107 protein-coding genes are annotated in these 48,933 nt (G+C 34.5%); 5 read left to right on the forward strand and 102 right to left on the reverse strand.

Features of this window, described 5'->3' with window-relative positions; translation table 11 throughout:
- On the reverse strand, window positions 1-376 hold a 376-nt coding region (locus IFU39_RS16240), incomplete at its 3' end, for a Y-family DNA polymerase (RefSeq protein WP_446740344.1).
- A 159-nt stretch (window positions 377-535) separates the two neighbouring features.
- Between IFU39_RS16240 and IFU39_RS16245 the strand changes: the two genes are divergently transcribed.
- A complete protein-coding gene (locus IFU39_RS16245; RefSeq protein ID WP_192133685.1) occupies window positions 536-1,039 on the forward strand; it encodes a stalk domain-containing protein in 504 nt (167 codons plus the stop codon).
- 41 nt (window positions 1,040-1,080) lie between these two features.
- Here IFU39_RS16245 and IFU39_RS16250 read toward each other — a convergent pair whose 3' ends face one another.
- The 19 genes from IFU39_RS16250 to IFU39_RS16340 form a co-directional block, all read right to left on the reverse strand.
- Window positions 1,081-1,776: an SLOG family protein gene (locus IFU39_RS16250; RefSeq protein ID WP_244661010.1), complete on the reverse strand. Its 696-nt coding sequence runs from the start codon at window positions 1,774-1,776 to the stop codon at window positions 1,081-1,083.
- Between the two features lie 215 nt (window positions 1,777-1,991).
- On the reverse strand, window positions 1,992-2,162 hold the full coding sequence (locus IFU39_RS16255; protein ID WP_192133687.1) for a hypothetical protein: 171 nt from the start codon (window positions 2,160-2,162) through the stop codon (window positions 1,992-1,994).
- Between the two features lie 35 nt (window positions 2,163-2,197).
- Entirely contained in the window at window positions 2,198-2,482 is a 285-nt protein-coding gene (locus tag IFU39_RS16260) for a hypothetical protein (RefSeq protein WP_192133689.1), read from the reverse strand.
- Window positions 2,483-2,569: 87 nt separating this feature from the next.
- Window positions 2,570-2,773: a hypothetical protein gene (locus tag IFU39_RS16265; RefSeq protein ID WP_192133691.1), complete on the reverse strand. Its 204-nt coding sequence runs from the start codon at window positions 2,771-2,773 to the stop codon at window positions 2,570-2,572.
- On the reverse strand, window positions 2,766-3,356 hold the full coding sequence (locus IFU39_RS16270) for a hypothetical protein (protein ID WP_192133693.1): 591 nt from the start codon (window positions 3,354-3,356) through the stop codon (window positions 2,766-2,768). Before IFU39_RS16270 ends, IFU39_RS16265 begins: the two co-directional genes overlap by 8 nt.
- A complete protein-coding gene (locus IFU39_RS16275; RefSeq protein ID WP_192133695.1) occupies window positions 3,331-3,561 on the reverse strand; it encodes a hypothetical protein in 231 nt (76 codons plus the stop codon). Before IFU39_RS16275 ends, IFU39_RS16270 begins: the two co-directional genes overlap by 26 nt.
- A 54-nt stretch (window positions 3,562-3,615) precedes the next feature.
- On the reverse strand, window positions 3,616-3,801 hold the full coding sequence (locus IFU39_RS16280) for a hypothetical protein (RefSeq protein WP_192133697.1): 186 nt from the start codon (window positions 3,799-3,801) through the stop codon (window positions 3,616-3,618).
- Between the two features lie 45 nt (window positions 3,802-3,846).
- Window positions 3,847-4,110, reverse strand: a complete 264-nt coding sequence (locus IFU39_RS16285; RefSeq protein WP_192133699.1) for a hypothetical protein — start codon at window positions 4,108-4,110, stop codon at window positions 3,847-3,849.
- An 11-nt stretch (window positions 4,111-4,121) separates the two neighbouring features.
- Entirely contained in the window at window positions 4,122-4,571 is a 450-nt protein-coding gene (locus IFU39_RS16290; protein ID WP_192133701.1) for a macro domain-containing protein, read from the reverse strand.
- A complete protein-coding gene (locus tag IFU39_RS16295; RefSeq protein WP_192133703.1) occupies window positions 4,568-4,792 on the reverse strand; it encodes a hypothetical protein in 225 nt (74 codons plus the stop codon). The genes IFU39_RS16290 and IFU39_RS16295 overlap by 4 nt, the downstream gene beginning before the upstream one ends.
- Window positions 4,773-4,988, reverse strand: a complete 216-nt coding sequence (locus IFU39_RS16300; RefSeq protein ID WP_192133705.1) for a hypothetical protein — start codon at window positions 4,986-4,988, stop codon at window positions 4,773-4,775. Before IFU39_RS16300 ends, IFU39_RS16295 begins: the two co-directional genes overlap by 20 nt.
- Window positions 4,989-5,014: 26 nt before the next feature.
- On the reverse strand, window positions 5,015-5,185 hold the full coding sequence (locus tag IFU39_RS16305; protein WP_192133708.1) for a hypothetical protein: 171 nt from the start codon (window positions 5,183-5,185) through the stop codon (window positions 5,015-5,017).
- A gap of 5 nt (window positions 5,186-5,190) precedes the next feature.
- Window positions 5,191-5,385 carry a hypothetical protein gene (locus IFU39_RS16310; RefSeq protein WP_192133710.1) on the reverse strand — a complete coding sequence of 65 codons (195 nt, stop codon included), beginning with the start codon at window positions 5,383-5,385 and terminating at the stop codon, window positions 5,191-5,193.
- Window positions 5,386-5,681: 296 nt separating this feature from the next.
- On the reverse strand, window positions 5,682-6,194 hold the full coding sequence (locus IFU39_RS16315) for a siphovirus Gp157 family protein (protein ID WP_192133711.1): 513 nt from the start codon (window positions 6,192-6,194) through the stop codon (window positions 5,682-5,684).
- Window positions 6,195-6,242: 48 nt separating this feature from the next.
- A complete protein-coding gene (locus tag IFU39_RS16320) occupies window positions 6,243-6,491 on the reverse strand; it encodes a hypothetical protein (RefSeq protein WP_206759564.1) in 249 nt (82 codons plus the stop codon).
- A 53-nt stretch (window positions 6,492-6,544) separates the two neighbouring features.
- On the reverse strand, window positions 6,545-6,955 hold the full coding sequence (locus IFU39_RS16325) for a hypothetical protein (protein ID WP_192133715.1): 411 nt from the start codon (window positions 6,953-6,955) through the stop codon (window positions 6,545-6,547).
- 41 nt (window positions 6,956-6,996) lie between these two features.
- A complete protein-coding gene (locus tag IFU39_RS16330) occupies window positions 6,997-7,341 on the reverse strand; it encodes a hypothetical protein (RefSeq protein WP_192133717.1) in 345 nt (114 codons plus the stop codon).
- A gap of 19 nt (window positions 7,342-7,360) precedes the next feature.
- A complete protein-coding gene (locus IFU39_RS16335; RefSeq protein ID WP_192133720.1) occupies window positions 7,361-7,597 on the reverse strand; it encodes a hypothetical protein in 237 nt (78 codons plus the stop codon).
- Window positions 7,598-7,608: 11 nt separating this feature from the next.
- On the reverse strand, window positions 7,609-7,818 hold the full coding sequence (locus IFU39_RS16340) for a hypothetical protein (protein ID WP_192133722.1): 210 nt from the start codon (window positions 7,816-7,818) through the stop codon (window positions 7,609-7,611).
- Between the two features lie 100 nt (window positions 7,819-7,918).
- On the opposite strand from IFU39_RS16340, the gene IFU39_RS16345 reads away from it, so the two are divergent.
- Window positions 7,919-8,200, forward strand: a complete 282-nt coding sequence (locus IFU39_RS16345) for a hypothetical protein (protein WP_192133724.1) — start codon at window positions 7,919-7,921, stop codon at window positions 8,198-8,200.
- 34 nt (window positions 8,201-8,234) lie between these two features.
- On the opposite strand, the gene IFU39_RS16350 is transcribed toward IFU39_RS16345, so the two are convergent.
- The 14 genes from IFU39_RS16350 to IFU39_RS16415 all read right to left on the reverse strand — a co-directional run bounded on the left by IFU39_RS16350 (window position 8,235) and on the right by IFU39_RS16415 (window position 14,318).
- A complete protein-coding gene (locus IFU39_RS16350) occupies window positions 8,235-8,510 on the reverse strand; it encodes a hypothetical protein (RefSeq protein WP_192133726.1) in 276 nt (91 codons plus the stop codon).
- 21 nt (window positions 8,511-8,531) lie between these two features.
- Window positions 8,532-8,864, reverse strand: coding sequence for a hypothetical protein (locus tag IFU39_RS16355; protein ID WP_192133728.1), 333 nt, complete (start codon window positions 8,862-8,864; stop codon window positions 8,532-8,534).
- A 37-nt stretch (window positions 8,865-8,901) separates the two neighbouring features.
- Window positions 8,902-9,147: a hypothetical protein gene (locus IFU39_RS16360; RefSeq protein WP_192133730.1), complete on the reverse strand. Its 246-nt coding sequence runs from the start codon at window positions 9,145-9,147 to the stop codon at window positions 8,902-8,904.
- Window positions 9,148-9,185: 38 nt separating this feature from the next.
- Window positions 9,186-9,446 (reverse strand): hypothetical protein, encoded by a 261-nt coding sequence (locus IFU39_RS16365; protein ID WP_192133732.1) that lies wholly within the window; start codon window positions 9,444-9,446, stop codon window positions 9,186-9,188.
- Between the two features lie 15 nt (window positions 9,447-9,461).
- On the reverse strand, window positions 9,462-10,151 hold the full coding sequence (locus tag IFU39_RS16370) for a hypothetical protein (protein WP_244661011.1): 690 nt from the start codon (window positions 10,149-10,151) through the stop codon (window positions 9,462-9,464).
- Between the two features lie 66 nt (window positions 10,152-10,217).
- The gene (locus tag IFU39_RS16375; protein WP_192133734.1) at window positions 10,218-10,835 is read right to left on the reverse strand and encodes a hypothetical protein; all 618 of its coding nucleotides are present in this window, start codon (window positions 10,833-10,835) and stop codon (window positions 10,218-10,220) included.
- A 28-nt stretch (window positions 10,836-10,863) separates the two neighbouring features.
- Complete coding sequence (locus IFU39_RS16380; RefSeq protein WP_192133736.1) at window positions 10,864-11,232, reverse strand: hypothetical protein; 369 nt, start codon at window positions 11,230-11,232, stop codon at window positions 10,864-10,866.
- A gap of 280 nt (window positions 11,233-11,512) precedes the next feature.
- Complete coding sequence (locus IFU39_RS16385; protein WP_192133738.1) at window positions 11,513-11,680, reverse strand: hypothetical protein; 168 nt, start codon at window positions 11,678-11,680, stop codon at window positions 11,513-11,515.
- Window positions 11,681-11,853: 173 nt separating this feature from the next.
- Entirely contained in the window at window positions 11,854-12,402 is a 549-nt protein-coding gene (locus IFU39_RS16390; protein WP_192133740.1) for an HNH endonuclease, read from the reverse strand.
- A 31-nt stretch (window positions 12,403-12,433) separates the two neighbouring features.
- Window positions 12,434-12,712 (reverse strand): hypothetical protein, encoded by a 279-nt coding sequence (locus IFU39_RS16395; protein WP_192133742.1) that lies wholly within the window; start codon window positions 12,710-12,712, stop codon window positions 12,434-12,436.
- A gap of 19 nt (window positions 12,713-12,731) precedes the next feature.
- Entirely contained in the window at window positions 12,732-13,268 is a 537-nt protein-coding gene (locus tag IFU39_RS16400) for a hypothetical protein (RefSeq protein WP_192133744.1), read from the reverse strand.
- Between the two features lie 3 nt (window positions 13,269-13,271).
- Window positions 13,272-13,454, reverse strand: a complete 183-nt coding sequence (locus IFU39_RS16405; RefSeq protein WP_192133745.1) for a hypothetical protein — start codon at window positions 13,452-13,454, stop codon at window positions 13,272-13,274.
- A gap of 32 nt (window positions 13,455-13,486) precedes the next feature.
- Window positions 13,487-13,738 (reverse strand): hypothetical protein, encoded by a 252-nt coding sequence (locus IFU39_RS16410; protein ID WP_192133747.1) that lies wholly within the window; start codon window positions 13,736-13,738, stop codon window positions 13,487-13,489.
- Window positions 13,739-13,982: 244 nt separating this feature from the next.
- Entirely contained in the window at window positions 13,983-14,318 is a 336-nt protein-coding gene (locus IFU39_RS16415; protein ID WP_192133749.1) for a hypothetical protein, read from the reverse strand.
- Window positions 14,319-14,414: 96 nt separating this feature from the next.
- Between IFU39_RS16415 and IFU39_RS16420 the strand changes: the two genes are divergently transcribed.
- On the forward strand, window positions 14,415-14,906 hold the full coding sequence (locus IFU39_RS16420) for a hypothetical protein (RefSeq protein ID WP_192133751.1): 492 nt from the start codon (window positions 14,415-14,417) through the stop codon (window positions 14,904-14,906).
- Between the two features lie 63 nt (window positions 14,907-14,969).
- On the opposite strand, the gene IFU39_RS16425 is transcribed toward IFU39_RS16420, so the two are convergent.
- From IFU39_RS16425 to IFU39_RS16500, 16 genes are all read right to left on the reverse strand, one after another.
- Complete coding sequence (locus IFU39_RS16425; RefSeq protein ID WP_192133753.1) at window positions 14,970-15,332, reverse strand: hypothetical protein; 363 nt, start codon at window positions 15,330-15,332, stop codon at window positions 14,970-14,972.
- A complete protein-coding gene (locus tag IFU39_RS16430) occupies window positions 15,304-15,687 on the reverse strand; it encodes a hypothetical protein (RefSeq protein ID WP_192133755.1) in 384 nt (127 codons plus the stop codon). Before IFU39_RS16430 ends, IFU39_RS16425 begins: the two co-directional genes overlap by 29 nt.
- Window positions 15,688-15,902: 215 nt before the next feature.
- Complete coding sequence (locus IFU39_RS16435; protein ID WP_192133757.1) at window positions 15,903-16,247, reverse strand: dATP/dGTP diphosphohydrolase domain-containing protein; 345 nt, start codon at window positions 16,245-16,247, stop codon at window positions 15,903-15,905.
- A gap of 16 nt (window positions 16,248-16,263) precedes the next feature.
- Window positions 16,264-16,827 (reverse strand): 3D domain-containing protein, encoded by a 564-nt coding sequence (locus IFU39_RS16440; protein WP_192133759.1) that lies wholly within the window; start codon window positions 16,825-16,827, stop codon window positions 16,264-16,266.
- A 47-nt stretch (window positions 16,828-16,874) separates the two neighbouring features.
- The gene (locus IFU39_RS16445) at window positions 16,875-17,864 is read right to left on the reverse strand and encodes an ATP-binding protein (RefSeq protein ID WP_192133761.1); all 990 of its coding nucleotides are present in this window, start codon (window positions 17,862-17,864) and stop codon (window positions 16,875-16,877) included.
- 94 nt (window positions 17,865-17,958) lie between these two features.
- Window positions 17,959-18,906 (reverse strand): hypothetical protein, encoded by a 948-nt coding sequence (locus IFU39_RS16450; protein ID WP_192133763.1) that lies wholly within the window; start codon window positions 18,904-18,906, stop codon window positions 17,959-17,961.
- 115 nt (window positions 18,907-19,021) lie between these two features.
- The gene (locus IFU39_RS16455) at window positions 19,022-19,912 is read right to left on the reverse strand and encodes a hypothetical protein (protein ID WP_192133765.1); all 891 of its coding nucleotides are present in this window, start codon (window positions 19,910-19,912) and stop codon (window positions 19,022-19,024) included.
- Window positions 19,913-20,180: 268 nt separating this feature from the next.
- On the reverse strand, window positions 20,181-20,558 hold the full coding sequence (locus IFU39_RS16460) for a hypothetical protein (protein ID WP_192133767.1): 378 nt from the start codon (window positions 20,556-20,558) through the stop codon (window positions 20,181-20,183).
- A gap of 279 nt (window positions 20,559-20,837) precedes the next feature.
- Window positions 20,838-21,221: a hypothetical protein gene (locus IFU39_RS16465; protein WP_206759565.1), complete on the reverse strand. Its 384-nt coding sequence runs from the start codon at window positions 21,219-21,221 to the stop codon at window positions 20,838-20,840.
- Between the two features lie 59 nt (window positions 21,222-21,280).
- Window positions 21,281-21,415 carry a cyclic lactone autoinducer peptide gene (locus tag IFU39_RS16470; RefSeq protein ID WP_192133771.1) on the reverse strand — a complete coding sequence of 45 codons (135 nt, stop codon included), beginning with the start codon at window positions 21,413-21,415 and terminating at the stop codon, window positions 21,281-21,283.
- On the reverse strand, window positions 21,408-21,974 hold the full coding sequence (locus tag IFU39_RS33585; protein ID WP_446740345.1) for an accessory gene regulator B family protein: 567 nt from the start codon (window positions 21,972-21,974) through the stop codon (window positions 21,408-21,410). Before IFU39_RS33585 ends, IFU39_RS16470 begins: the two co-directional genes overlap by 8 nt.
- Window positions 21,934-22,548 carry a hypothetical protein gene (locus IFU39_RS16480; protein WP_206759566.1) on the reverse strand — a complete coding sequence of 205 codons (615 nt, stop codon included), beginning with the start codon at window positions 22,546-22,548 and terminating at the stop codon, window positions 21,934-21,936. The genes IFU39_RS33585 and IFU39_RS16480 overlap by 41 nt, the downstream gene beginning before the upstream one ends.
- Window positions 22,549-22,692: 144 nt before the next feature.
- Window positions 22,693-23,730 carry a phage lytic cycle repressor MrpR family protein gene (locus IFU39_RS16485; RefSeq protein WP_192133777.1) on the reverse strand — a complete coding sequence of 346 codons (1,038 nt, stop codon included), beginning with the start codon at window positions 23,728-23,730 and terminating at the stop codon, window positions 22,693-22,695.
- Window positions 23,723-25,048, reverse strand: a complete 1,326-nt coding sequence (locus IFU39_RS16490) for a DNA sulfur modification protein DndB (RefSeq protein ID WP_192133779.1) — start codon at window positions 25,046-25,048, stop codon at window positions 23,723-23,725. The genes IFU39_RS16485 and IFU39_RS16490 overlap by 8 nt, the downstream gene beginning before the upstream one ends.
- A 175-nt stretch (window positions 25,049-25,223) precedes the next feature.
- A complete protein-coding gene (locus IFU39_RS16495) occupies window positions 25,224-25,430 on the reverse strand; it encodes a hypothetical protein (RefSeq protein ID WP_192133781.1) in 207 nt (68 codons plus the stop codon).
- Window positions 25,431-25,503: 73 nt separating this feature from the next.
- Window positions 25,504-25,872, reverse strand: a complete 369-nt coding sequence (locus tag IFU39_RS16500) for a type II toxin-antitoxin system PemK/MazF family toxin (protein WP_197997813.1) — start codon at window positions 25,870-25,872, stop codon at window positions 25,504-25,506.
- A gap of 257 nt (window positions 25,873-26,129) precedes the next feature.
- Here IFU39_RS16500 and IFU39_RS16505 point away from each other — a divergent pair, with 257 nt between their 5' ends.
- The gene (locus IFU39_RS16505; protein ID WP_192133783.1) at window positions 26,130-26,618 is read left to right on the forward strand and encodes an RsfA family transcriptional regulator; all 489 of its coding nucleotides are present in this window, start codon (window positions 26,130-26,132) and stop codon (window positions 26,616-26,618) included.
- Between the two features lie 33 nt (window positions 26,619-26,651).
- Here the strand turns inward: IFU39_RS16505 and IFU39_RS16510 are convergent, their stop codons facing one another.
- The 32 genes from IFU39_RS16510 to IFU39_RS16660 form a co-directional block, all read right to left on the reverse strand.
- Window positions 26,652-26,855, reverse strand: coding sequence for a hypothetical protein (locus tag IFU39_RS16510; protein ID WP_192133785.1), 204 nt, complete (start codon window positions 26,853-26,855; stop codon window positions 26,652-26,654).
- A 94-nt stretch (window positions 26,856-26,949) separates the two neighbouring features.
- A complete protein-coding gene (locus IFU39_RS16515) occupies window positions 26,950-27,555 on the reverse strand; it encodes a hypothetical protein (RefSeq protein WP_192133787.1) in 606 nt (201 codons plus the stop codon).
- Between the two features lie 72 nt (window positions 27,556-27,627).
- Window positions 27,628-27,990 carry a cyclic-phosphate processing receiver domain-containing protein gene (locus IFU39_RS16520; RefSeq protein ID WP_192133790.1) on the reverse strand — a complete coding sequence of 121 codons (363 nt, stop codon included), beginning with the start codon at window positions 27,988-27,990 and terminating at the stop codon, window positions 27,628-27,630.
- Window positions 27,991-28,008: 18 nt separating this feature from the next.
- Window positions 28,009-28,824 (reverse strand): zinc-ribbon domain-containing protein, encoded by an 816-nt coding sequence (locus tag IFU39_RS16525; RefSeq protein ID WP_192133792.1) that lies wholly within the window; start codon window positions 28,822-28,824, stop codon window positions 28,009-28,011.
- Window positions 28,825-28,914: 90 nt separating this feature from the next.
- Window positions 28,915-29,364 carry a hypothetical protein gene (locus tag IFU39_RS16530; protein ID WP_192133794.1) on the reverse strand — a complete coding sequence of 150 codons (450 nt, stop codon included), beginning with the start codon at window positions 29,362-29,364 and terminating at the stop codon, window positions 28,915-28,917.
- Between the two features lie 38 nt (window positions 29,365-29,402).
- Entirely contained in the window at window positions 29,403-29,771 is a 369-nt protein-coding gene (locus IFU39_RS16535) for a hypothetical protein (protein WP_192133796.1), read from the reverse strand.
- Window positions 29,772-30,013: 242 nt separating this feature from the next.
- Window positions 30,014-30,142 carry a hypothetical protein gene (locus tag IFU39_RS33240; RefSeq protein WP_274599273.1) on the reverse strand — a complete coding sequence of 43 codons (129 nt, stop codon included), beginning with the start codon at window positions 30,140-30,142 and terminating at the stop codon, window positions 30,014-30,016.
- 212 nt (window positions 30,143-30,354) lie between these two features.
- Complete coding sequence (locus IFU39_RS16540) at window positions 30,355-30,525, reverse strand: hypothetical protein (protein WP_192133798.1); 171 nt, start codon at window positions 30,523-30,525, stop codon at window positions 30,355-30,357.
- 558 nt (window positions 30,526-31,083) lie between these two features.
- Window positions 31,084-31,266: a hypothetical protein gene (locus tag IFU39_RS16545; RefSeq protein ID WP_192133800.1), complete on the reverse strand. Its 183-nt coding sequence runs from the start codon at window positions 31,264-31,266 to the stop codon at window positions 31,084-31,086.
- 238 nt (window positions 31,267-31,504) lie between these two features.
- Window positions 31,505-31,654, reverse strand: a complete 150-nt coding sequence (locus IFU39_RS16550) for a hypothetical protein (protein WP_192133802.1) — start codon at window positions 31,652-31,654, stop codon at window positions 31,505-31,507.
- Between the two features lie 28 nt (window positions 31,655-31,682).
- Window positions 31,683-31,991 (reverse strand): hypothetical protein, encoded by a 309-nt coding sequence (locus tag IFU39_RS16555; RefSeq protein WP_192133803.1) that lies wholly within the window; start codon window positions 31,989-31,991, stop codon window positions 31,683-31,685.
- 8 nt (window positions 31,992-31,999) lie between these two features.
- Window positions 32,000-32,380 carry a hypothetical protein gene (locus tag IFU39_RS16560; RefSeq protein ID WP_192133805.1) on the reverse strand — a complete coding sequence of 127 codons (381 nt, stop codon included), beginning with the start codon at window positions 32,378-32,380 and terminating at the stop codon, window positions 32,000-32,002.
- Window positions 32,381-32,420: 40 nt separating this feature from the next.
- Window positions 32,421-32,828, reverse strand: a complete 408-nt coding sequence (locus tag IFU39_RS16565; protein WP_192133806.1) for a hypothetical protein — start codon at window positions 32,826-32,828, stop codon at window positions 32,421-32,423.
- A 31-nt stretch (window positions 32,829-32,859) separates the two neighbouring features.
- On the reverse strand, window positions 32,860-33,222 hold the full coding sequence (locus IFU39_RS16570; protein ID WP_192133807.1) for a hypothetical protein: 363 nt from the start codon (window positions 33,220-33,222) through the stop codon (window positions 32,860-32,862).
- Window positions 33,223-33,399: 177 nt separating this feature from the next.
- A complete protein-coding gene (locus IFU39_RS16575; protein WP_192133808.1) occupies window positions 33,400-33,756 on the reverse strand; it encodes a hypothetical protein in 357 nt (118 codons plus the stop codon).
- Between the two features lie 37 nt (window positions 33,757-33,793).
- Complete coding sequence (locus IFU39_RS16580) at window positions 33,794-34,243, reverse strand: hypothetical protein (protein ID WP_192133809.1); 450 nt, start codon at window positions 34,241-34,243, stop codon at window positions 33,794-33,796.
- 33 nt (window positions 34,244-34,276) lie between these two features.
- Complete coding sequence (locus tag IFU39_RS16585; protein ID WP_192133810.1) at window positions 34,277-34,474, reverse strand: hypothetical protein; 198 nt, start codon at window positions 34,472-34,474, stop codon at window positions 34,277-34,279.
- The gene (locus IFU39_RS16590; protein WP_192133812.1) at window positions 34,467-34,634 is read right to left on the reverse strand and encodes a hypothetical protein; all 168 of its coding nucleotides are present in this window, start codon (window positions 34,632-34,634) and stop codon (window positions 34,467-34,469) included. Before IFU39_RS16590 ends, IFU39_RS16585 begins: the two co-directional genes overlap by 8 nt.
- 30 nt (window positions 34,635-34,664) lie before the next feature.
- Window positions 34,665-34,910: a hypothetical protein gene (locus IFU39_RS16595; RefSeq protein ID WP_192133814.1), complete on the reverse strand. Its 246-nt coding sequence runs from the start codon at window positions 34,908-34,910 to the stop codon at window positions 34,665-34,667.
- A gap of 312 nt (window positions 34,911-35,222) precedes the next feature.
- On the reverse strand, window positions 35,223-35,465 hold the full coding sequence (locus IFU39_RS16600) for a hypothetical protein (protein WP_192133816.1): 243 nt from the start codon (window positions 35,463-35,465) through the stop codon (window positions 35,223-35,225).
- A 593-nt stretch (window positions 35,466-36,058) separates the two neighbouring features.
- Window positions 36,059-36,496 (reverse strand): Panacea domain-containing protein, encoded by a 438-nt coding sequence (locus tag IFU39_RS16605; RefSeq protein WP_192133818.1) that lies wholly within the window; start codon window positions 36,494-36,496, stop codon window positions 36,059-36,061.
- Window positions 36,489-36,641 (reverse strand): hypothetical protein, encoded by a 153-nt coding sequence (locus IFU39_RS16610; RefSeq protein ID WP_192133820.1) that lies wholly within the window; start codon window positions 36,639-36,641, stop codon window positions 36,489-36,491. The genes IFU39_RS16605 and IFU39_RS16610 overlap by 8 nt, the downstream gene beginning before the upstream one ends.
- The gene (locus tag IFU39_RS16615) at window positions 36,634-37,185 is read right to left on the reverse strand and encodes a hypothetical protein (protein ID WP_192133822.1); all 552 of its coding nucleotides are present in this window, start codon (window positions 37,183-37,185) and stop codon (window positions 36,634-36,636) included. Before IFU39_RS16615 ends, IFU39_RS16610 begins: the two co-directional genes overlap by 8 nt.
- Window positions 37,186-37,412: 227 nt before the next feature.
- Complete coding sequence (locus tag IFU39_RS16620) at window positions 37,413-37,556, reverse strand: hypothetical protein (RefSeq protein ID WP_192133824.1); 144 nt, start codon at window positions 37,554-37,556, stop codon at window positions 37,413-37,415.
- 1 nt (window position 37,557) lies between these two features.
- Complete coding sequence (locus IFU39_RS16625; protein ID WP_192133825.1) at window positions 37,558-37,959, reverse strand: hypothetical protein; 402 nt, start codon at window positions 37,957-37,959, stop codon at window positions 37,558-37,560.
- Window positions 37,960-38,118: 159 nt separating this feature from the next.
- Window positions 38,119-38,391 (reverse strand): ClpX C4-type zinc finger protein, encoded by a 273-nt coding sequence (locus tag IFU39_RS16630; protein WP_192133828.1) that lies wholly within the window; start codon window positions 38,389-38,391, stop codon window positions 38,119-38,121.
- A 31-nt stretch (window positions 38,392-38,422) separates the two neighbouring features.
- Window positions 38,423-38,584 (reverse strand): hypothetical protein, encoded by a 162-nt coding sequence (locus tag IFU39_RS16635; protein ID WP_192133830.1) that lies wholly within the window; start codon window positions 38,582-38,584, stop codon window positions 38,423-38,425.
- A gap of 29 nt (window positions 38,585-38,613) precedes the next feature.
- Complete coding sequence (locus IFU39_RS16640; RefSeq protein ID WP_192133832.1) at window positions 38,614-38,847, reverse strand: hypothetical protein; 234 nt, start codon at window positions 38,845-38,847, stop codon at window positions 38,614-38,616.
- 39 nt (window positions 38,848-38,886) lie between these two features.
- Window positions 38,887-39,168: a hypothetical protein gene (locus tag IFU39_RS16645; RefSeq protein ID WP_206759567.1), complete on the reverse strand. Its 282-nt coding sequence runs from the start codon at window positions 39,166-39,168 to the stop codon at window positions 38,887-38,889.
- Window positions 39,169-39,215: 47 nt separating this feature from the next.
- Window positions 39,216-39,479, reverse strand: a complete 264-nt coding sequence (locus IFU39_RS16650; RefSeq protein ID WP_192133836.1) for a hypothetical protein — start codon at window positions 39,477-39,479, stop codon at window positions 39,216-39,218.
- 39 nt (window positions 39,480-39,518) lie between these two features.
- A complete protein-coding gene (locus IFU39_RS16655; protein ID WP_192133838.1) occupies window positions 39,519-39,947 on the reverse strand; it encodes a helix-turn-helix domain-containing protein in 429 nt (142 codons plus the stop codon).
- Between the two features lie 29 nt (window positions 39,948-39,976).
- The gene (locus IFU39_RS16660) at window positions 39,977-40,243 is read right to left on the reverse strand and encodes a hypothetical protein (RefSeq protein WP_192133839.1); all 267 of its coding nucleotides are present in this window, start codon (window positions 40,241-40,243) and stop codon (window positions 39,977-39,979) included.
- Window positions 40,244-40,691: 448 nt separating this feature from the next.
- On the opposite strand from IFU39_RS16660, the gene IFU39_RS16665 reads away from it, so the two are divergent.
- Window positions 40,692-40,913 (forward strand): helix-turn-helix domain-containing protein, encoded by a 222-nt coding sequence (locus tag IFU39_RS16665; RefSeq protein ID WP_192133841.1) that lies wholly within the window; start codon window positions 40,692-40,694, stop codon window positions 40,911-40,913.
- 188 nt (window positions 40,914-41,101) lie between these two features.
- Here the strand turns inward: IFU39_RS16665 and IFU39_RS16670 are convergent, their stop codons facing one another.
- The 20 genes from IFU39_RS16670 to IFU39_RS16765 form a co-directional block, all read right to left on the reverse strand.
- Window positions 41,102-41,389: a hypothetical protein gene (locus tag IFU39_RS16670; protein WP_192133843.1), complete on the reverse strand. Its 288-nt coding sequence runs from the start codon at window positions 41,387-41,389 to the stop codon at window positions 41,102-41,104.
- A gap of 42 nt (window positions 41,390-41,431) precedes the next feature.
- Complete coding sequence (locus tag IFU39_RS16675) at window positions 41,432-41,671, reverse strand: hypothetical protein (RefSeq protein ID WP_192133845.1); 240 nt, start codon at window positions 41,669-41,671, stop codon at window positions 41,432-41,434.
- A 31-nt stretch (window positions 41,672-41,702) separates the two neighbouring features.
- On the reverse strand, window positions 41,703-41,891 hold the full coding sequence (locus IFU39_RS16680; RefSeq protein WP_192133847.1) for a hypothetical protein: 189 nt from the start codon (window positions 41,889-41,891) through the stop codon (window positions 41,703-41,705).
- A 310-nt stretch (window positions 41,892-42,201) separates the two neighbouring features.
- Entirely contained in the window at window positions 42,202-42,642 is a 441-nt protein-coding gene (locus IFU39_RS16685) for a hypothetical protein (RefSeq protein WP_192133849.1), read from the reverse strand.
- Between the two features lie 130 nt (window positions 42,643-42,772).
- Window positions 42,773-44,098, reverse strand: a complete 1,326-nt coding sequence (locus tag IFU39_RS16690; protein WP_192133852.1) for a phosphoadenosine phosphosulfate reductase domain-containing protein — start codon at window positions 44,096-44,098, stop codon at window positions 42,773-42,775.
- Complete coding sequence (locus IFU39_RS16695) at window positions 44,095-44,253, reverse strand: hypothetical protein (RefSeq protein WP_192133854.1); 159 nt, start codon at window positions 44,251-44,253, stop codon at window positions 44,095-44,097. Before IFU39_RS16695 ends, IFU39_RS16690 begins: the two co-directional genes overlap by 4 nt.
- A 36-nt stretch (window positions 44,254-44,289) precedes the next feature.
- Window positions 44,290-44,541, reverse strand: coding sequence for a hypothetical protein (locus IFU39_RS16700; protein WP_192133856.1), 252 nt, complete (start codon window positions 44,539-44,541; stop codon window positions 44,290-44,292).
- 19 nt (window positions 44,542-44,560) lie between these two features.
- A complete protein-coding gene (locus tag IFU39_RS16705; RefSeq protein WP_192133857.1) occupies window positions 44,561-44,770 on the reverse strand; it encodes a hypothetical protein in 210 nt (69 codons plus the stop codon).
- 203 nt (window positions 44,771-44,973) lie between these two features.
- Window positions 44,974-45,315 carry a hypothetical protein gene (locus tag IFU39_RS16710; RefSeq protein WP_192133859.1) on the reverse strand — a complete coding sequence of 114 codons (342 nt, stop codon included), beginning with the start codon at window positions 45,313-45,315 and terminating at the stop codon, window positions 44,974-44,976.
- 107 nt (window positions 45,316-45,422) lie between these two features.
- Window positions 45,423-45,587, reverse strand: coding sequence for a hypothetical protein (locus IFU39_RS16715; RefSeq protein ID WP_192133862.1), 165 nt, complete (start codon window positions 45,585-45,587; stop codon window positions 45,423-45,425).
- A gap of 154 nt (window positions 45,588-45,741) precedes the next feature.
- Window positions 45,742-46,188, reverse strand: coding sequence for a ParB/Srx family N-terminal domain-containing protein (locus tag IFU39_RS16720; protein WP_192133863.1), 447 nt, complete (start codon window positions 46,186-46,188; stop codon window positions 45,742-45,744).
- Between the two features lie 21 nt (window positions 46,189-46,209).
- Window positions 46,210-46,365, reverse strand: coding sequence for a hypothetical protein (locus IFU39_RS16725; protein WP_192133865.1), 156 nt, complete (start codon window positions 46,363-46,365; stop codon window positions 46,210-46,212).
- A gap of 172 nt (window positions 46,366-46,537) precedes the next feature.
- Window positions 46,538-46,702, reverse strand: coding sequence for a hypothetical protein (locus IFU39_RS16730; RefSeq protein WP_192133867.1), 165 nt, complete (start codon window positions 46,700-46,702; stop codon window positions 46,538-46,540).
- A gap of 1 nt (window position 46,703) precedes the next feature.
- Window positions 46,704-46,922 carry a hypothetical protein gene (locus tag IFU39_RS16735; protein ID WP_192133869.1) on the reverse strand — a complete coding sequence of 73 codons (219 nt, stop codon included), beginning with the start codon at window positions 46,920-46,922 and terminating at the stop codon, window positions 46,704-46,706.
- A 27-nt stretch (window positions 46,923-46,949) separates the two neighbouring features.
- Window positions 46,950-47,135 (reverse strand): hypothetical protein, encoded by a 186-nt coding sequence (locus tag IFU39_RS16740; RefSeq protein WP_192133871.1) that lies wholly within the window; start codon window positions 47,133-47,135, stop codon window positions 46,950-46,952.
- A gap of 42 nt (window positions 47,136-47,177) precedes the next feature.
- Window positions 47,178-47,459 carry a hypothetical protein gene (locus IFU39_RS16745; RefSeq protein ID WP_192133873.1) on the reverse strand — a complete coding sequence of 94 codons (282 nt, stop codon included), beginning with the start codon at window positions 47,457-47,459 and terminating at the stop codon, window positions 47,178-47,180.
- Between the two features lie 35 nt (window positions 47,460-47,494).
- Complete coding sequence (locus IFU39_RS16750) at window positions 47,495-47,683, reverse strand: hypothetical protein (RefSeq protein WP_145401508.1); 189 nt, start codon at window positions 47,681-47,683, stop codon at window positions 47,495-47,497.
- A 334-nt stretch (window positions 47,684-48,017) separates the two neighbouring features.
- Window positions 48,018-48,359, reverse strand: coding sequence for a hypothetical protein (locus tag IFU39_RS16755; RefSeq protein ID WP_192133875.1), 342 nt, complete (start codon window positions 48,357-48,359; stop codon window positions 48,018-48,020).
- A gap of 26 nt (window positions 48,360-48,385) precedes the next feature.
- Window positions 48,386-48,553 carry a hypothetical protein gene (locus IFU39_RS16760; RefSeq protein WP_192133877.1) on the reverse strand — a complete coding sequence of 56 codons (168 nt, stop codon included), beginning with the start codon at window positions 48,551-48,553 and terminating at the stop codon, window positions 48,386-48,388.
- Between the two features lie 69 nt (window positions 48,554-48,622).
- On the reverse strand, window positions 48,623-48,772 hold the full coding sequence (locus IFU39_RS16765) for a hypothetical protein (RefSeq protein WP_192133879.1): 150 nt from the start codon (window positions 48,770-48,772) through the stop codon (window positions 48,623-48,625).
- Between the last annotated feature and the right edge of the window lie 161 nt (window positions 48,773-48,933).

Here is a 48,933-nt window from a genome sequence, read left to right on the forward strand (position 1 = left end):
TCGGGTCATTACCAAAAAGATGTAGAGATCCAGTGACGTCACAAAACAGCTCGTCGATACTATAGGGCTCAACTAAGTCGGTAAACTCCTCAATAATGGACATAATTTGGGTCGAAACTTCAATGTATTCTTGCATATGTGGTCTCACAATTATCAGCTCAGGACACTTTTGAAGTGACTGCCATAATGGTTCAGCGGTTGACACGCCTTTTGCTTTAGCTAGAGGACATGCAGCAAGTATTATTCCCGAACGTCTTGCTGGATCTCCTGCAACTACCAATGGTTTATTTTTGTATTGTGGCATTTTAGCCTTTTCAACACTGGCATAAAACGACTGCATGTCGATTAACATGATTGTCCGCTCTTTCTTAGCCATTATTATCACTCCCATAATCAAATAAGAACGTTTGTTTGTATAAGTATTATACACCGAACAGACGTTCTTTATGCAACAGGAAATTTTTGTAGTTCAATTAAACATTAAAGTTATATAATACAATAAGCAATCTATTTCACATAACAAGGGAGCATTACAATGAAAGACAAATTAAAAGGATTAGTCATTGGCCTTCTAATCGGATCAACAATTACAGGGGCAACAGCATTTGCGGCTACTACTACACCAATTAAAGCAGTAATTCAGAAAGTCAGTCTTTATGTAGATGGCAATAAGAAGTCCACAACTGATGCAATAACGTACAAAAACACTACATATGTACCAGTTAGAAGTATGAGTAATGCAATTGGCGAGATCGTTTCGTTAAAAGGGGACAATCTTTTTATAGGCAAACAACCAAAGTTTATCGTAAATGAGGATAACGCGTACAAGTATGTATATGCAAAGATAAAGAAAGACGTAGATAAATACAACCTTGGAATGATGGATGAGGGTTATAGCGAAGATGGGAAGTATTTTATAATCAGAGTATATGAAAATCATCCTGAGTACATTGTCACTTGGGGATATTACTATGTAGAGCTCACTAATGGAGCAGTCTACAAGTATGATATACCTGAGGATAAGTTGGTAAAACTATAGGGTGGGTTTCCCCACCCCTTTCTTGTTGTAAAACTTGTCTTTCAGCAACTATTGAATCCGTAAGTTACATCTAAATCGAAATCATACTGTGGTTTTAGATTGTATAATGTCTTACCTACTTTCCTCACATACCTACAGCAATTACCCGTACCACCTTTTGTGCCATCCCAAGTTGAAATAATGATTCTACTCTTATCTACCATATACTCATTACGTTTCTGCATCTTTGCAACATGATAGTCACCAAGAGGTACACCCTCGACTTTGTAATCAGATAGTTCATCCACATAAATAACTTCATCGGCTACATCAATCATCTTCTTATACCAGTGTTGAGTTTCATGATCAGTCCATTTGATCGCTTGTTTCTTGAAGGGTACAGCTACAATATTCTTGATATTTGAATGTAATGTGTTTTTTAGTCCCTGCACAGTCCAAAAGGCTATCTGGTCGAATCCTATTGCTCCACCAGACAAAAAACGCTCAATTCCATCATTCTTAATAAGTTCTTCTAAAACTGGTTTCAACTTGCTGCTTATGTATTTAGATTGACGATCTGCAAGGCTATAACAGTTCCCCAATTTATTCGGACGATGACCTGTAAATGAAACAGTTTTACGCTCAAGCTCTTCCTGTATTCTTCGCTCTTCACGTCTTCTGTTCATCTCTTCTTTTCCTTCAGGCGAATTGAGATATGCAAAATTAACTATGTGTTCCATCTCCTTTTCAAATGACATCGAGTCTTTGCAGTGTTGCGATTACTACAAAAGATACCATCATTACGTAGAAGTATGCTTTGTGTGAAAATTTCGATTTGTTAGTGAAGCTTATCAATCGGCTGGGGAGATAAACTAGTGCCATTGTTCCCACCATCCCTACTGCTGTGTTAAAGTAACTTGTCAGAATAATTTGTATCTCCTTTCTACATCAAATGTTCATTTCATATTAATCTCTATTCCGATTTCTCGAAATTCTTTAGCATATTATCCTCTAGAGATTGTTCATAAGCATCTACACTTTTCACCATTGAAAGAATACGTCCAACTTCATATAAATCCAGCTCAACCGTAACTTTGTCATTTAACTTCATTGAATCAAAAAGCTTTTGAAATTTCTCTTTCATCTTTCCTCTCTCTCCTTTTAAATCAAATATGTATTTTACAGACTTTTTAAATTTCTACCACAAACAGGACAGTAGTTTATCTCTACACCATAAAGTGAATGGAGCGCAGATCCTCCGATAATGCTGTCTTCCAAATAATTGACACTATTAATCGTTACACTATAGTCGCTTAATTGAGCCTTCATTAAAGGCTCTCTATCTACGAATGGCTTACCACTGCAATATTTACAATCTTCTTTTAGTTCTTTATTTCGAATAAATTTTAAAACATCTTCTACAGCCTGAATTCTTCCTTCAGCCCTATAAGAATCCTCAGGCATGATTTGATGATAGTTAAGCACCTCAACGACCTTTTTAGCATTTTTTGTGTAATTTACTGCCCATTCAATTATTTTTTCGATCTGAATTCACTCCGATTCTGATACTTTTTTATTTTTTCTCGTCTTGATTCGAGTATCATTTAAAGGAATATACTCGCTCGAAGGCATCCAGACCCACCTTTTGGTATATTCATCAAACAAAAGAAATTGTGTAAGTCCATTTTCAAGCTGTTGTGCACTGTAGACTTCTTTAATTAAAGTTAAATTGTAGGTTGGTGTAACTTTAAACATTCACACATTCCTCCTCTTTAGTCGCCCAATCAAGGTAATTGGTTTGATTTCTGTCCTTCTTATGCTTGAAACCTAGTTTCCCCAAAACATGATCATAATGAGACTTGTAGTTATTATTATCTGTTCTGATATCTTTAGTTAAGTATGGTGACATATCTGAAGGGTGTTTATAATAATGAACTCTTAAATAATATCGTTCCCCGTAACTATCTCCTCCAAGTACTCTTATACACAATTCAGCATATTTATTTTCTGCTTGAGGAATCCAAACGTAGTGATACGAATGAAAACTTCCATCTGGATCATTTCTCATTTTCTCAAATTGATAAAGACAGTCATCTTTAACCTCATATGTATATCGTTCATTATCTGGAGCATAGTTGAAGCTCTTTGGGATTTCGTAGAAAACACCATTAATATCTGCTGTTTTAAGTTTACTATTTAATCGTCGTTCTTCCTCGTCCATCTTATGCTTTAACTTGTACATCTCTTCGCCTATGCCCTTTTTTGCTGTTTTGCTATTTACATTCCCGTAATCCATCTTTGCTTGTTCATATTCATTTTTCATCTCGAATAGCTGCATTTTTTGCCTCCTCTTTTTGTTCCCCTTTGTCAATCCAGTAGTCTGGGTAGTCTCTACGTAAGACTCTCATCCCTAAAGTTTTCTGTAGAATATGTATTCCCTCATGAAATTCATACTTATCATTAGGGTGACTTTGCTTTAGACTAATAAATCCATTCCATGCAGCAACTATATGATTTGCAATTTCAAACTCTTTGTCAGTCATACCACCATTACTCAAATACAATCACAACCTTTTTATATTAGTGAAACACGCATTTCATGGTCTATTTTCACCATCAATAATAAATTCTTGTTCACTATCAATTGCTTTTTGTATAATTACCATGCAATCATAAAGCGCTCTTGCTTCTTCCAATGAGAGAAAACTATCGACTCCTCTTTCGTATCCTTCGTAATACCAACCATACAACCGATCCTTTAGCTCTTTTATATCAATATTCACATTTGCCCTCCCAATCTTTCAGTAAAGTAGACCTTTCATATGCATTTAAATCTTATCTGGACGATTGCCCACAAAGCAATCTCTCACACTTTTATGTATTTTGTTTTCTAGATTCGTACCAAACTGCTCATCCCACTGATTTAAGTAAATACACTTCCAACCAAGGAAATACTTTCTTTTCTCCCAAATCTTTATCTTTTGTATGACTTTATAATAGGTCGTGCCGGATACTCTACTTGTATCAACTCTTGCTTCATGGACTTTCATCATGTACCTCTTGCCATCTTCGTTCCAGTGTTTTTTATACATTTTGCTCACCCTCACAACCTATTTAGTGTTACTTCATAATCACTGAATACTTCCCCGATAATCCCATAGACAACTTTCCAATCCCCGTTAGCTAATCCACAACCAATGTTATATGGAAGCGCAACTGAATGACCAAACTTTTTAGCACGTAACTTTAATGATTCAAGTGCGGATCTCAATGCATCATAATCTGTGTGTACAATGTTCTTATTTCTTCCGTATGTAGTCTGTCCGAATAAATTTGCAACAACTCTCTTTTCGTTTACCTTGGTCGTCCAACATAGGCCCAGCAACTTATCGCTATATTCATGACATGCCAACCGGTACAATGGGTATGCTTCTGGATACTTCTGTTTGATTACTTTTGCTATTCCTGATCCCCAGACACCTTTGGTATTTGTTTGATGACCAATAATACTCTCCGCAGCATTAAGTAAATTTCCATCGACTACTTTTATCAATCCAACTCCTCCAGTGCTTGTTCTAGATTCAGGATTTCTCCCCATCCACTCTTACTATGGAAGTGATTTTTATAATCCATGCTGTTTATTTCTAGTTCATAGTAATCTTCGCCTTCTGAATTGCACCCATTAGACCAGTACAGATCAACTTCAACATCTGTTGTTTGCTGCTCTACGATTGACTTTGTTTCTAAAGGTAGTCTATCTACTTGGATAATCATCTTCGAACCACTCCCTACGATATTTTAATAGAACTTTAACAACAAGTACTGCAACCGTCATACTAAAACTAAATACCAGCATGATTTTCCATGGATGAAAGGGAAGTCTAACGTCTGGATTTACCGCTTCGACCAATGAAAAGAACATTATTACAGACAAGCCAATTAAATTGACCTGAACCCATTTCTTTAACACTTCACCACTCCTATGAAACGTGCCTTTTACTCTGAATAATGTTTATTTAAAACCTTTAATATTTTCTCAGCTTCGTCTTCATCATAGAAAGTTGCTACTAATAGATCCTGAGTATCATGGTCATAAAAATCTCCATCTGTTTCATAGAGATCAATTTCTCCTTTTCGTGCTGCTTTAATATAGTATGCCTCTCTCAATTTTGTTACCCCTTAAGTGACTCAATCTTATCTGAAACTATTTCCATTACTCTGTCGATTGCTGAGTAGTCTCCTATTGAGGCTAAATTGGGCTTAATTTCACTTCTAAGTTCAGACAAAGTCTCATTGATAGTTCTAAAGTGATGTAAAATCATTCTCTTTTCATTTAATTTTATGTCTACATTATCAAAACGTCCCATAGTAATCGCTCCTTTTTTCTATGTAAAACAGATCTTTTATTTCATTTTCCTAATCTCAGGAAACACTGTTGCTATTATGTCGAACACTTCAAGCTTAATCTTAGTTTTACTTACTGTAACTACGTCTTTGCTCTCATGGGTCATCGGTTTCTTATTAGGTATCGACTCCCTTTCTTTCTCATCTTTAATCACGTTTATGTATCCTTCCTCTCCAACTAAAAAGGTGGTATAACAACTTATTACAGTTATCATACCACCTTCTAATACATATGTATAGTGTTATTTTATTATTTAAATTAACTAATTCTAATGTGCTTTTTATCTGTTACAAGAACGGCACCTTCAACTTCTAAGCCATTCTTAACATCCTTGAGCAAAGCTTTACTATCGATTTTAGGATCTTGTTTAATCTTATATGCTTCAGGAATTTTTGTTGGGTCAACGATATTGATTGATGGTGGATTAACTTGAAGTCTCACCTTAAACGTTCCAGCACTAACCTTATCGATTTTACTTACCTCTAGAGTGGTTTGCGTATAGCTTTTTAGCCCATCGTGTTTATTCTGAAGATATTTACGTTTTCTCTCTAGCCGTTTCTCCTCATTTTTTAATGCTTCAATATCACCTTCGATATTTTTCATGAACTTAACAATATTTTCAACTTTAACGCTGACCTCATCTTCAATAGATTCCAGAGTCTCTATGTACATTTGCAAATCATCTTCTGTCATATCCTCATCATCCCATGCCGCATCTACAAAGTCATTAAAGCGTCTGTACTTTTCACCAAGTTCATAAAGTTTAGTCATTCAATAATTCTCCTCATATGTATATTTCTATTTGAAATCTATGTTTCATCAGATCTCGCTTTCTAGTTTATCCAATTCGGACACAGCCCGTTTAATCTGCTTATTTAAACTTTCAATGCGCTCATTTAATTCTGCTTTTTCTTTTGCTATGACTCTTTCAAATGCTTCAGCACTATATGCTTGATCGTTATATATAACCCAATCATTACCTAGCTCTGAACCAGACATAACACAACTTCCTTCTTCGAACTGTTGTTTATAGAAGAGAAGTTGTTCTTCCATCGATTTGCTATCCATCTCTTTGACTCTGATAATAATAATGTTCACCACCCTTTTTCCCCTCAGTAATATTATCCCCACAGTTCCTCATTTGAAAGTTGAATGATCCTGTCTCTTCGGGAATACTCATCTTTAACAACAAAGTGATAGCACAGTATGTTTTGATAATCATATACGAAGTAATATGTATATTTCATTTCTTTTGTTAGAAGCCTACATTCATCACAAACAAGTTGAAGCATCATTTTGTACCAGTCTTTTTCTTCATATCTTGCCCATCTCCAGCCATAACCCATGCCTTCTATATCCATCCACGAAATAAAATTTTCATCATTTTTATTGTCATGATATGTTGTATTGATTTCTATGTATTCGTAAAAGGTAGTCATCATTTTAAGTTCTATAAGCGCCTTATAATCTAATTGCCCATGCTTCAGTATTTTTCTTCCCTCTTGCTCTAAATAATCATAAACATGCTTCATAAATCTCCTCCTTTACTGTTTAAGTAAAATTTACATTTGATCTAAACTTCGAAGCTATCACATTCATCCTGTGCAATACACCCGGTTTTGAGATATATCTTCCATACTTCATTTTGAATACCATCAGCATAGCAATATGGAATAGGACGATATCCCAAGCTTCTTACCTCTTCTATACTTTGTTCATCAATAAGACAATGTGGTGGATCTACATATCCTCTCCATTGTCCGAAGCCATTTTCCCACTCTACGATTTGACCAGCTTTACCATGACCACAACAACAACCCAATGTTACAATATTTAAGTCGTTTAGAAACTGAATTTCATTTGCAATACATGCGTCTACAGGAACAATATCTTTTGCTTGTTTGTTGATGATTCTCACATCTCGATACGTCCCATATTTACACATCTCTTTGACCTCGAACAAACTTATGTATATCAATCAATTCCCCAAAGTTACGTCCATACATCATTTCATCCACTTCATTAATAATCTGGCACATCGCCTCTTGATGATCAGCGCGCATAGCCGATGGGCAATCCAACGTGTTTGGAATAGCAGCATTATGCAACTCTTCACTCTCAGGACAACATTGTTCAAACGCATTCCAGAGACAATATGTATTGTTGCAATTCATATATTTCCTCCTCAGCCTACAGTTTTCATATCATTTACTCTTAAAATTGCAATATCATATTTATTTCCACAACTATGTAATGACTTTGCCTTCTTAGCTGAAAACAATGACGTGTAACCCGCCACTTTGTTATTTCTACCAATATGAACATAGCCTGTAATTACAGACGTTTTCCCATCATTTTCTCGATGTCCAAGCACATATAGCTCTGGATGATTCATTTTTTACCCCTTTCTCTGTGAAAGTCCTCTTTTATTCGCTTGTTTGATTTATGCTTAATTGATAAACTATTTATAAAAACTTGATTGGTGGCTAAGTAAAATGGATAAAAGCTATGTATTATCTGAATTGCTTTTTGTAGTACATAACATGAAAGGTAGCATAGATGAGAATGAATTTAACTCTCTCACGGTTGACAGTCTCTGGAATGTCATTAAAGAAATATGCGGAATTAAGGCAGACGGTAAATTTAGTGACCATCTCTTAAAATATGTACTCGACATGCTGGATGACCCCAAACGTAAAGGAAGTGACGACGAACCTTATAAAAAAATCATCGATTACCTGACCAACTCTAAAATTGAAACTCATGAAAACTTCTAAGCATCCATATGGGGTGCTTTTTTACTTCAAATTTCTATTTTATGTTGATTGTCATTTCATATTGACTCTTTCTAATCCATTCGATCTTTGCTCCAGCTATACCCACATATTCAATTAATTCCATCTCACTAATGTTTTCCTTAAAAGATTGTTCAGACCATATGTTACCATCCTCTAGTTTTACTAAACAGCATTCTCCATTTTCATGCCAAAGTGTAACTAGAAAGGGGTCACTGTCTATTAAAATCAAATCTCCCATCTGTAGCCCTCTAATTTCTTTCTTCTCTTTGCTTCGCTCAATCTTTATCATCTATTACTCTTTCCTCTCTAATCAATCTAGGTAATTTCTCATTTTGATTTGCCTAACCGTAAATCCATAATCATTTAATTTAGTCCATATATCCATAAACATTGTTCTATAATGTCCTCTTGCATATCGCGTAGAGCCATCCCCATAATCTGAGAATCTTTCAGGATATTCAATATTTAATGGTTCACCCTTAGACAGTACAAGCCTAATACAGTGAACAAAGGTTCTCCCATTTCCTCTTCCTCCAACCCATGTGATATCACCATCTGCTAGTAAGTAGTCTTTTTGAATTTGGGTTAATTTAACAGCCAAAGCATTTTCAATATGAGGTAAAACCAGAACATTTATCTTCATATCTTACCCTCCCACATTTCTAAGTGAAATTGCGATTTTATCTGCTTAACTTTTTAATCATATGATCAAGTGTATCTCTTAAAACAATTGCATCAGCAAGAGAAAAATCGATCCCACAAAACCGCGAACTGTCTTTGATTGTTACATAAAACTCATCGTCTCTCCCATGTTTCATCGCATTCTCAACATTGTCATGATTCCAAATTAATTGCAGCAAGTCCCCGTTGGTACTATTTATTTTAAGTTGGAGTCCTTCTTGATCTAAATATTGCTTATTAGACATTCAATCACCCTCCTCTCTATATAAAATCACGATATCACTTAATCTTCAAAGACGTGTGAGACTTCCGCTGTATAATAATTTTCAATCGATGCATACACAGAGGCTAGTGGAATTAAATAATCCGAATAAATTGGTTTTTCGGAAGTAATACAGGGTTGAACTAAAATATTTGTGACTTCGCATTCTCCGTCTTCATATTGTTTCTTTACTTCTTCTTCAAATTCTTCTTTACTATTAAAGCTGCTACTATGCCCATATACATAATCACTATCTTCTGACCAAATTAACTCTTTTGCCATCATTATCATTCTCCTCTATGATCCAAATCGATCCAGTTTATTATTCTCTAAAATCTCAATTTCCTTTTCGGTAAATCCTACACTATTCAGTCTCAACAATACTTTGCTCATTTCTTTCTGAGTAATCGTCATCCCGCGTTGAATGAAGCGTGGTACTCTCACAATAGTCCCTACAATATCTCTTGCTCTTTGCTCGTTATAAACCAATGCATTCCCCTTCAGGTACGACCAATCACTCAACGTATACACTCGCTTACTCTTCCAGTAGAATTGATTGTGCCTGAAATCGAATTGATCAATAACTTCTTGTGGTTCTCCCACCCATTGAGTAATAATTTGATACTTACCAACGGAGATCGCATTGTTTGTGATAATCAAAGATAGGTCATTGTATGTTCCACCACTTATGTCACTTCCATGGTATCCAGCATGATCAATAAAGTATTCTCTGAGTTCATCAACAAGCGAATCATTTTCCAAGAAGAAATCGTAATCCTTTGGCTGCTTGTCGTGATACAGGCTATAGATACATCCACCTGAGATATATGCTTCATTCTCAAACCGTTGCCACATCTGAGTTGGCAGTAGCTTGATTAATTCATTTTTAACTTCTCTTAGGTGTTTGCTAATGTCGTTCAGTTTTTGCTTATGTATTTCTTCGCTACTTCTATGTATTGTCTTTCTAAATAAGTTACTCTTTAACAACAACCGCTTAATTACGTTCAATAACTCATCTCCATTTCTAAATGTTATTCTCATTTCATTAACATTCTATTTAAGTTCGCTTAAACGATTCTGTGCGTCTCTGATAGATGCTTCGAGCGCCTCGATCTCTTGTTTCCTTTTCATTTCTTCAACATATGTATTTTTATTATTTTGATTCTCATTAAACTTTTTCTCATATTCCCAATAATCACGTTCTACTCCATTCCATACTCCACCACCCAATGAAATAGACTTACTGATGTGAAAACTAGGAGCTGTCCAATCGCAACCATTGCCACAACACTTGCGCTTCTCGTCATACCCATTGTGTGCAGGCTCACAACTACAATATCCCCAATATCGCTCATCAAAACCAAATTCAATACAATAGCAGTAGTTAAAGTAGGCATCATGCATCATGTCGCTTCCTCGTTCTTCTTCTGGCTTTTCAATTAAAACTCTAATTTTGCCGTTTGTGTATCCCTCGCTATCGTCAAAATCATATCCGTTAATATGGTAACCATGCTTAGTAATGTCTTCGATAAACTCTGCACAATCTTCTAACTGTTGATCCACAACTGATACCATAAAAGCGATATCTAAAGGCTTTCGGTTCGCACACCCAGAACTTTCCTCATTGAGTTCATCAATCAGATCTCTAATGAATTGATCTTTAACTGTCATTTAATCACTCCAAGTATTATTTTATTGTTTAACAATACGATCCGACTTTACGCCTAACTGTGAAACCTTGTGTATCTAAATAATCGTTCAATTCGCGCGCGCTAATGTTTCCATTAAATTTACTCTCTATATCACCAATCAAAATATCAACTGCCTTATTTGGCTTCTTGAATGGCTCTGTTGGTTCTGAAATCAATATGTATCTAGTAACTCCACCATCTAATTCTTCACTATGTATTTTATATCCACGTACATACAACTCCTGAATACGTGCATTATACCTTAGAGCAATCTTGTTTAGATCTACATTGGTTACTCCTGATTCCCCAGCACGTCTCAGGGCTGCAACGATCTTATCTCTTTGTGTCTCTGTTCGTTCTTTTGTTTCTCTATTCATCTATTCTGATTTCTTTTCTTCATGCATTTTCTTAAATCTTTCGCTGGCTGCCTGTCTTTGCTCATCGCTCATTACACGTTCTTTACCAGATCTAAATGACACTTGGCTAAACTTGAGGCCTTTGTAATAATGAGCTCCATCAGAATCTATTTTGTATGGCTCTGCTCCTGCCTTACGAAGTTTTGTAATGACAGTCTGCTGTAGTGTAAATACATCCCAAAGTTTAGTTTCATCGTTTGAAGTAATTACTGTTTCTCTTTCTTCTGCTGTGTATGACAGTTTACATCTCTCCTTTATTAAACTCTTCTGCTAGTACATACATTTTTCCATCCACTGGATCATAACCAGCTATAATCTTTGCACCTTCAGACTCTTCTACACGAATAAACAAAGTTTTACCGTCTAGATCGTCCCATTTGAAAACAGGAATATCTTTAAACCAATTCACTTTGTTCCTCCTTTGAAATAATATTATTTTTAGAACTAAAGTAATCTTCCCCGGAAACCTCTCTTGCCGTTGCTTTTCTGCATCTCAAACATCTACTTAGAGATTCTGATTCATAGATTTCTCCATCACATTTAATGCAATTATCATTCAATATTACATCTCACCCTTCTTAATTAATCTATTTTATATATATTGTCTCTTGTTTTCTCGGCAAATACTTTTGCTTCTTGCAGAGAACTAAAGAATCCAAAGGTTGTGTTTTTCCCGTTTACTTGAAACTGCACCTGAAACAAGCCCATTGATTTATTGAAGCAAACATTCCTAACTCCAGTCTTGCTATTCTTGTTTGCTCCGTTACGATTTAGTGAATTCTTTCTGCTTTCAAGTATTCGTAGATTTTCTCTTCTGTTGTTCAGAGTATTGTGGTCGATATGATCTACTTTATGTTTACCTTCGTACCCAAGAACAAACTTATGCAAGTAAACCGTCTTATATTTATATTTTTTCTTTTCGATCACGCCGAGATACTTACAAGCTTGAACATAGTATCCTCCCGTATGACTATCCCACTTAGCTGAAAATTTTAAATCAGATTCTTTTAACTTATGTATAATATCTAAATCTACAATAGTTTCTAATGGAGCATTGTTTCTTCTATCCAAAATTAATATTAGATCATTTCCTTCTATACGATAACTATTTTTCAATTTTATTTCTTTCAATTAATACTCCTTTTCTCGATCCAATGCTGTTTTATTGAATTAAATAACAGATCTTTTTAGTATGTACGTCAGAATAACTATAAATATCACATTTGAGTGTATTGTCGCTATATTCTAAATTTTCGATTACAGCGCCATGAGGAATTGTTATTCCAAACATGCTGCCTACAGAAGCTTTTCGTGTAACGGATACGTTTTCTAAAAACTCATTTCTAAAATCTTCCCAGCTAGACACTTCGATCACTCTAGATTGAAAATCATGAATTTGATCATCTACCATAGATAAGTTTGTCTCTATTACTTTCACCACTGTATAGGTCGCTCCTCTTTCAATTCTCTTGGGCTAAAGAATCAAAATCTAGTTCACTCAAAATCTTCAATAATCTCTCTACTTTCGGAGCTCTCCACGCTGTCATTGCATATGTATGTGCCTTACTTGTGTAACGGTAATGGTTTAACTCAAGATGTCGTTTTGCTTCTGCTTTAGTCAGAAACATTGTATTTGGAGCAATAAAATCTTCTTCTTTCACAAATACCGAATCAAAATATCCATCATCATTCAAATTGTTTGTTATGTATTGCCAGAGAAATTCAATATCTTCATTGTTTAAATGCCATCTCAACTCATCATCTATGTCTTCCTCATAGTGTTCCTCAATGAACTCTTTTAGGTGATTAAAGTCTTCAAATACTACATGATCGCCATCGTTAAAGTAATACTGTAGTTCTCCACTATCATAATCTTCATTTCCGGGTGACTTTTTATAATCCATAATCGTCCAGAAACGTGGTGCTGCCTGACAGTCATTCTCTTGAGTATTCAATTCGGCTTGTAATTCTTTAAGAAATTTTAAATCTTCGTTCATTTACTAACCTCTCTCACTGTAAAATGCGACCATTTCATCTTTTATCTCTTTTGTTGCCTCAAGTCGTCCACTAATGAATCCTGATAAATGTATCTCTCGCATGAAATCCAGTTCTTCCTTGCTAAAAGTATAATTCATTCCCTTTTCTAAGGTATCTATGATTTCTTTAAAATGTTCCTCTGCCATTTCTAACCTCACTTCTCAGTCAAAGATCGATTTTATAGACACTTGATTAATTCATCCAAAGTAATAGATTCTTCGTACTGCTCTCCATCTTCACTTTCGCAATACAGGTTTACCTCTTCTTCAAAAATATGATCAATCATGCAGTAATGATGATCGCCATATTTAATCTCGGCACCACACAAATCAGCAACTACATCGTCAATTTCTTCAGAAATGTCGTCTCGTTTCTTGTGTAACTCCTTAAGTTTGCTTGCTAGAAAGTACCCAACAGTCGTTTGTTCCATTTGCGTCCCCCCTTTTTTTCTGCTCTTAGTCTTGATGGTCATATATGTATTCAAGTTCAAACTTCACATCTAATGCCTCTAATCAATTTCTTACTACATCCATGTCAACATCTGTATATGTACCAACCAACCCTTCATTAACAATTAACTCCGTCCCCCATTCACCACAGCAACCATCTGAACAGCTATAGTAATATTCTCGGACTACAATTTTGTTCATCATTTTCTCACCCTTATCGTTTTATCAAAAGAAATGTACATGATCTTTCCAGTTATAATTATCATTCTTTGGTTCTCCATAAAAGTCTGGTGATCTTAACTTCATTAAAATGGAATTGACCACATCAGAAGATACAGACAAAGACTTGTCGATATAAACTGTCTGATATCTATACCCTCTACATCCTTCAGTATATTTCTTAGCTCTGTACGTACCAATTGTGGTTTTGACATGATCTTTCGTCCTCTTGATAATAGATCTCTCTGGCAAGAAACTGACTAACTCATTCATCTTCGCTTCTGCCTTTAATTGATCATCTGAAAATATCATCGTGTTAACATGTGTGGCATTCATACTCATGTCATCTCTCCTTTCTATATGAAATATCAATTTCATCAACCTTCCACTGTAATCATCTTTCAGATATAATTGTTATGTATAGAGAGGAGATGTCTTGTGGATCAATTTACAACTTTACTATCCCTACTAGGGGCAACTTCGGTAATAGCTTTACTCGGACTGCTTATTAAATCTGTTGCCATGGTAAGATCTTCATCATTGGAAAAAGCACTTATGAACGACTCTCAAAAAATAACTAGAGGAGTTCTTATTATTACATATATAACTCTTATAAATGCAATTGGAACTAGCAGCTGGCTTTTTATTATTAAAGGCTCATCAGACTGGAAAGAGGGCATTATTTTTTTATGTATAAATCTGCTACTCGGGATATTCATTTTCACACTATTGCTCTACCCTCTCATAGTTAAGAGAATGTATAATTACTACTTAAAATTTGAAGACAAAAAATATTACATTCTCAAAAGCACATCTTCTGGAGAAATAATACTTAGCAAAAGCCCAAATTACTACACTGAAGTGATACTTATAAAAAGAGAAGATCTTTACAACAAGACAATTTTTCAAGAGACACCAACAAGTCAATGAAAAATTGTCTTGTTTATTTCCTTAGAAATCTTTATTTGATTAAAACTTCTAAGGACTGACAATCTACTCATATGTATTTATTGCCTTCTCAATGTCGTTCAATATCTTTTTAATTTCTTCAGTGTTCTTCCCAAAAATTGAACCGCCGCTTGATTTAATCTCAAACTTGAAGTTGTCCTTGTTCGTCTCTGGTTCAACTGGAACAGTGTTGTATATCAACGTACCTTTTGGAAATGTCTTTTTAGTGTAGCTGTCACAATAATCTTCTTTAAGTTCAGTTAGACCTTTACATCCTCTAATTTGCTTAACGCTTTTCTTTGATCTGATCCAGCAATGACCAAGTGTTTTAAACTTATGTACTTCTAGTAGCAAACCTTCTCTGACTCTCCAGATATCTTTAATTGCGTGTGATTGTATTTTTTCCATATCCATCAATCCGCTTCTGAATTTTCTTTTTGATTCTTTTGTTTTTTGTTTTCTTCATGCGTCTATTCAAATCAGGATATTTTACAATCTCTTTTTTGATCCATTTTGGGCTAAATGGCGCTTCAATCATCTCAGCTTCTACGATCGAACTTGGATTACCTACTGTCAAATTGATTCCCTTATCTGAAGCAATGTGAACATCGCCATTCGAGTGAATTTTAAAGTTTCCCAACTCGATACTATCCTTACCAATCTTCATAGTTTTCTCATCTTCAAACACTTCCGCCGCCAACGGTTTAACTGGTGTACTAAATTTATTTGCTATTTTTTTGATGATTTCTTTTAATTTACTCATTCGATCTCTCCTTGTTATATGAATTCATATTTCCGATGAAATACAGCTTTTACTGTGATTCTAAACGCTCAATTAACTTCTGTACCTTAAGACCATATTCCGTCCTACTTGCTTTTGCTGATTCGATAACTTTATCTATATCACTCTGTTTAGAGACGATCTGTTTGACCATCTCATCTACAGAGGTTTCACTTATGTACTTTACTGTTTTAAGCCTATTCACAAACTACTCTGTCTTTCTGATATTGCTGATTTTTCAGTTCTACAGCTTGCGCGAACATTGCACGACACATAATATGTGACAGATGCTCATCAGAGGTATCTCCAGCCAAATAAGCATATGCATGAATCAACATGTGATTGATGTGATCTCTTACTTCAATGTTCATCCAATTATCTGCACCATATTTATCTGCTCCATGCTTTAAGACTTTTGTCATTTCAAACATTGCTGCTGGATTGAGCAAGTCGAATCGATACAGTACTTGAGACTGCTTCCCGCCAAGTTCATTGGTAACTGTTGGAGCGTCTTTCCCTACTCCTTTGACAACTTCATTCATATGTATTCATCCTCTACTAATCAATAATCCTTACTTTCACATTCTTTTTTCTTCCAAACTCTAAAGCTGCCTCTAAGTCTTCAATAAACAAATCTAATTTTTTACCTTTGATTGCCGATCCAGTATCTTGAACAATGCGTTCTCCTACACCTTCTATGTAAATCTTAGTCCCCATTGGCAGCACTCTTGGATCTGCACTCACTGTAACCCCTTCTTTTGTGTGAGCCCCTGAAGCTGTAATGCCATAGTTCTTGTCACCTTTTACTTTACCTGTGGACTCTTTTCCGTTCGTGTACGCAGAAATCTCAAAATACATCCATTTATATTCTTCATTACTCTTCTTGCTAACTGTTGCTTTAACTTGCTTGACTTCCTTATGAACAACTTTTTTAGACTCAACCGACTTCTCAACTTTAACACTCTCAATCTTAGTCGTGTTTTTCGCTTCTCGTGCTTGATTGGCACTTTCTAATCCTGCCTGACCAATGGACAGTGCCAACAATAGAGATAGGAGTACTTCCAACGTATCACCTTCCTGATTTTGTTTATAATAAAGCCCCACTATTTCAAGTGAGGCCATATTGTTTATAAATCTTGATAAATTCTGTCTTTCATGAACTCTATGTATTAACCCTCAAGCTTTTCTACTTCATCTTTAAGTTCATCTAGTACAACTGCCATTACTTCTACTTGAGACTTCACAAAGTCAGTAACTTTTTTGTCCTTGCCAAGATTGTTTTCAATAATCTCATTAACAATTGCACCTTTGTCATTTGCGTGGAGTTTTTTACCATACTCGATGATTTTAGCTTTAAGTTTATCGAACTCTAACTCTTCACCAGCCAAAGTTTCCTTTTGCTCATCATATGTAACAGCAGTAATGCCCTCAATCTCTTCTTGCTTCTCAATCGCTCTAACAATAGCCTCTTCCAATGCTTCTGCTGTGAATTCCTGAAGTCCAGTCTGAATGTAGTCAAAACGGCTACGTGCAAAGAACTTGTCTGTTTCTGCCATGAATGCAGATGACTTAATAACTTGATTCTTTTCATCCGTACCATTGGAGCGAACATAAACCACGATATCACTATTATCAATTACTGGTGACAGCGCGCGCTTGTCGCCTTTAGGCCAGATCTTGCCTTCTTTGTCTTCGGTTTGGTGAGCAATAAATACAACTGTGAATCCTGCACCAATAAGCTTATCAATTTCTTCCCAATATGCCGTTTCGTACTCTTTCCAAAGGCCAAATCCATCTCGACCAGATGCAATTGTATCTGCCTCATACTTATCACAAATGAACTTAGAGCAATATCGAGCAGATGCTTCTACCTCATCGAAGATAATAGTTTGATAATACTCTCTTGCTTTAGCAACAGTAGATTTATGTGTAAGTTGTTTATTTACCTTCTTAAAATCGCTCCAATTGTTAATTGCGGCAAATGGAACACCAGCAATTGCATTCAACCCTTTTTCGAATCCAAGGTAATAAGGCTTTTTAAATCGTGTCGCTTGCTTTGTTTTACCCAAGTTATTGCTACCATAGATAGTAATGATTTTTCCTTCAAGACCTTTTGCTACTTTGGAAACTGGTGGATTAAAAATATCGAGTGTTGACATATGTATAAAATCTCTCCCTATTATGTTAGTATGTTTAACTATTTATTGAGGCGGCTTGATGATTACAAACCGCCATAATTTATATATGTATTATTTAAAACGGAAGATCGTCATCGGAAATGTCGATTGGCTTACCATTGTCAGAAAACGGATCTGAATTATCACTGAATGGATCTTTAGGCTTAGATGCTCCAAAACCACCATCATTTTTCGACCCAGCTCCACCTTCTTTAGCTTTCTTCTTCTCTTTCATTGCTTCAATCTTAGCCTCTCTTGCTTTCAATGCCTTGCCTACAAGTTGAGGATCAAATGCATTCTTGTCATCCTCTTCATAAGGGGCAGATCCACCTTTTACAACATACTCACGAACCGTTTTGCGATCAATTTTCTCTTGTGGGTCTCCAAAGCCTACTTCGATTTCTCGCCGTGTAACAATCGTTTGATTGACAATGTCACCATGTAAGGATACTGTCTGTCCTTTTTCATAGTTTGAAGTCACATAATTTACAGCGTTTGGATCAGCCACAACTGTCTCGAAAGGAATAACTTCCCCGCCGTAAATTGGAATATAACCTCTGATGATTGCTCGGCCAGTTTCTTCCTCATTTTTAATCTCTTCTTTAACATTCGCCACTACCATCTCGAACGCGAAGGTCGCTTTTGGTTCAAATACATCTGAATCTTTAACACGGTTAACGAAGTTGCTATTAATTTGAGGGTATGATTTAAGGGTTCCGTCTTGACCAATATATTCATTAAGACGAACATTGCCCTGAGTGATTCTAACCTTATCACCCGGCTTATATTCATTCATAATCGTCAGAATGCCTTTATAAATACCGCTGATAGTTTTATCTTGTTTTAGTTTCATAGAAAACATGCTGACAGTATGAATCGAATCTTCATCAACTTGAATTTCGATATCTCCCTTAATAATTTCTCGACCATCGGGGAGAGTATCTTCCTCAATCTTTACTTCTACAATTGTTCCTTCGATATGTACCTTGTTTTCTGCTTCTTGAAGTTGTTTTTCGTTTGTCATTAAATTAATCTCTCCTAATATGTATTATTTTATTGTTTAATATAATCATTCCACCGTGAGTATGATTAGTTTGGTGGGCTGCGCATGGATAAAATATCTATGCTCTCACATCCTTTCAAAATCCCCATTCATTAACTTTCTCATCTTGCTTCTCTTCTTCAAATGGACTTCCCGTAATTCTATTGTCCTCTAGGTCTTCATTTGAGTATCTGCTTTGAACTATAGAGTTCGTACTTCCACCTGTTATAACTAATTCCTTTACTGCTGATCCTGTAATGACTTCATAATCATCAATGGTCTCCGTAGGGACATAGTGCTTAATGACTCCATGAACTCTAAGAGTTGAATTGGGTTGGATATTCTCTATAAAATAGTTAATCAAATCATTATCTTTAACACTAAATTCATAAGGAACAATTTCAATATCCCCATGTTTACGGTAAATTAATTTGGTCTGGATCTTACCATTGTTCGCGCTCAAGTATATAATCTCTTGATTAAAAAATGCTTCCTCATTGCTATAGCTATCATCTGAAGATTCGCAATCATATAGCTCTTTAATTACAAACTTCTCTTGTATCTTATTTTGATACTCTTCTATCTGAAGAGATCCTTTGATTAGAACAATTGTTCCATCGGTCAGATTCTCGTGAATGCTTTTAATTGAATCGTAGGGCAACAATGACATTTCACTATTCTTATCAATGTTTAATCGAACATTAAATGAGTTCCTATACGAGCTATACCTCTCACTATATCTGTCAGACCAAGGAACTGTAATCGAATCATCCTTGTCCACTCTCTTCCCAATCTTCTTATGCATCTTAACTCTGTCTTGCTTAGAACCCATCAGCTCAACATACACTATAGAGTTGTTGCTAACTTTGACACCGAATTGGATTCTGTTCCAAGTACCGTTATCACCTTCTGAATAAGCCTTATCGCTTATCATGCCAACTACTTGTCCTCTAAGTTGAAAGTATCCATATGTAGGCTCTAAGGTCATTCATAACCCATCTCATTCTTTGCTGGTGATGCTCTATTTCTCATAGTCACGCCTCCTGAATGATGTATTTATATAATCACGCTGAGCGTGTTATTTTCATCTCCGTCATTCTTCCATATACTCTTGTATGCTTCTCTTTTCAAATCAAATTTCTTAATGAAACTATTATTTGATTAACTTTCCTTTGCCTTACTTACTTAGTATAATTCAAACATTTTATTTTGTAAAGTGTTATTTTATTATTTTATTTTGTTGGAGAAGGGAACGCCTACTCCATCCCCCTTACAAATCTATTGAATCGTACCTTAGGGTTGACAACGTGCATGTTATAAATAATTTCAGGATCTTTACAAACCAATTTATCAAACTTATCTTGAGTTATATATTCCTGAAATAGTCTCTCCAACGTTTTAATTGGATCTGTGAAATATGTATCTCTAAAATCCTCAGCCGAATCAAATCTGGTACTGTCAATCAATCTTTCACGGTAGCCGTATACAAAGTCATCTATATAAAAGTTCGACTTTCCTACGCAATTATCTATAAGAGTCTCTATATCAGACTTAAATAAAAAGATTATCATCGCCTTCAATTCAATCGCTCTTTTGTCAATGTCCAAAGCATCAAAAATTTGTTGCATACCCATCATACCCTCTCGTAAAAAATATGTTATCTAGATGTAATATTTAGCTATGTAATAATAATAATCCAACTTTTGGCGCTTGACAATCATATTTGGTAGCCGACTAAATTGTGTTGACATATGCATAAATATGGAATCTGAGCCATAATGATGTCGCATCATGTCGAATAATGATAACCACAGAACTTATGTTCGTATTTATTATATCTCAAATACCTTTTTATTAAAAGTGCTATTTAATTGCTTGATAATTTATCATCTGGTGAAACTATGTATAGCTGCCTATTTACCGAACAGCTTTTTAATATACTCTCTAACTATCTCGGTTTTGCTTCTTGCTATGGTTATGTACTCGTTTTTTTCCTCATCGAAGTACACCTTCCCAGTCTTATAATCGACACTTTTCATCTTCTTTAAGTTTCCCAATACTCCAGTATCTGTTATCATCATACCCTCTCTCTCGTTCATTAGTTTTAAGAAGGCATCATTACTGTCGCAACGCACAAATTCTCCATAGTCTGTATAAATTACAACCTTATAAGACTTCGAAGTAAACATTTCCTTTTCACAACGCTTTACATCATCTGCTCTAATCCATTGTGCCTCATCACATATTTTTTTTCCTACTCGTTTCTGAACCATAATTCTATCATTTTCATTGTTCAATTGAATCACCTCGTTTTAAAGTGGCTCTCCGCTTTTCATCAAAACAGAGAGCCTCTTTACTACTTCATTTCTTCTGGTACTGGCTCATTGTGAATCACAGTCCAGCTTGCTACATTTACTCCAGCAGTAGCTACTGCCATAAATAAAAATCCAATAGCTGTCATGCTCAATTTCATAAAACGTGCTTTAATCAAATTTCTCACCTCCCTTCAATCGAATTAGCAGAGAAGATTGCACAAAGAGAGAAGAAATGACTAAGTAATTATTAGTTAAAAATCCAATTGCGATAATTAAAACTGATATCATTTTTAGATATTTAAAATGTTCAACCAAAATTTTAGTTTGGTTTTCGATATTTGATGGTGCGTAAATCAAAACCAATATCAGACTCACTAGACTCAATAACATTGTATAGTCACTCATTATGTATCCTAGTTTGGCAATCAATACAATGGTTACAGTGGAAATTAGTAAGCATATCTCTGGCTCCTTGGCGTGATATCCACCGGACACCATTCTAAGAGAAGAGAATGATATAAGGCATATAAATATTTCTGAGACTAGATTGAACATTAGGCCAATTATTAATAGGATTAACATAGGAAGTACATTTGAGATAATGAATTTAATTCCATACCTCGTTATACCTAGCGATGGCATTTCTTTGGGGTATTTCTCTACCAATCTAACTGACAATCTAGTAGAAAACTCATCAATCATATGATCCACTCTTTTCTTTTCTAATGTCCACATACATTAAATTAATTAAACATATCGCCCAAAATGTAATTGCCAGCAATATATTATCCACGGATTTAATATTATACAAGAATGCAATTATGACAACAGCAATTACCATGCTCAATATGTTTATTTTAGTAAGCTTGATTTTAAAGTTGTAATCGTGAGACATTGTTGTAAACCACACTCTTCTTTTCTGAAGGACTAAAGTTAAAAGTATTAATGCTCCATCTCCAATTAATTGAACATATGTACCAAACTGATCAGCTGCACCTGAGAAAGTTAACTTACTTACGAACATAAACAGTGCCACCACCGTGAACTGAGCAATTATCTGAGCCACGAAACCGTACAGAGACAATTTCAAACTTCCCCAAATTCTTATCCTGAAGTAGAACGTTAGTGAGGCCACCAATAACAAGAAACACAAGAATGGCATTAAGTTTACTAAGAACTCTTCATCTCTTAGCAAGAAAGTACCAACTGAAATCACTAGGTTTGTTACTAGTATTTCCTTCCAATAATCCTTAAAGCTAATTTTGAAACATCCAAAGGCAAACATGAAAATCGTAATTCCGTCCAACATGCTCATTAGCGTATATAAGATGTCCTCTTTCATTTTGTATCCCCTTTTAAATGATAAAATAATATGTATCTCTTAAATAAAATATATCATAGCACTCATTGAGAGTCAACTATAAAATAAAAAAAGAAGAATAAGTTTTTAACCTTATTCTTCAGTACCATATAACTTATGAATTGTTTCTATATTTAGAAAGTTTCTTTTAATAACATCGATATTAAATGTACCGTCCTCTTTTTTGCCTACATCATAGTGTTCACATATTTCATAGTATTCCTCTAACCCCAATCTTTTCCGCTCTCTATGAAGATCTCTAGCCATTTTAAGCATACCGCTATTCCTTAAGTTAATTGCTGTAAGCATTGGGAAGTTATTAAATTCCCCCGCCTTTTTAATTCTACGACCCAAGATTTGGCCTTGTGTTGGCCTACCATCGTCTTGACTGTTATAATTCGTAGCAGCTCTCAAATGAACAGCGGTTTTCAATATATAACCATTATCAACTAGCATATTGTATCTGGTTTTTATAGATTCCGATACTAATCCATTGTTCTTAAGGTATTTTTCTTCTTTATTGGCACTCTTCAAGATTTCATAAAGATTATCGGAGATCAGTATTTCTCTGGTAGTTACCCCATCAGGTGTGTCATTGAACAATTTTATTTTATACTTATTCTTTATATTTGATTCTGAAATATGTTCCATTTTCATATTAGCTAATTCACTCATTACGTTACCCGATATACCTTCCCAAACTCCCTGTACTACGGCTTGATCTTGAGCGTTAATTAGGCTGTCTACTATGTTTTCAACTTGCTTCTCTGTAAAGAGCATTAATGAACTATCATCCACAAACTGGCTGTACCACTCATGCGTAGTAATGGCTATTAAAGGATTTATATTATCCTTACGCAAATCCTGCTCAATGGCCCACTGTATATAGTTTCTTGCTACACTTCCCGCGTGTCTTAGTGAAGAAATCTTTGTCGCTTTTAAAGTAAATAAAAATTGAGAAATTTCCTGTAAATTAAAATCATAGAGATCCTTGTTTAAAGTAGCTTCCATTATTGCAGTTTTCCTCAAAATAATAGCATATGACTTTCTAGTTGATTCAGTGTTTAAGCTCTTGAGATATCTATCCTTTTGCTCTTTGTTAAAAAAATCATTGAAGTAAACCTTATTCATTGGCTGTTTCCCCCTCAAATAACCTAGAAAAATAAGCAATAAGCTTATCTCGAACTCTTTTATTTCCTGTCAATATTTTCTTCGCATTTAATAAGGAAAGTAATTCTTCGTCTTCAAAATCTATTAGCTCAACATATCTTTCAATTTCATCTAAACTTAATTCATTCGCTTGCATATATTTTGACATTACAATATATCCAATAAACATCAATGGATGACTCATTGTACGATTCTTACGTTGTTTGATGTCGGGTGAAAATTCGTCGGGGTAATTTCCGACCAAATACGCAAAAAATTCATTTAGATATTTTGATGTTTTGATAATATCTAGCTGCCTTTGAAGATGATAAACATTATCAATAGCATACGTCATAATATCAAAAATGGTTAGCTCACCAGCACGTTCACTGATAGAACTGGCTGATGCTATTTGTTTCCCAATCTCAGATTTTTGCTGAAGATCAGAAACTACTTTATCTGACAATCTCTCTTGAGCTAACTCTTTTCTTCTTTCCTTTTTTAAAACATTTATTGTATTTAACTGACTGAAAAATTTCTTAGCTGTTTCAAAATCATAAACTCTAATAGACAATATTTCATGAAGTTCGGCATTTGGATTGATTTGCAAAGCAGCTACAGCTCCCTGAAGACGATGAAATCCATCAAGAATAGAGATAACTGAACCATTATTAATGGTAAGTGTCTTAGATTCAGGGTTATATGTTACTGGGTCAACTTCAGTCGAATACACATTAAGGGTAATCATATCTTCAAAATATTGATTTTTAGCCATTTTCGTTGAGATCCTTTTAACACTAGCCTTATTAACTATAGGAGTTTTTACTATTCCCCCAGATTTGTTCTCTTTGTAAATTACCCCACGCTGTGTTTCTTCGTCGTAGATTATTAATTGACTATTAACCATTGCAACTAATTTTTGTAAAGATATTTTAGTTAAATAACTGTCATACTTTATTTGTATTACTTCTTCAAAGTTTAATGGTAATGATAATTTATTATCCTCTTCACTAGAAAGAGCATTTTCTGAATCTCTTATTTCTCTTTCTCCGAATAAAGATTCTGGGTCAAGATTCTTATGTTTCAATAAATCATGTAAACCACGAGTTAGTCCAATAAGATATTGCAATTCTGTTTCTTTAATTATTTCATCATTTTGAATTATTGATTGTGGTAAACCAAAGGGAACATTATATTCTGCAAGAGTCATGTTTAATTCATACAATTTTCTTCGGGAATGTTTTACTTCCATTAAAGCATCAATTATTCTTTGCTCAATTTCTTCTCTTTCAATTTTCATTATGTAGTCACCTCTAATAAACATTATAGCACAATTAATAAAAAATAATACGTACATATCAATATGTGCTAAGAACTAATTTAGAATTTTCCCCCTATCTCTTTCATTTTCTTATTAATTTCATTACAAATATACTACACATTAAATTCCAATGCAAAAAAAAGAAAAGCCCCTTCTAGAGACTTTTCCCTTCCAACCATTTATGTAAGTCTAAATTAGTTTTAATTACTTTTTTTTCTTCATTGTCATAAATTCGATATCCATTAAACATAAAATTATTTAGTTCATGTGGTTTATTTGTTGAGATGTTTGTGTATTTCCAAGTCTCCACTTTGGTTAACTGATCATAGTCAATCAACTTCATAAGTTGGTATCTCTTCATTGATTAATGTTCTCCTTAATAGTATGTACTAGTATTATGTTTTAACATTAAGGCATCATCAAGAGGTAATATATTACAAGCCAAGTGATAAAGACAGAGCATTGTTAACTGCACTTTCCAGCCTTTTTGGAATAGTGGCGATTTTGAATCCGAGTCTATCTTTAGGTATTGTAATGATTTGTTCAAGCAAAATGATACTGTCTTCGTAAAGCCCTATCTCATCCTTATCTACTTTTACGTGCGTTGGCATTGGTTTTTTAACTTTTGATGTTACAGGCGCAACCAATACTACTGGGCTATATTTATTTCCAATGTCGTTTCCGAGAACTACTCCGGGTCTCTCTCCACCTTGCACACTTCCCTTACTTTCACCAAAATCAATATTCCACATTTCTAATCGTTTTACGACTTTATTCATTGTCCGCTCCATTGCTACCGCCATTGGTCCCACTCCTTATTGCATCTCATATTTTAGGTTTGTTTTATAATCTATATATACCACAATCTATATGTACTTAATCAGTTAATGTTATATTATCATTATAAAGTCGAAACGGTTATCTTGCAATACGGAACGTACGTTCTGTCAAGATATTTTGGTAGCCGACTAAAATTTTGATGCGATACGTGAATATAGTATTGACAATTAGGATATATATGGTAGTAAAACTAATCTAATCAAATTTGAGGTGCATAGATATGAAAAGAAGTGATAGTTGGAGTTCGCAAGATGATAATCTTTTAACACAAACTGTATTATCTTATATAGAGGGTGGTAAAACACAGCTACAAGCATTTGATGACAGTGGAGAACTTCTTGACCGTACTCCTGCTGCTTGTGGTTTCAGATGGAACTCATTTCTTAGACATAAATTCAAGAAAGAGATAAATGAAGCAAAAATTATTAAAAATCAGAATAATACATCAAAATCAAATACCAAATCTCAATCCCTAGTGAATTTTGATGACATTATAAAGTATCTATACGCTCTTAAACAAGATCTATTGTTGTCTGAGGCTCAGATACAGCAACTGAAAGCAAAGATACGGGATGTATCATTAGAAATCGATTCTAGGCGCAATGAGATGTCTTTAAATACAAGCCAAAACAGAGAAGCTCTTGCAACCTTGATTACTAAAGCAACAGAACTTGGATTATTCAATCATAACAAAAAACCCGCCATTTAATTGGTGGGTTTTAATATTATCTCTATTTGAAAACTACATTTCAAAGGAACCTGACTCTTCTTCAATCCATTTAAGTACTTTAATCGTTTTTTCGTCAGCTTGTTCATGTCTGGCAATTTCAACTTTAATTACTCTATGTAGCTCTACTTCAGGTAATACAGGTACATCACTTAAATTTACGCTTTTTTCAATTAATCGTCCATTCTGACTAATTGCATAATTAACTAGAAGTTTCATTTGATATCACCTCCTTGTATAATTCTACTATAATCCAGTTTCATTTGAGTAATCAAGCACATGTTTAAATCAAACTTGCATTTCATTGACTTGTCTACCACAGTTCGAGTGATTCCCCGTACTCTCTGATATCATCATCCATTTTGTCGATTTTAGAAGCGTCCATTACAGAATGGATAAAATGTTCACCTGCTTCAAACTTACTCATGTCAACCGTAATTTGTGCAACTCTAAAATCTCCACTCATTATTCCAACAGTCACAGTTTCGGCTTCTTTTACCTTAGTTTGCTGTAAAAAGTCATACAACTGGGTGATTACATGTTGCACAGCCAGCCCTTTCCCTACATCCTCACTCATGTAGACAACTACGTCTATATGCTTTGTTATATCTAACGCATCTGTAACTTTTATATCTTGAGCATATACAAAAACTGATGTGTCGATCTGGGAAACTTCTGGCGTGCTTGCTACTGTAGCATCCTCTTTAGTTTCATTTGTTTCGCTTGTTTCCACAACCACTTCATCTATCGAAGAGCCTGTCTCATTATCGTTGGTGGGATCTTGAATAGAGTTTTCAACTGGACTAGCCTCTAGTTTAGTCTGTTCTTGTATAACAGGCTGCTCTGCACTCTTCTCTGAACATCCCGCCATTAACACCACGAGTGCTAATATAGATAAATAGAACTTAAAATTCATCATGAATAATTTCTCCCTATGCTGATAGTATTTAATTATAAAGTTCGAAACACTTCTTATAAAACATCCCTCTACTTACTCGCCAGAATACTTATTCACCGTTAGAGGATAATGGTATATCTCAATATCCTCTTCAATGAAGCCTCTTCGTTGAGCTGCCAACAGAGACTCATACATGTTCTGCCTTCCTACAGGATTATCGGTATGTATGTATATCTTATCTGCCCTCAATCCATGCTCACAGAAGTATTTCACCAAGCCATATCCATTGGGTAACTCTTTACCATCAACATCCTCGCCCAGATCATGGTCTAATGTAAGAATAGCCACTTCTCTGCTTTCAAGAATATGTATGGCTTCATAATATGTACGAGCGACCACGAAGCCATCGGGACAGTCTCTGAGGTCGTCAACGTATAGGTTGATCTTGTCTGTCATGGTCGCACATCCTTTCCTTTAATCTATATCTTTATATGTTCTTCCACTTATTATGTTATCGACAACTTTGTAGTTAAATCCTGTTTTCTTCGATATATCTATCTTTTTAAATCCTTCTTTATAGAGCTTTTTAACCAAAGATGCCTCTTGTATATTCAAAGAACGTAAAGGATGGTTCGCTAGTAGTTTGCACTTAGGGCACCTGTCTGGAAGTTTATTAAATAACATTCTACTAAACTTATGTCCTTTATCACATGTAAAGTTTATTCTTATGCCATCTCTAGTTGTCGATGTTTCTGGTGTGTAATCACCATTATTATCGCGATCCCAGAATTTCGATAGTATTGGATGAGACTTGGTAAAATTATTTCCACTAATCTCTCTGCTTCTCCAACAATCTGGACAGTTTCCTTTACCTATCTGAGTCCTACTTGAGACAGTAGTTTCCCATTCATGATCATTTTCACATAGCCACCAAACCCTCTTAATACTTCCCAAGGACAAATTGCCTATATCCATATCCTTATTTTTAGTCGGATGTAGTTGTTTGAATATATCAGGTCTCTCGTGTTTAAGATATTTTTTCTTTTGTTTTTTCAAATGTTCTGGCACACTAACCTTGTCTATTATATAAGTTAAATCATTACTTTTTACTTCGTGTTTTTCAGTTACAATTCCCATTTCAAAGCCACATTTATCTATTATTGCTCCACCTTTAAGGGCCTTATCGACAACATATCCCCAAAAAATCGAATATGAAAACTTATCCCCCACATTCATATTGACAAAAAAGTCGTCTCCTGATTTTGAAGTAACACGTCTTAAGCGCTGCATAGGAACACCTCTCTTTATCACCTCATTGTATCATCTATGATGGTGTAAATTAAATTCCATTAATTATAAAACACATCTTTTACTCGAAGTTTAAAACTTTAAATCTTTGCGGATATCTTCAGACTTGATATTGGTCTTTTCTACTTCAAGCAGTAATCTTTTTAAATGAGGCAAGTTCAATTTTTTTAGTGCACTGTTCAATGTATCCCGATCAAGACTTTCTAACTTATCTAAGATTTCTCCCTTAGTTAAGCTTGCTGTACTACTCCTCTTACTGTTTTTCAGATAAAGTTGCCATTGGCCTCTTAATTTTGAATAAATTGAAGTGTTCTTATGGACTAATATTTGACTTACTCTTTGTTTAGAAAGTCCAACTTCAGCTGCAATAGAGACGGTAGTACCACCTTCAAGAAATAAAGTTAAGATACTATTCTCTTCTTCACTCAAATGATCATTATATGATAGCCCGTTCTCGTTGAATTTTTCTACCATTCCTAATAAGCTTGCTTGTTGACTTGATATTTTATTTCTCTCATACATTGTACTCACCTTCAATTTCAGTTGAAATAGCCATTTGATTAAGAAATATTGTTTAGCTTCTTAAATAGTTCAGAGGCTTCCTTAGTGTCAAGATTATCTATATCTACATTAAAAACAAAAGAATTAAATGTATCCCATTGTTCCTGACTGAAATCGCTGTAAAAATCACCTTTGTACTCAAATTTATTTTTAATAAGGCTCAAGATTGCGTTATATCTGATAACACCATCCACCACTTGTCCATCTCTAACAGTTAGGTTTCTGAAGTCTTCATTTTGGTCACCTTTTATGATTTTTTCAATAACTTCTTCGAAGTTACCTGAAATTTTAAACATTGATGACTCATTAGTAGGCAAGCTTAGCCCCAGATTAATGAGGTCTCTTATTTGTAGTTTGAACATTGGCATATGTATGCACCATCCTTTTTATTGTTATGAAACAGTCATTTCAGCATCTTTTTAAATAAACTTACCAATTGTTAAATCCCCGGATTGTTCTAGCTTTTTGATGTAAAAGTTCTTTCTCTTTTTTTCGGTATAATACTTAATGGCTATTGCTAATTCGTCTAACTGATCCAAAGTAAACTCTCTGACATTAACCTCTATACTTCTCTTAAATCCATCGTCGAGAAAATAGGTTAAAGTTGGACTTACACGCAATGATTCATAATCATCTTTGAAGGAATTTTTATTTCAACCTTATCTTCATCGGTTAATGGGAACTCAACCCATTTCCCCGTTCCATTAGTAATAAATGTTCTAACTTTTTTAAAACTCATGTCTTCATCTCCTCATGAAATAGTTATTTCACTTGCTGGTATTCTTCTTTATGTAATCGTCAATAGCTTCATTTACCTTTTTTTCTGTACTTCATAATTAAATGTTCTTTCAAGATAAACATCGGAGTGATAACTAGAATTGCAATTACGACTATTACAAGGGTAAATATTAGAACATACACTGTTTACAACTCATTTCCAATGATTTTAAATCAATAGATACTAAAAGGTTCTGGAGATGAAAGCAGAATATATGCAAGAACAGTGATACATAGAGCGTATCCTCCAACACCAAAGTACTTCTTCTTTTTTAGCGAAATAATCATTCCAATCAATGCAATAACAATTGCAACTAAAGTCCACGCACCAGTCAACATGAGCATTCTAATTTCCTCCAATTAGTTTGATTCAAAAATATTTATCGCTTTGTTTACAGGCCCATTAAGCCGACACTCAATAAAATAAATCCTACACCGCAAAGAATTACGTCCTTTGCCATGTAACTATAGAATCTACCAAAGAAACTAATGAAAAAGGAGATAAAATTGAATCCAAACACTACTAAACCCATTACACATAGACTAATGAATAAATAGTCCATTTACTCACCTCGGTTCCTTATGAAATAAACCTTTCACAATCATATGTATGTTGCCGCTATATTTCTACCCTAATTATATAGGAGCAACGTGAAGTTTACTATGTTGTCTGTTTCTCATTACATTACAGCGTTACTCTTTTAACTGATATAATCATATCATATCCAGTATAAAATTACAATGTTATTTTATCATAATAAAAAGACGAGGAATTATTCTCTCGTCTTTGAATATGTATTGTTGTGATCTATGTTGTATCGTTCAGCAGCCACTTTTAAACTTATCCACATGCCATCATGATCTTGTACCCACATGGTTCCATCTAAGAGTCGTTTGCCACGTCTATACATTGTAATAATACGCCTCCCCTGTTTGTGCAATACGCACATCAACAACCTGTTTAAATTGACTTGTAAGTGCATAGACTCTATCCATGAGTACATAGGCAATAGTTTCCTTACAACGCCCTTGTTCCTCAACCGCTTCGATAACCTCGTTATTGATAATGATGTTGTATGTGTTCATTTATTTTATATCTCCTTTTTTTGTTATTTTATTATTTTTAATGATTATAAAGACTTATTTTACCTAGTTGTAATCATGTTTACAATCTCTTGATATCCACAGTCTTCGCAGTCCCATGCCAAATATTTTTCTGAACCGATAGGGGAGCGTACTATTATAAGTTTTATATTTCCATCCTCACAATCAGGGCAGCTCTTCTCTTCAAATATTGCAAACAACTCCCTTTTAGTTTCTTAATCTATTGATTAATATTTAACAATTCCTTAACCTCTTCAATAAACATAATCGCATTATTAATATAGTGTTCCCTATTCTCTCTGTTTTCTTCAGATTTCAAAGCGAATACTAGCTCATCTATTGCAACATCTAACTTAGCAACAGCGGACATTCTAATCACTCCTTAAGAAATACTTCTTTTACTTCAATCTCATATCTTTCGATATAACTTCATTAATAATATTTATTTTATCAATTTTAAATGCAGTAAGCGCCTCTATTGCTTGCAAAAATCCCCCGTCGTTCACGAACTCTTCCTCGAACAGAGCCACACTCCATCTATCAAATGTCTCTGGAAATTCAGCTTTCATACAATATTGAAAGCCTGTACCGTGATGTGGCTCAATAAGTTGAATAAATAAATCAACACCTTTGAGTACTGTGACACCATTCTCAGACCAACTTTGAACGAGATTGTACTTTTCGGATAATAGTTTTATATAGTCCATGGATGCTCCTATCTAAATCGTATTTCATCGCAATTAATTTTTTGAGTTTCCGTATACTTTTGTACGGTCGTTGCATCTGATTTAGATATCCATGTAACATAACCGCTTGGCTGAATGCATGTATATGAGTGACTGTTATCACTAATTACAGGAAGTTGAAATTCACCAAAGTATTTAGGATATGTAACCTTATTATCAATTAAGAAATCGAAGTGATATTTCTCAATCCAGTCATATTTATTTATGGTTGGAATAAAAACAAACCATTTCAGTTTATCAATTGATTGGGACTGCACATGTAAAACATCGTCTTCATTGACGGAGTACTTCTCACCATCAACCTCCCCGATTACAGACATAGTGCAAAGAATGCGACAATTATATTCCAATGTAAGTCAACTCCTCATCAGTTTTAGTGAAAGAATCCTTTTATCTGAACTCCATTCTTTCATTTCTTTTATGGGCTTCTTCACTGCCTTCGATAAAATATTTTAAAACTTGTACAAATCCACCTTGAGCTGCAATATGTCCTCCACCAGTTCCCTCTGTTTTTTCAAGCTTAATAACCAAAGGAAGAATGACTTGTAACTCTTTCGCAATCGTACCGCACATTTCGGGCTCAATATATCCATCACAATCACTATGTCTGAAGAACTCTGTTAACCCCGGATGAGTCTCAGTACTATATCCATCACCAAAGTACCAATGTGTCTCACTAAGATTTATATCCTTATGTGGTGGATAGCTACCTCCAATTGATTTCATTACAAACTGTCTGAATCTATTAAAAGCAGAATAAGCACCATCAAAAGCTCCATGTGATACTGTTAATCCCATAGTTTATTTATCTCCTTTTATTTTCTATTTATTATAGATAAGCATTGTATTTGATTCCTTCTTTGGTGCTCTTTGAGATCTGCCCTTCGATAAATTCAAACATGATACTCTGATCCCATTCTTCATAATAATATTCCAAGTGAATGATAGTTTCGACCACTTTTGATAACACATTCTCTAAAAAATATTCAATTGTACTTTCATAATTCTTCAGACTACATTGAAACGTCCACAGTCCCGTTTCCTTATTGAAATCTCTATGGAAACCATCTGTTGGAACAGAATTTAGCCAATCACGATCTCCGTTTTCTTTTTTTCGGTACATCTTCCCAGCAGTCAGGCATGTATGAAAGTCCACCTCTTGGGATGAAAGTTGCCCTTGAATACTCTCCATACTCTTTTAGGAACTCAATGTTTGACTCTGTCCACTCATATTGAACTTCATTATTCAAATACTCGAACTCTTGACGAAATTCTGGCTTAATAATAACTTTACATCGTAACCCTGTATACATTCCCATTTATGTATTTCCCCACATTCTTTTTTATTTTGATGAAATAATCTTTTCTTTTAGATTGGAATCCTTGTACTACTAATTAAAGAATTTAATTTATTTGCTGTCTCAGATATTGAATTTGAGTATTGATTTAAAGCTTGTATCTGCCCCGTTAAGAAAGCTTGCTTAATTAATAGTTGATTATCATGGTGGTCGCTTTGAATTATTTTCGATGTTATATCAACCAATTGAGTGTTCAATGAGTTGACTTGTCTACAAACTGTATACTCATTGGTACTATTCAAATTTTTATATAGAATGGTCAATGATTCATTGGTCTCCTGTAACACTTTTAAGATGATTTCATTCTGATACTCCAAGTTTTTGCACTTCTGCTCTAAAGAAACTTCTTTGGTTTGATTTTCTGACATTTGTCAGTCCTCCTTATATTTGAATAAAATATTCATTTTATGCCAACATGTTAGTTGGCTCAGAATCGCTATCTCCTGTCAAATAATCCAAAATATCTGATCTTCCACCATATCGAATGTCTATTTTTTCTAAATCTAAATGCTTTGCAGCCATTAGCCTATGATGTCCGTCTGTAATTTTTGCATTGGGCATTACAGAACAATGATATCTGTCTGCTACAATTACATTGTCTACCTCGACACCTTTAATCTCTTCTGGATGATTTATAAAATAAACTATTCTAGCCAGATGATAGTCATCCTCTTTATTCATGTCTACGCGATAACTCCAACCATCACCGAAACCTTCATTTGTCTCATCTATTCCGTTTCTAATTGCAACGCCCACTCTGTTTATGTTAATTGGACTATTGATAGTCCACTCAATTCCATGGGTAAGGTCAAGTTGAGCGCTCTTTAACAATCTATCCACCAATACTGTTATCAATTTTTCAACTCCTGTCTTTTTAAAAGGATCATTTTACTTTGATAATTCCATTAACTTTTCAATTAAAAGCGAATGAACTTCTCCTAGTGCAGCTTCTTTGCCTTGATACATTAGTTTCAATTCTGGATTATTAGTTCTCTCAATAGAGTTTGTTGCTTCATTCTTTTTGGATCTGATCAATATAATGAGCTCTTCGATGTGTTCTCTCACCCTCTTCATCTCCTTAGCCAAACTGTTCGCAAAGTTCATCTTCTTCAACAATTCTGTCTTTAATCATGCAATGCAGTTTGTTGTCATCTGTTGAGAACGAATTGTCGCATCCCATACAGTCAAAATACCGTCTGCTAGGGAAGTCTTCTCGTAATTGCTCAATCAAATCATCTTTGTTCACAAGGATTCCCCCCTTTCCTATCTATTCATTTCACTGCGAGGCCACTTTAAAAATGTCCTGAGCAACTTGTATTCTCAACGAAGGATTATTCCAAATAAACGTTTTCTTTTCTTCTAGCTCATCTTCAATTTCTTTTCTTTTATTTGCCTCTATTTCAAGTTCACTTTTCAACTTGTCTATTCCTGATAGTAGAGCAAGATATACACTTTCTAATTCTTCATTCTTATCACTTAAAACCAACAATTCTAACTTTTCCATAGCTGATTCAATGTTCACCGACTTCTCCTCTTTCTCTATAAAATTATAGTTTCACTTAAACTGCAACTTCTTCATGTGTGATGATAATTACATCATCATCTTCACATCACTCTTTAAATAAGTCTCTCAATTCTTCTGTGGGAAATCCATATGTATTCACTTCAATCTTACCAAAAATTTTCTCAACGACAACCACTTGATACATCGTGATCACCTCTTCTATTTGATAATCTTATTATATCCGTTTCTTATCAATTTGTATAGTGTTATTTTATAATTTAAAATTATAAAAAAGAGATGCTTTAAGGCATCTCCGATTATCGTCTAAATCTATTTGCTTTTTTTCATTGCTGTAAACAACGCTGCTGAAGCTAGTAGGCAGACAACAACTGCCTTCGCATTAACTAAGTTATTATATGCCGTATTAGCTAACCAATGAGCAAAGCCGTTACTTACTTCTTGTCCCATAAACTCCGTTGTACTTGGAGTGATAGAGAACAATATGTAAAGCACGAGACAGATGAATGGATAAACCAAGAATAAGCCTCCTGTACCACCATAAAAATTCCGCATCTTTTTCACCTCCCAACACTCTATATTGATAACACTCATTCATTTTAACACAACATGTAGATGAGTTCTATGTAAAGGAATCATGTATTTACCTTTAATTTACCAAATAAAATATAATAAAAATCTAAAATACAAAAAAGGCAGAGCCCTTATGGATTCATGCCTCACGTGATTATTAATAATAAAATTATCCTTGCATTTTAATACTCTTTTTTATGAAATCTATATAATGTTCCTTACATCTGTCTCTCATAAAGACTCTTTTTGAGCAGCTTTTCAAAATACAAACACTGTAATCATACTCGTTCATCTCATCTTTAGTCTTGAATAAAGACATCTTTTTTTCTGTTATATCTTTTTTGGTTTTAGTTTTTTTAGATGTCTTTTTCTCTGAAGCGATCAACCTACGCTCTTCACATACTAAACACAAGCTTGAATCTGTATCAATGCTCCTATAATTGTTGCAAGAGCCCTTTGAACATTTAACCAGAGCCTTATCCATGATGTCCACCGTCCAGTCAATTCTAAGATGATATATACCTCTCATTGTATCATCGATTAATTAACTGGGTAAAATTAATCTTTTACTGTCTTTATAGGTACTTCGCTTCATACTCAAGAATCAGTTCATCTTTATCAATTTCTGTTGTTGGTCTTTCCCTATAAGCATTCTTCCATACCTCATCTTGATGATTTCTTTCAACAAGGGTAAAGTCGCTTACTGAATCAATTTGAGTGAATAAATCTTCAATAAACAATTTGATTTCTCGTTTATTGTTGATCGACAAAACAGCATCCTTAATCATAAAACTATTATAATAATTACTATTCTGATTTTCGTATACTTCACGAATAACCGACCCAAATTTCCATGCTTCAAACTTTGCATTGAACAGCCAGTGATTTTTTGTGGCTCCATAATAAGCAAACAGAAAGTATAAACTCTTATGTAATTTGATTGGTGAAATATCAGGCTTTAAATGAAGCAGATAACAGGCAACCACATCAACGTGCAGAGAAGATTTAGTCATTTAATTTCTTTCTACGTGGAATAGTAGGCGTATTTTGGATTTTTTGAATCAATTCTTCATTTACTTTTCCTTTATTATGTAAGAGTTTATCGAATAGTTCTACCTTTCCGGGTGTGTTTAGCGTAATTTCTGCACTCTTAAACATTGTTTTGACTTCTCTCCTTTGCGACTAATGTATTAAGTTCCTTCTTTAGATGTTCCCAAGACTTACCCTTACTCCTACCAGTTCTTATATCATTCATTTCAATCAAGGATTGTTCAAGTCTATATGTGGGCTTCTTTTCAATTCCTTCAAAGTACTCTTTCAACCTCATTGCATTCTCTTTTGATCGTTCAGTTGGTTTAATCTGAAGCGAGTCTAGTAAACGCTTAGCGTCTTCACCTTCAAGTGTTGGAGTTGAAGCCATTTGAGTTTTCATTTTGACCTCATGCACTATTCGGAAATTTTTAAGAAAATCTTTTACAAACCAATTAATACCTTTGTGACTCAGAACAGGATCAGAGAAATCAACTTTAGAAATAATCACATCTGCCACTTCAATCGCTTTGTCTAGTGTGAGTTTATTGTCTGTGAATTTAATTAGAGCGTTAACAAGCGATTGTTTTATTGCTTCATTTGCGTTCTCTTTCTTGTAATACTGCTCCTTTTTAGTTTCAAACTGTTCAATCGTCTCTTTAAAGTCATTCATTCAATACCTCCTAGGGAATGTGTTCAGTATCTTCACAGCTTATATGCGTATGAGTTTTAGACGTGTCGATAGGAATCGCCTTTACAAAATCATCGTTTAAATCAATGGTAACATGATTGTTACGCAAGTCGATTGAGTTTCTTTTTGCTAAACGTTTAGTCATTGGAGTGTGTGAGTATGGATTTGCTAACTTGGATCGAGTCAGTTTACTAAATGATTTTCTAATTCTACTCTTCATCTTCGTATTGATTCCTAATTCGTTCTGTTTCCAGTTCTAGATGTTTCTTCATCTTCTCAATCTCTTCTTCATCACCACGCATTACTTTATCCATGTCACATCCACAATGTTCATTTAACCAACTCAAAAGCATGCTATTTCCTCCTCACAAATTCATCCATAGCACTGTCAGCCCAGTATTCAGGCCCCATGTGTTGTGACCACGCTATATCATCCATAATTTGATCGTTAATTTCATCACTGAAGGCATATTCGGTGGCTAAGTCAGGAGTGATATTGTATGTATCGACCAGTTCTTTAGCAATGGCTTTCTTAAAATTAGGATAGCCCAGTACCTGTTGTTGCATCAGTTTAGCCTCAATACTACCTACCTTAGGAATACGAACATGATTCTTAAGTCGCTCCCTAACCTTTTCAATGATCGGGTCGTAAGGTTGATTCACACCATGAGCAAAATCAACGAATGCTCTATACTCTTCCTCGCTACTAACTGTAACTTGGGTTGGACGAATCGGTTTCGCTTTGATTTCTTTCATATTCATAACACCTCCCCTAATTCTTTATCAAATCAGACTTTCATTGACTCTCTAATTATATTAGCTGTTTTAAGATACTGGCTTAAATAATCATATGATACTCCCATAGAACCTAATTTAACAGCAACATCATGATCTTGCTTGTCGTCCTTCATATTGCTATTTAGAAGCTCCAGCAGATCTTCTCGACTCATTTCCATCAGTTGTTTCAGTAGTCCCATCTTCTTCACCTTCTCCTAAAATTTCATTACATAGATCAACACATTCGTCACAAATATACACATTTGGGCCAGCAACAATCCCTGCGACCTCTGACTGAGCCTTGCCACAAAATGAGCAGCAAAGTTCTGGATTCTTACCTGAGAACTTCAATAGATCGTCATACCTCTTTGCTTTATCGGCTATCTCGTAAAATTGTTCTGTTGTTATCATTGTAAACTCTCCTTATGTATCTAATTAAAATTCAACTTTCATTTGCTTTCTTAAATTCCTTCATCATTTCTCGCATCTTATCCATACCTACACTCTTAGTTTTGCTTGAATTCACTGCGTACTCTATAAAGTCCTTGTAGTCCATTTCATTAGTGAATATTGCTTTGGTTGGGCGTATTGGTTTATTGCTCATATTCATATGCCTCTCTTTTCTGTATGGAATCAAATTTTATATGTAATATTGTCCATCATAGTAACCAATATGTTACCAATCTCTTTATTTTGTTCATTTAAACGATCCTGTTGTCTCTCCCACTCCAGTTGTTCATTTTTACGTAACAATTCATTCTCTGCTCTTAGTTCTGCCACTTCATGAACTAAGCTCACTATTGTTTCGGATCTAACCAATAGATCAAGCTCATTCTGATTCAGATAGTCAAATATTGAATCCCTCATCTTATTACCTCCATTTTTTGTTTATGTAAAATAACTGTTTCAACTGAAATAAATAATATATTTCTTTTTTGCGAATATGTAAGAAACTTCATTTAACAGATCTCTATAATACCTGTAACCTATTCCATACGGCGTTTCAGATAAACTCTCAACGGTATCGTTCTTGTCTTTATTCCATCGAATGACTCCTTCTTTTCTAGCAAGAGCTTTGATATGCTTTTGCAGTTTCATGTCGTCAATCAAGGTTCTCTCTTGTGCCATTTCTATTTGTTTTAGATGTTCTGTAAGCTCATTCCAATTAGTAATCGATTCCATTTCCATCCCTCACTTCTATGTAAAATCCTGCTTTTAAATAGTTTCCATTCTTCTTAGATATCTATACTGTGTTCTTTTCTCAACTTATTCGCTTCTAATTCTAAAAATGAAATCTTGTCTTCAATACTTATGTCTTTTGTTATAAAACTCTCGTCTTCATTTAAAATTTCAGATAGTTGTTTGAGTCTAGGTTTAGGAATTGGTCTTTTCTTGCTCAACCATCCCATTATGGTTGGTGATGAAATTCCTAATTGTTCTGCAAGCTTTTTATATTCAATGTCTCTATATTTGCAGATCAGCTCTAATCCAATATTCAACTTGTTCAACTCCCCAGTGTAATCCTGTTCTATATGCTTTCATTTTTTTTCAATGCTAGTAATTAAATCATCAATTGAGTTGAATATATTGCTAGAATTTGAATACAATAAACGCTTCACTCGTAATAATAATTTGTTGTTTTCCAATTCCCTCAATTTAGACTCGATCATGTCACTGTGCGGATTATATGTGTCATTGCTTTCAGGAACTAGCATGACATCTCTTTTCGAAAGCCTGTTAAGATAATCAAGTTCTATTTCTATTTTCTCAACTTCAGTTAGCTCTTTTTGGAATAAGTGTTTATCCAGTTTAAACAGGGCAGCGAGTTCATCGATTTTAGAAGATGAGATATTCCTCTTCCCTCTAATCCAATCGCTCACGGTTTGTGGTGTAATATCTAATCTTTTGGCTACATCTGTATAGCTTCCACCAAATATCTTGGTGATGTACTCCAGCCCAATACTCATCTTGTTCATCTCCTTATGAAATACTGTTTTTACTCAGAATCATCTATACTACTTTTTACAAAATCTTTAATGTCACCAAGGATTTCATATAACCAGCCAGAGAAATCATATCTCTCTCCATAGCGTTCACAGGCTTCAGCTTTGGCAATTACTACTCCACCTTCCCATTCATCGAACCTATGAACTGTCTGCCAATCATTAAATACTCTAATGACTGCATTCACTCTTTCCCTATTGCTATTCCACCAATCAATTTCGGTGTCGGTGTCCAACTCTTCTATGAGTTTAAAAACCAAATTCAATCCTCCTTTTCTAAATGAAATCGTTGTTTCAAATAGTCTTATGTATCGTTACAGTACGTTGTTACTGTTTGTTGTACATCGTTGCTTAACTGATACCATAATTATAAACCTTTTACAAATGTACGTATAGTGTTATTTTATTATTTATTTTAATCAAATTACTTATTTTTAGTTGTTATATGAGGTTTCTTGTAGCTCTTGATAAATTGTCTCAGTTGCAATAGAATTACTATGTTCAGTCTCTAAATATCTACTACAACTGCAAATAGACTCACCTAGATATGTGAGCTTTAAATAAAACATCTATCTGACTTTTAAGCACTCTCACCACAGAGGGTGCTTTTGTTATGTCTTCTTTTTGTTACCTGAACGGTAACACTCTTCTAAATTTAAACCATATACTGTCTGTTGTCAACTGAATTTGTATAAAGGGGGATTCTCTATGGTTTCTCGTAGATTAAAGATACACTTAGGAAATCTACTTGATAGCAAGGATATATCACAAAGAGAGTTATCGAGACGTACAGGAGTTCGTCATGTAACTATAAGTAAAATTATTAATGGTGAGGCAGTATACATATCATTTGAAAATATTGAAAAGATTTGTATTGAACTAGATATTGATGTAAATGAAATTATGTCTATGATCGAAGAAAATGAATAAGCACACATTGGTATGGTTGTCGGGTAATCTTTTGGCCCTTGTTGGTTACTATCTGTATGTTAAGACTTCTAAAATTGGATATGTCTACGCTGTTATAACATGTGCTTTAACGTTGCTAATACTATCGCTATATCTAATAATAAAAAAGAAATGAAAAAGGAGCTGCATATTGGCAGACTCCTTAACAGTTATCGAGATGTTGGCTCATCTACCTCAAAATATTCAACCCCTAATTCATCTAACAATGATTTAACCTCAGTCAGATTATATTCGTTTTGTGCCGTTTTGTTTTCAGTGCTAGTTAATCTCAAAAAACTTCCGCGCGCGTAGCCTATTGCTGCCCCAAAACTCTGCCTGAGTGTTACCAGTTCAATCTTAGCTAAAGGCCCAAAAGTCATTTCTTCTTTATTATTGAACAAAATCGTCGCGAAACCACCAATTTTAGCATCAATCAGTCTATACTTATATTCTTCCATAGTTTCACTCCTCTATGTAAAAGTAACATTTGACTTAAAGTTTCAGTTAATATTTCTCAAAATTTGTTCGATCTTATTTAATTCAGTTTGCAATTTAAACTTTCTTATTGCTTCTTCCGCTTCATTTATATGGTCAGTTTTATCCTCTGTCAACAGTTTAGCTTCATACTCAATACTTTTTAGTCCTGAAACGATAACTAATGCCTGTTCTCTTGATTTTCCTTCTTGGCTGTACAATTGCCAATGCTCTTCTTGAGGTTTCTTATAAAGTATAAAGCACATTTTATTTCTCCTTTTTGATCAAATTAAAATTTCATTCAAATCTAGTATTTATCAAGGACATTTCATTGATATTGAAGTCGTTCATGAATTTACTCATACAACGGTCATTGTGAAAATCATACTCTTTGTTGTCCATTTCTACACTTTTATATTCATCACCTTGTATAAATCGTTTTTGTCCACAGTAACATTTTGAAATTTTCACATTTTTATTGATCATCGTTATCGCCTCCATAAATTATTATCTCATGAACCTAAAGTTCAATGGAATACCCAATCTGTCTTCAATTACAATAATCCGATTCTTGATGTTCATTCTTTCTTCCCAGTTCAAATTTTCATTCATTAAATAGTCTTCTTTAAGACTTTTTAATTGATCTCTTGCACTCAATTCTGACACCTCTTTATGTATTATCTTTTCTATCTGAATATAATTATACAACAATAAATATACATATACAAGTATTATTTTATCGTTATTGATGATAAAAGTCTTGTTTTACCTAAAACAAAACAGCCCTTTAAGGCTGCTAGTTAACCGTCTCTGCTGTTGGGATCTCAACCCCTAAAGATAATCCTGTCACAATGAATGAGACGATAAAAACAAGGACATACAGCCATATAACCGTAAACCTTGATTTGCCATCCATAAAGGCTAATGCAGGATGAATAATGCCGAACAGTATCAATGGAACTGAACTCACCATAATCGTAAACGGTATAGCTGCAAAGCGATTGAATGGTGCAAACACAAAGCAGATAAAGAAGAAGACTGCTATTGTAGCAATTGTCATGTATTTGAACGTTTGAAGTTTCTTGATGCGCCTTCTAGCCTTTGGTTCTCTGTCGTAATAATCACTTATGTATTTATCTTGGATGTAGCTGTAAACCTTGTCTGATCCCCTCTTTGATGATTGTCTCTCTATCTTGCTCATTGATCTCTGAAACTTCTTCTGAGTCGGTGTTGGCAAGCTGTATCCCCCTTTTCACTTTGTATACAGAGTGTATCATCCTTTGAGTGTTTTGAGAACAAAAAAGAGCCCGATACGGACTCTAGTTTTAAGATAAAAGACTGGTTTTATTAGAAAAAGCAGTCTAAACTCAGACTGTTTCAAGATTATGTATTTGAATATTTTCTCCACGCTCAATTAGTTCTTTAAGATAATTTATACTTAAACCGTTCACATTCGTTACTAGATGTGGATAATCTTTTCGATCTGTTTCCCACATTTCTTTAATCATATGTATTTCTTCATCACTAATTAACTTCAAAGGGAACAATCCCATACCATCTCTAATTCTATTTACTTCACTCTCTGTCTTAATTAATTCCTCAAACAAGTACTCTCTTGCTTCAATAGTAACTGTTCCCTGATCTACACGAATTTCTCCTGTAGTTCTATCAACCATTGGTTTGCCGTTGCGTTTATGACCAGATTTACTTACTTTCTTTATCTCTTTATTTATCTCTCTCCATTGTCTCAAAACCTCTGATCGGTCTTTTCTTTTCTGTCCCAATGGTTTTACTGGTATATAGTCCCCAAACACTTTAAGCTGCAACATACGCCATTCAGACAGTGGCTTCATCCATGGATGAGTATCTGACATCACTTCTGTTGAGCGATCATTGAGAACAACTGGACACGTCCAGCACCCAAATCGTGCCCCACAGCTCTCAGACTTAGCTGCCTTCTTCTCTGTAGCTTTAGGATTAGTGAAGCCACACTCACCAGTAGCCTCTCTATAAAGTGTTCTTACAGCATGAGAGGAGCCCCATGGTAAACGCTCTTTAGCTAAGTAATTCCATACATCTTCAATAGTGAAGTCAACAATGGGCATAAACGTTTTACTTTGAGTAAGGTTAGCATGGTCACCAATCTTGTAACTCAAATCATTTTTACCTGTCCATTTTTCAATTGACTGTCTGCGTTTTTCACTTTCGCTCGACCTTGTGCCAATCAATATATATGAAGGATTAATCTCTTTTAATTTCTTATTTTGAGGTCGAAGCTTAAGTCGATCTGTACACCATCTACCCGCACCATTATTCTGAGGTAAAAAATATCCTCTACCCAAAATTAAGTAAAAGTATGATTGTTCTAATTCTCTTGTAACTAGTGTAACTGATATAGGTAGATCCTTTTTAGCTATGTATTTTTCTAATTGTTCTACTTGTCCATGCATATATGTTTCTAAGTTTGGATTTTCTACAACTGTATCAGACATAACAGCGTGAACCATCCTAATTCTTTGTTCTGGTTCTAGCTGTTCAAGCATTTTCGTTACCATACTTAATACACATGTAGAGTCTTTTCCCCCAGACCATGCCACAGCCCAGTCTCTTGTGTCTTGTGTGTCTAGATACATTCTTCTCAAATCCTCAGTTGACATTGAAACCAGTCTTTCGAATTCTTCTATTCTAATCACTCCTCTATTCTTTTAATAATTCTTGCTGTTTTATTCTTAAAGTCTACTTCTACTCTTTCTGCATCATGTTCCATTGTTGCTAGATCCAAGCTGTCGTACTGACAATTCACTTCTTGTAAAAATTCATCATTTTCATTAAATAGTTTCCAATCCAAAAACCCTCACCTCCTTTCATAATATTCAGGTGAGAATTATTTAGTATACATTCTATAAAACATCTCTTTGATTTCATCTTCGCTATGTATCCAATCATTCATTGCTTTCTTAATATCTGTTGGACTTGGACTAATATTAAGAACTTCAACCTCATCGCACCAATCAAAAACTGATGCTATAACCATTGCGACTCCAAAGTTAATTGCAGAATTTGTAGTTCCATCAGCTTCCTTATATATCTGATTGCCAATCTCACTAGACATTTTATTCATTTGAAATTCAGTCAATTAAATTCCACCTTTATCTTCAATAAATGTATGCTGGTTTTACTTCATACTCTATGTATCCATAAACTTGCATGCTTGATAAACCGTTAGCGGCCTTAACATAGTCTTCTTCGATAGACCATGGATCGGATTTATACCACTTTGTTACGACACAGGCATCGAAAAGATTACCTTCTCTTTCGTGAACTTCTACAGCAACATTTTCACTCAATTCAATCCATTTAGACAAACAAATCCATCCTTTCTATTTAGTTCCAATTTTGACTAACTCATATTTTACGCTTGAATTTTCACGCAACGTGTATCTAATATTGGGAATCATGAAGTAGCCACTCAGTCTATGAATCTCACCACTTGCTTCACCAAATGACTTATGTACACTTTATACAGTTGTTACCTCATTCATATTGATCACCCTTTCGAATGTAATTTTTATCCTTTGTGAAACTGCTGTTCACAGTCTTCCCAGTCAAACGGTGTGTCAACATTGGTGTTTGTTTGAAAAAGTGTAACTCCGATTTGTGTACACCATTCGCCCTGCAACTTATACTTTTCTTTTGCTTTTTCAATTGCCTCGACATGTGTCTTTACATTGGGAATAATCAATCTATGTCTGATTCTATTTCTATGACTCTCACCTGTCATAGCTACCAAGATGGCAAAAGTCTGATTAGTGTCTGTTTCAATATTGATTTTAGTAAATTCGCTTGTTAGTCTAATAATTTCGTTCGTTTCACCTACCCTATTTCCAATTTGCTTTATGTTATAGCTCATTATTTTTCCTCTTTCCTTTTATTTTATAATTTAATTATACATATTTTCATTTCTATAATCAAGTGTTATTTTATTATAATAAATATAAAATAAGCATTTCATTTGGATTAAAGATCAATAACATCCGAATCAATTTCTACACCATCAAATTCTATAGATACCTTTATCAATTTTCTACCATCGGTGTACATATCACTTGCATCAGAAACACGAACAACCATTTCTTCCTTCAACACTTCCTTCATTAGATTCTTAAAGTCAGTTTTGTCCATTGATTACACCTCCTGTTTATAATTATGCATAACTTTGGATAAAAATATCATCAATCACGAGTGATTTACTTTTTATATTAAATATTTATGCACTATTCAAATGTATTCCTTCTAAGAATTTACTATATATCAATTTCGTTTTAGATTACTTAGATTAGCAAACATCTTCTGGCGCATCATCTACCGTTCCACAAAGATAATCTAACACATCTTGCCTTCCTCCATAGAAAACTTTGACTGTCTCTAAACCCAACCAGAGCGCCGCCAGCAGTCTGTGATTACCATCAATTACTTTGGCTGATGGTAAAATGTAATTTCTCATTGTTTGATTATCAATCTGAATTCCTGTAATTTCGTGAGGATTCTTTACATAGTAAATTACTCTTCTGACATGCCATTCTTTATCTTTATATGATTTCACTTCATATCTGTATTCATCACCGTAAGGCTCTTCTTCGGGTATCAGACCGTTTCTAAGTCCATCAGTAATATCTCGCAGGTTCACAAATTCAGATTCGTTCCATTCAAACCCTCTATCTGGATTGAGACCTGTGCTTTCTCTTAGTCTATCAAGATATATTACAACCAAATCCTCATCCAAATTTATCTCCCTTTCCACAGTTTAATTGAAAGTCATAGCCTCATTAACAATCCATTCTTGTTCTACTTCTCCCCACGTATAGCCATTCTCATGTGCCAGATCCCATAGTGTATTTTTACTATCAATATTGCTGTATCCCAAACCTTCTAAAAGGTTAAGCATTTGAATATCATTCAAATTATTTCACTCCTTCAATTTTTTTAACTTCTAATTAAATTTCGCAATAAACATAATCTTTAAACTTGTCTTTGCAATAAAATATACCGTCCTTAGCTAAGTCATGGTTTTCTTCAACCGTCATGCAAACGCCTCCTATTGCCCCTCAATTAAATTAATTATATGAAGTCGGTTAAGAATTGATCTTATAAATCTCAATTTCTATTTGATTGCTATTTTCTGATCTTGGCAACATCAACGCGGATAGGTTGTTTGTTTTGTTCACTGCTGCTACAAAGTCTATAATTTCTGTAGCGCTATTAGTTGATTTCAAAGTAATAATCAATTCATCCTTCATTTTATCTCACTCCTTCAATTTGGTCGTAAGGTGAGTACATGTTCCATCGATTTTTAAATTCAACCTCATTGTTGATACTATCAACAACCTGATATTTTCTTCTTTCATTCGGTTCCCATTTGGAAACTCCGTTAGTTAGGTACTCTAATCCCGTTGGCGATGTAATTAATGCACCTTGCCAATGTTCTGTTTGAATCCAATTTTCAAATGTGTATTTCAATTTGATCACTCCTATGTATTTATATTCTTACAGAGATACATACTTCACAAATTTTCCACAGTAAACATATTCACCACTATGTAACGATACAGTTTCTTTAATTTGCCCACTGCATTCCCATCCATCGGCTTCCATAGTTGCAACATGATTTTCTCTTTCTTCTCTGGAATTATAATGATAAGTCGCGTGGGTATATTCAAGTACTTTTCTCAAATAACCTCTCTCCTCTTATGTCTTGATAAAGCAAGAATTTTATCATGATAAATCGGGATTTAGTTTCATTGCTTCGAATCCTATTAGTTCCATTTCTGCTGAGACTATAATGTTTTTGTTTTCCAAGGTCATAGCTACATTGTGAGAACAAATTTCAGAAAAAAAAGTTGCGTTAATTTTATCGTCTACTATTGAGTTGACTTTAATGGGATGAATCTTTTCGGTTATTGGGTGATGCCCAAAATAAATTGTGCATCCGTATTTTTCCTCAAGGCGTTTAATTCGACTCACGATGTCTCTATGTTTTGCTGATAATTTAAACATGTCTCATTCCTCCTTTTGATGATGAAATCACTCATTTATGCAAAATTCAACTTAGATGGTTTTCCTTCAAAATCTGTTAATACAACTTCATAATCTGAATGCTCTTTTGTTATCCCATGAAAGTAGAGTCCGTTGGAAAGTTTGTAATGACCATCCTCAACTCCTGAGATTACAGAATCAATTCGCTGTGTTCCTGCATAATAAAACACTTTTCTCCCTAACATGTTCAATCTCCCTTTCTTGATCAAATGAGTATATTATCTACATTCTTGACTTAGCGATTTGAAGCATTTCCTGATTAGATTGAATAAGTTTATTTTCAATTTGGCTGAAGTCAGCACATCTTTTACTTCCCATTAGCTTTTTGAATAATTTGATCATTTGTAGTCACCTCACAGGATTAGAATGTATGTTACAGCACTATGTTTCTCGTTCGGATACGTTGTTTATGTATTGCTTAACTTGTTAATGTAATTATACAACTAATATTATATAATGTAAAGTGTTATTTTATTATTATTTAAGAAAAGAGATCCCTTATGGAATCCCTTCACAACCCTATTTAAGTTTAACTGTCCAAATCTCTACTTCTTCATCTTCGTTGACTGGTTCAATGTAAGTGACAATGACCTCTTTGCCCTGATACTGTGTACTCAATGCCTTTGTGAATGCTATATCTTCTTTATGTAATGCGATATCAGTAACCTGTAGCACCCAGAAATGTCCATCCTTATCCTTTGAAGTGTGAGCGACATAATAACCGCTACCTTTCATGTAATACACCTTTTCAATCTTCATTGTGGCTTGTTTAACCTCCTGTTTAACACCACTTGCCAGCACCGTACTAGAGAACACAAGAGAAAAAACAAACACCATAAGAACCAATGCGAACTTTTTCATTTATATTACCTCCATTTATTTTATTATTATTGTTTAGCAATCAATGATTCAACTAGGTCAAGATGCTGGCTGAAGGATAACCCTACTGAAGAACGTTTAGTATGATTTTGTGTATGTACTCTTTGCTCTGGCTGCTTAAACGCTGCGTATGGATTAGTTTTATGTACTGGATGTATGTAATAGATTTTTATCATGTGTTTACCTCCTTCCTATGTGTGTATTATCTATGTGAAAGGCCACTTTCATGGACTCTTGATATAATTTTATTTACAGCTCTCATGAGTTTCGTCTCCATTTAGTATCCACTCTCTCACAATTGCACGAAGCTCATCTACGCTAATGTCATCCGGTAAATCCATGACATCAACAATATCATTCTCCAAAATCGCCATTTCCAATTCTTCTTTATTCATGTTGTCTACCATTTTAATTACCACCTTTTAATTTATTGTTTTATTTTTGTGTTTTATATATTAACGAAGGATCAATGCTCCTACGATTGTTTTACTTTTCAGTGCTTGCTTACGTGCCCATTGTGACTTCAATACTGCCAATTTAGATTGACTCATTTGGT

It is taken from the genome of Paenibacillus sp. CFBP 13594 (assembly GCF_014842675.1).
GTDB classification, from domain to species: Bacteria; Bacillota; Bacilli; order Paenibacillales; family Paenibacillaceae; genus Paenibacillus; species Paenibacillus amylolyticus_B.

Bases quoted from the DNA above. Each gene is read 5' to 3' on its own strand.
- IFU39_RS16435 (WP_192133757.1), bottom strand. From the start codon at position 16,247: ATGAATGAAGTTGTCAAAGGAGTAGGGAAAGACGCTCCAACAGTTACC.
- IFU39_RS16620 (WP_192133824.1), bottom strand. From the start codon at position 37,556: ATGCTTTTGAGTTGGTTAAATGAACATTGTGGATGTGACATGGATAAA.
- IFU39_RS16680 (WP_192133847.1), bottom strand. From the start codon at position 41,891: ATGATCAATAAAAATGTGAAAATTTCAAAATGTTACTGTGGACAAAAA.
- IFU39_RS16505 (WP_192133783.1), top strand. From the start codon at position 26,130: ATGAAAAGAAGTGATAGTTGGAGTTCGCAAGATGATAATCTTTTAACA.
- IFU39_RS16340 (WP_192133722.1), bottom strand. From the start codon at position 7,818: ATGAATCATCCAGAGCTATATGTGCTTGGACATCGAGAAAATGATGGG.
- IFU39_RS16520 (WP_192133790.1), bottom strand. From the start codon at position 27,990: ATGACAGACAAGATCAACCTATACGTTGACGACCTCAGAGACTGTCCC.
- IFU39_RS16270 (WP_192133693.1), bottom strand. From the start codon at position 3,356: ATGCAGCTATTCGAGATGAAAAATGAATATGAACAAGCAAAGATGGAT.
- IFU39_RS16445 (WP_192133761.1), bottom strand. From the start codon at position 17,864: ATGTCAACACTCGATATTTTTAATCCACCAGTTTCCAAAGTAGCAAAA.
- IFU39_RS16355 (WP_192133728.1), bottom strand. From the start codon at position 8,864: ATGAAGATAAATGTTCTGGTTTTACCTCATATTGAAAATGCTTTGGCT.
- IFU39_RS16485 (WP_192133777.1), bottom strand. From the start codon at position 23,730: ATGAATAAGGTTTACTTCAATGATTTTTTTAACAAAGAGCAAAAGGAT.
- IFU39_RS16415 (WP_192133749.1), bottom strand. From the start codon at position 14,318: ATGAGTATGAATGCCACACATGTTAACACGATGATATTTTCAGATGAT.
- IFU39_RS16295 (WP_192133703.1), bottom strand. From the start codon at position 4,792: ATGATTATCCAAGTAGATAGACTACCTTTAGAAACAAAGTCAATCGTA.
- IFU39_RS16245 (WP_192133685.1), top strand. From the start codon at position 536: ATGAAAGACAAATTAAAAGGATTAGTCATTGGCCTTCTAATCGGATCA.
- IFU39_RS16315 (WP_192133711.1), bottom strand. From the start codon at position 6,194: ATGACTAAACTTTATGAACTTGGTGAAAAGTACAGACGCTTTAATGAC.
- IFU39_RS16510 (WP_192133785.1), bottom strand. From the start codon at position 26,855: ATGAAACTTCTAGTTAATTATGCAATTAGTCAGAATGGACGATTAATT.
- IFU39_RS16255 (WP_192133687.1), bottom strand. From the start codon at position 2,162: ATGAAAGAGAAATTTCAAAAGCTTTTTGATTCAATGAAGTTAAATGAC.
- IFU39_RS16405 (WP_192133745.1), bottom strand. From the start codon at position 13,454: ATGGCAGAGGAACATTTTAAAGAAATCATAGATACCTTAGAAAAGGGA.
- IFU39_RS16490 (WP_192133779.1), bottom strand. From the start codon at position 25,048: ATGAAAATTGAAAGAGAAGAAATTGAGCAAAGAATAATTGATGCTTTA.
- IFU39_RS16275 (WP_192133695.1), bottom strand. From the start codon at position 3,561: ATGACTGACAAAGAGTTTGAAATTGCAAATCATATAGTTGCTGCATGG.
- IFU39_RS16530 (WP_192133794.1), bottom strand. From the start codon at position 29,364: ATGTATGAGAGAAATAAAATATCAAGTCAACAAGCAAGCTTATTAGGA.
- IFU39_RS16310 (WP_192133710.1), bottom strand. From the start codon at position 5,385: ATGGGACGTTTTGATAATGTAGACATAAAATTAAATGAAAAGAGAATG.
- IFU39_RS16400 (WP_192133744.1), bottom strand. From the start codon at position 13,268: ATGAACGAAGATTTAAAATTTCTTAAAGAATTACAAGCCGAATTGAAT.
- IFU39_RS16760 (WP_192133877.1), bottom strand. From the start codon at position 48,553: ATGATAAAAATCTATTACATACATCCAGTACATAAAACTAATCCATAC.
- IFU39_RS16285 (WP_192133699.1), bottom strand. From the start codon at position 4,110: ATGTATAAAAAACACTGGAACGAAGATGGCAAGAGGTACATGATGAAA.
- IFU39_RS16450 (WP_192133763.1), bottom strand. From the start codon at position 18,906: ATGACAAACGAAAAACAACTTCAAGAAGCAGAAAACAAGGTACATATC.
- IFU39_RS16335 (WP_192133720.1), bottom strand. From the start codon at position 7,597: ATGAATTGCAACAATACATATTGTCTCTGGAATGCGTTTGAACAATGT.
- IFU39_RS16325 (WP_192133715.1), bottom strand. From the start codon at position 6,955: ATGAAGCATGTTTATGATTATTTAGAGCAAGAGGGAAGAAAAATACTG.
- IFU39_RS16675 (WP_192133845.1), bottom strand. From the start codon at position 41,671: ATGTGCTTTATACTTTATAAGAAACCTCAAGAAGAGCATTGGCAATTG.
- IFU39_RS16715 (WP_192133862.1), bottom strand. From the start codon at position 45,587: ATGGACAAAACTGACTTTAAGAATCTAATGAAGGAAGTGTTGAAGGAA.
- IFU39_RS16440 (WP_192133759.1), bottom strand. From the start codon at position 16,827: ATGGCCTCACTTGAAATAGTGGGGCTTTATTATAAACAAAATCAGGAA.
- IFU39_RS16535 (WP_192133796.1), bottom strand. From the start codon at position 29,771: ATGCCAATGTTCAAACTACAAATAAGAGACCTCATTAATCTGGGGCTA.
- IFU39_RS16455 (WP_192133765.1), bottom strand. From the start codon at position 19,912: ATGACCTTAGAGCCTACATATGGATACTTTCAACTTAGAGGACAAGTA.
- IFU39_RS16710 (WP_192133859.1), bottom strand. From the start codon at position 45,315: ATGAGCTATAACATAAAGCAAATTGGAAATAGGGTAGGTGAAACGAAC.
- IFU39_RS33585 (WP_446740345.1), bottom strand. From the start codon at position 21,974: ATGTGGACATTAGAAAAGAAAAGAGTGGATCATATGATTGATGAGTTT.
- IFU39_RS16430 (WP_192133755.1), bottom strand. From the start codon at position 15,687: ATGAGTAAATTAAAAGAAATCATCAAAAAAATAGCAAATAAATTTAGT.
- IFU39_RS16610 (WP_192133820.1), bottom strand. From the start codon at position 36,641: ATGTTTAAGAGTGCAGAAATTACGCTAAACACACCCGGAAAGGTAGAA.
- IFU39_RS16625 (WP_192133825.1), bottom strand. From the start codon at position 37,959: ATGAAAGAAATCAAAGCGAAACCGATTCGTCCAACCCAAGTTACAGTT.
- IFU39_RS16555 (WP_192133803.1), bottom strand. From the start codon at position 31,991: ATGGACTATATAAAACTATTATCCGAAAAGTACAATCTCGTTCAAAGT.
- IFU39_RS16605 (WP_192133818.1), bottom strand. From the start codon at position 36,496: ATGACTAAATCTTCTCTGCACGTTGATGTGGTTGCCTGTTATCTGCTT.
- IFU39_RS16545 (WP_192133800.1), bottom strand. From the start codon at position 31,266: ATGAACACATACAACATCATTATCAATAACGAGGTTATCGAAGCGGTT.
- IFU39_RS16350 (WP_192133726.1), bottom strand. From the start codon at position 8,510: ATGATAAAGATTGAGCGAAGCAAAGAGAAGAAAGAAATTAGAGGGCTA.
- IFU39_RS16345 (WP_192133724.1), top strand. From the start codon at position 7,919: ATGGATAAAAGCTATGTATTATCTGAATTGCTTTTTGTAGTACATAAC.
- IFU39_RS16665 (WP_192133841.1), top strand. From the start codon at position 40,692: ATGGTTTCTCGTAGATTAAAGATACACTTAGGAAATCTACTTGATAGC.
- IFU39_RS16565 (WP_192133806.1), bottom strand. From the start codon at position 32,828: ATGGGATTAACAGTATCACATGGAGCTTTTGATGGTGCTTATTCTGCT.
- IFU39_RS16645 (WP_206759567.1), bottom strand. From the start codon at position 39,168: ATGGAAATGGAATCGATTACTAATTGGAATGAGCTTACAGAACATCTA.
- IFU39_RS16730 (WP_192133867.1), bottom strand. From the start codon at position 46,702: ATGAAGGATGAATTGATTATTACTTTGAAATCAACTAATAGCGCTACA.
- IFU39_RS16600 (WP_192133816.1), bottom strand. From the start codon at position 35,465: ATGCGGAATTTTTATGGTGGTACAGGAGGCTTATTCTTGGTTTATCCA.
- IFU39_RS16635 (WP_192133830.1), bottom strand. From the start codon at position 38,584: ATGAGCAATAAACCAATACGCCCAACCAAAGCAATATTCACTAATGAA.
- IFU39_RS16755 (WP_192133875.1), bottom strand. From the start codon at position 48,359: ATGAAAAAGTTCGCATTGGTTCTTATGGTGTTTGTTTTTTCTCTTGTG.
- IFU39_RS16525 (WP_192133792.1), bottom strand. From the start codon at position 28,824: ATGCAGCGCTTAAGACGTGTTACTTCAAAATCAGGAGACGACTTTTTT.
- IFU39_RS16540 (WP_192133798.1), bottom strand. From the start codon at position 30,525: ATGCTCATGTTGACTGGTGCGTGGACTTTAGTTGCAATTGTTATTGCA.
- IFU39_RS16365 (WP_192133732.1), bottom strand. From the start codon at position 9,446: ATGGCAAAAGAGTTAATTTGGTCAGAAGATAGTGATTATGTATATGGG.
- IFU39_RS16410 (WP_192133747.1), bottom strand. From the start codon at position 13,738: ATGGAACAAACGACTGTTGGGTACTTTCTAGCAAGCAAACTTAAGGAG.
- IFU39_RS16495 (WP_192133781.1), bottom strand. From the start codon at position 25,430: ATGAAGAGATACCAACTTATGAAGTTGATTGACTATGATCAGTTAACC.
- IFU39_RS16375 (WP_192133734.1), bottom strand. From the start codon at position 10,835: ATGACAGTTAAAGATCAATTCATTAGAGATCTGATTGATGAACTCAAT.
- IFU39_RS16615 (WP_192133822.1), bottom strand. From the start codon at position 37,185: ATGAATGACTTTAAAGAGACGATTGAACAGTTTGAAACTAAAAAGGAG.
- IFU39_RS16265 (WP_192133691.1), bottom strand. From the start codon at position 2,773: ATGTTTAAAGTTACACCAACCTACAATTTAACTTTAATTAAAGAAGTC.
- IFU39_RS16655 (WP_192133838.1), bottom strand. From the start codon at position 39,947: ATGAGTATTGGGCTGGAGTACATCACCAAGATATTTGGTGGAAGCTAT.
- IFU39_RS16575 (WP_192133808.1), bottom strand. From the start codon at position 33,756: ATGTCAGAAAATCAAACCAAAGAAGTTTCTTTAGAGCAGAAGTGCAAA.
- IFU39_RS16570 (WP_192133807.1), bottom strand. From the start codon at position 33,222: ATGGAGAGTATTCAAGGGCAACTTTCATCCCAAGAGGTGGACTTTCAT.
- IFU39_RS16550 (WP_192133802.1), bottom strand. From the start codon at position 31,654: ATGTCCGCTGTTGCTAAGTTAGATGTTGCAATAGATGAGCTAGTATTC.
- IFU39_RS16630 (WP_192133828.1), bottom strand. From the start codon at position 38,391: ATGATAACAACAGAACAATTTTACGAGATAGCCGATAAAGCAAAGAGG.
- IFU39_RS33240 (WP_274599273.1), bottom strand. From the start codon at position 30,142: ATGAGTTTTAAAAAAGTTAGAACATTTATTACTAATGGAACGGGGAAA.
- IFU39_RS16250 (WP_244661010.1), bottom strand. From the start codon at position 1,776: ATGTCATTTGAAAAGGAGATGGAACACATAGTTAATTTTGCATATCTC.
- IFU39_RS16670 (WP_192133843.1), bottom strand. From the start codon at position 41,389: ATGGAAGAATATAAGTATAGACTGATTGATGCTAAAATTGGTGGTTTC.
- IFU39_RS16500 (WP_197997813.1), bottom strand. From the start codon at position 25,872: ATGGCGGTAGCAATGGAGCGGACAATGAATAAAGTCGTAAAACGATTA.
- IFU39_RS16260 (WP_192133689.1), bottom strand. From the start codon at position 2,482: ATGCCTGAGGATTCTTATAGGGCTGAAGGAAGAATTCAGGCTGTAGAA.
- IFU39_RS16640 (WP_192133832.1), bottom strand. From the start codon at position 38,847: ATGAGGGATTCAATATTTGACTATCTGAATCAGAATGAGCTTGATCTA.
- IFU39_RS16765 (WP_192133879.1), bottom strand. From the start codon at position 48,772: ATGAATAAAGAAGAATTGGAAATGGCGATTTTGGAGAATGATATTGTT.
- IFU39_RS16320 (WP_206759564.1), bottom strand. From the start codon at position 6,491: ATGGATAGCAAATCGATGGAAGAACAACTTCTCTTCTATAAACAACAG.
- IFU39_RS16750 (WP_145401508.1), bottom strand. From the start codon at position 47,683: ATGTTAGGGAGAAAAGTGTTTTATTATGCAGGAACACAGCGAATTGAT.
- IFU39_RS16425 (WP_192133753.1), bottom strand. From the start codon at position 15,332: ATGGAAAAAATACAATCACACGCAATTAAAGATATCTGGAGAGTCAGA.
- IFU39_RS16745 (WP_192133873.1), bottom strand. From the start codon at position 47,459: ATGTTTAAATTATCAGCAAAACATAGAGACATCGTGAGTCGAATTAAA.
- IFU39_RS16380 (WP_192133736.1), bottom strand. From the start codon at position 11,232: ATGAATAGAGAAACAAAAGAACGAACAGAGACACAAAGAGATAAGATC.
- IFU39_RS16515 (WP_192133787.1), bottom strand. From the start codon at position 27,555: ATGATGAATTTTAAGTTCTATTTATCTATATTAGCACTCGTGGTGTTA.
- IFU39_RS16460 (WP_192133767.1), bottom strand. From the start codon at position 20,558: ATGGGTATGCAACAAATTTTTGATGCTTTGGACATTGACAAAAGAGCG.
- IFU39_RS16360 (WP_192133730.1), bottom strand. From the start codon at position 9,147: ATGTCTAATAAGCAATATTTAGATCAAGAAGGACTCCAACTTAAAATA.
- IFU39_RS16480 (WP_206759566.1), bottom strand. From the start codon at position 22,548: ATGTTGGACGGAATTACGATTTTCATGTTTGCCTTTGGATGTTTCAAA.